This window comes from Blautia sp. Marseille-P3087 (assembly GCF_900120195.1).
GTDB lineage: Bacteria > Bacillota > Clostridia > Lachnospirales > Lachnospiraceae > Blautia_A.
The window spans coordinates 1,257,932-1,315,602 of record NZ_LT635539.1; the positions used below are offsets into that span (position 1 = coordinate 1,257,932).

The 57,671-nt window shown below is 42.5% G+C and carries 57 protein-coding genes and 1 pseudogene (2 of these 58 running past the window's edge); 11 read left to right on the forward strand and 47 right to left on the reverse strand.

Features of this window, described 5'->3' with window-relative positions:
* From clpX to BQ7344_RS06110, 4 genes are all read right to left on the reverse strand, one after another.
* Positions 1-967, reverse strand: partial view of an ATP-dependent Clp protease ATP-binding subunit ClpX gene (gene clpX / locus BQ7344_RS06095; protein ID WP_072521853.1) — the 5' portion only. The gene continues 347 nt to the left of window position 1, outside the view; only the first 967 of its 1,314 coding nucleotides appear in the window; it begins with the start codon at positions 965-967; its stop codon lies off the left edge, out of view.
* Positions 968-1,041: 74 nt separating this feature from the next.
* Positions 1,042-1,623, reverse strand: coding sequence for an ATP-dependent Clp endopeptidase proteolytic subunit ClpP (clpP, locus tag BQ7344_RS06100; RefSeq protein WP_015542128.1), 582 nt, complete (start codon positions 1,621-1,623; stop codon positions 1,042-1,044).
* Between the two features lie 51 nt (positions 1,624-1,674).
* Positions 1,675-2,961, reverse strand: a complete 1,287-nt coding sequence (gene tig, locus BQ7344_RS06105; RefSeq protein WP_072521854.1) for a trigger factor — start codon at positions 2,959-2,961, stop codon at positions 1,675-1,677.
* A gap of 224 nt (positions 2,962-3,185) precedes the next feature.
* Positions 3,186-3,743 (reverse strand): DJ-1 family glyoxalase III, encoded by a 558-nt coding sequence (locus tag BQ7344_RS06110; RefSeq protein WP_072521855.1) that lies wholly within the window; start codon positions 3,741-3,743, stop codon positions 3,186-3,188.
* 141 nt (positions 3,744-3,884) lie between these two features.
* Here BQ7344_RS06110 and BQ7344_RS06115 point away from each other — a divergent pair, with 141 nt between their 5' ends.
* Positions 3,885-4,340 (forward strand): CYTH domain-containing protein, encoded by a 456-nt coding sequence (locus BQ7344_RS06115; protein ID WP_072521856.1) that lies wholly within the window; start codon positions 3,885-3,887, stop codon positions 4,338-4,340.
* Positions 4,341-4,484: 144 nt separating this feature from the next.
* On the opposite strand, the gene BQ7344_RS06120 is transcribed toward BQ7344_RS06115, so the two are convergent.
* The 10 genes and pseudogenes from BQ7344_RS06120 to rplM all read right to left on the reverse strand — a co-directional run bounded on the left by BQ7344_RS06120 (position 4,485) and on the right by rplM (position 14,183).
* Positions 4,485-6,041, reverse strand: coding sequence for an ABC-F family ATP-binding cassette domain-containing protein (locus BQ7344_RS06120; RefSeq protein ID WP_072521857.1), 1,557 nt, complete (start codon positions 6,039-6,041; stop codon positions 4,485-4,487).
* Positions 6,042-6,261: 220 nt separating this feature from the next.
* Positions 6,262-7,560, reverse strand: coding sequence for a dicarboxylate/amino acid:cation symporter (locus BQ7344_RS06125; protein ID WP_072521858.1), 1,299 nt, complete (start codon positions 7,558-7,560; stop codon positions 6,262-6,264).
* Between the two features lies 1 nt (position 7,561).
* Positions 7,562-8,413, reverse strand: a complete 852-nt coding sequence (rfbD, locus tag BQ7344_RS06130) for a dTDP-4-dehydrorhamnose reductase (protein ID WP_072521859.1) — start codon at positions 8,411-8,413, stop codon at positions 7,562-7,564.
* Between the two features lie 244 nt (positions 8,414-8,657).
* Positions 8,658-8,996, reverse strand: coding sequence for an N-acetylmuramoyl-L-alanine amidase (locus BQ7344_RS06135; protein WP_235816058.1), 339 nt, complete (start codon positions 8,994-8,996; stop codon positions 8,658-8,660).
* Positions 8,968-10,026: an FUSC family protein gene (locus tag BQ7344_RS06140; protein ID WP_072521860.1), complete on the reverse strand. Its 1,059-nt coding sequence runs from the start codon at positions 10,024-10,026 to the stop codon at positions 8,968-8,970. Before BQ7344_RS06140 ends, BQ7344_RS06135 begins: the two co-directional genes overlap by 29 nt.
* Positions 10,027-10,579: 553 nt before the next feature.
* Positions 10,580-11,065: a DUF6930 domain-containing protein gene (locus tag BQ7344_RS16930; protein ID WP_442855821.1), complete on the reverse strand. Its 486-nt coding sequence runs from the start codon at positions 11,063-11,065 to the stop codon at positions 10,580-10,582.
* A gap of 6 nt (positions 11,066-11,071) precedes the next feature.
* Positions 11,072-11,593: pseudogene (locus tag BQ7344_RS16935) on the reverse strand (DUF7309 domain-containing protein); the annotation flags it as partial.
* 180 nt (positions 11,594-11,773) lie between these two features.
* On the reverse strand, positions 11,774-12,574 hold the full coding sequence (locus tag BQ7344_RS06150) for a hypothetical protein (RefSeq protein WP_072521861.1): 801 nt from the start codon (positions 12,572-12,574) through the stop codon (positions 11,774-11,776).
* A gap of 771 nt (positions 12,575-13,345) precedes the next feature.
* The gene (rpsI, locus tag BQ7344_RS06155) at positions 13,346-13,738 is read right to left on the reverse strand and encodes a 30S ribosomal protein S9 (RefSeq protein WP_072521862.1); all 393 of its coding nucleotides are present in this window, start codon (positions 13,736-13,738) and stop codon (positions 13,346-13,348) included.
* Positions 13,739-13,754: 16 nt separating this feature from the next.
* Positions 13,755-14,183, reverse strand: a complete 429-nt coding sequence (rplM, locus tag BQ7344_RS06160) for a 50S ribosomal protein L13 (RefSeq protein ID WP_015542118.1) — start codon at positions 14,181-14,183, stop codon at positions 13,755-13,757.
* A gap of 335 nt (positions 14,184-14,518) precedes the next feature.
* On the opposite strand from rplM, the gene BQ7344_RS06165 reads away from it, so the two are divergent.
* On the forward strand, positions 14,519-15,082 hold the full coding sequence (locus BQ7344_RS06165) for a TetR/AcrR family transcriptional regulator (protein ID WP_072521863.1): 564 nt from the start codon (positions 14,519-14,521) through the stop codon (positions 15,080-15,082).
* 117 nt (positions 15,083-15,199) lie between these two features.
* A complete protein-coding gene (locus BQ7344_RS06170) occupies positions 15,200-17,176 on the forward strand; it encodes an oleate hydratase (protein WP_072521864.1) in 1,977 nt (658 codons plus the stop codon).
* 170 nt (positions 17,177-17,346) lie between these two features.
* Here BQ7344_RS06170 and BQ7344_RS06175 read toward each other — a convergent pair whose 3' ends face one another.
* From BQ7344_RS06175 to BQ7344_RS06295, 25 genes are all read right to left on the reverse strand, one after another.
* Positions 17,347-18,336: a LacI family DNA-binding transcriptional regulator gene (locus tag BQ7344_RS06175; RefSeq protein WP_072521865.1), complete on the reverse strand. Its 990-nt coding sequence runs from the start codon at positions 18,334-18,336 to the stop codon at positions 17,347-17,349.
* A gap of 78 nt (positions 18,337-18,414) precedes the next feature.
* A complete protein-coding gene (locus BQ7344_RS06180) occupies positions 18,415-19,440 on the reverse strand; it encodes an ABC transporter permease (protein ID WP_072521866.1) in 1,026 nt (341 codons plus the stop codon).
* A gap of 1 nt (position 19,441) precedes the next feature.
* Positions 19,442-20,941 carry a sugar ABC transporter ATP-binding protein gene (locus tag BQ7344_RS06185; protein ID WP_072521867.1) on the reverse strand — a complete coding sequence of 500 codons (1,500 nt, stop codon included), beginning with the start codon at positions 20,939-20,941 and terminating at the stop codon, positions 19,442-19,444.
* 148 nt (positions 20,942-21,089) lie between these two features.
* The gene (locus BQ7344_RS06190) at positions 21,090-22,148 is read right to left on the reverse strand and encodes a substrate-binding domain-containing protein (RefSeq protein WP_072521868.1); all 1,059 of its coding nucleotides are present in this window, start codon (positions 22,146-22,148) and stop codon (positions 21,090-21,092) included.
* An 85-nt stretch (positions 22,149-22,233) separates the two neighbouring features.
* Positions 22,234-23,148, reverse strand: coding sequence for a sugar phosphate isomerase/epimerase family protein (locus tag BQ7344_RS06195; protein WP_072521869.1), 915 nt, complete (start codon positions 23,146-23,148; stop codon positions 22,234-22,236).
* Positions 23,145-24,194, reverse strand: coding sequence for a Gfo/Idh/MocA family protein (locus tag BQ7344_RS06200; RefSeq protein WP_072521870.1), 1,050 nt, complete (start codon positions 24,192-24,194; stop codon positions 23,145-23,147). Before BQ7344_RS06200 ends, BQ7344_RS06195 begins: the two co-directional genes overlap by 4 nt.
* A gap of 320 nt (positions 24,195-24,514) precedes the next feature.
* The gene (locus tag BQ7344_RS06205) at positions 24,515-25,507 is read right to left on the reverse strand and encodes a Gfo/Idh/MocA family protein (RefSeq protein WP_072521871.1); all 993 of its coding nucleotides are present in this window, start codon (positions 25,505-25,507) and stop codon (positions 24,515-24,517) included.
* Positions 25,508-25,589: 82 nt separating this feature from the next.
* Positions 25,590-26,120 (reverse strand): EutP/PduV family microcompartment system protein, encoded by a 531-nt coding sequence (locus BQ7344_RS06210; protein ID WP_072523373.1) that lies wholly within the window; start codon positions 26,118-26,120, stop codon positions 25,590-25,592.
* Between the two features lie 19 nt (positions 26,121-26,139).
* Entirely contained in the window at positions 26,140-26,571 is a 432-nt protein-coding gene (locus BQ7344_RS06215) for a BMC domain-containing protein (protein ID WP_072521872.1), read from the reverse strand.
* Positions 26,572-26,581: 10 nt separating this feature from the next.
* Positions 26,582-26,947 carry a BMC domain-containing protein gene (locus BQ7344_RS06220; RefSeq protein ID WP_072521873.1) on the reverse strand — a complete coding sequence of 122 codons (366 nt, stop codon included), beginning with the start codon at positions 26,945-26,947 and terminating at the stop codon, positions 26,582-26,584.
* 247 nt (positions 26,948-27,194) lie between these two features.
* The gene (gene trpS, locus BQ7344_RS06225; RefSeq protein WP_072521874.1) at positions 27,195-28,265 is read right to left on the reverse strand and encodes a tryptophan--tRNA ligase; all 1,071 of its coding nucleotides are present in this window, start codon (positions 28,263-28,265) and stop codon (positions 27,195-27,197) included.
* Positions 28,266-29,780, reverse strand: a complete 1,515-nt coding sequence (locus tag BQ7344_RS06230) for a citrate/2-methylcitrate synthase (RefSeq protein WP_072521875.1) — start codon at positions 29,778-29,780, stop codon at positions 28,266-28,268.
* Positions 29,781-29,998: 218 nt separating this feature from the next.
* Complete coding sequence (locus BQ7344_RS06235; RefSeq protein ID WP_072521876.1) at positions 29,999-30,661, reverse strand: HAD family hydrolase; 663 nt, start codon at positions 30,659-30,661, stop codon at positions 29,999-30,001.
* A 17-nt stretch (positions 30,662-30,678) separates the two neighbouring features.
* On the reverse strand, positions 30,679-31,236 hold the full coding sequence (hxlB, locus tag BQ7344_RS06240; RefSeq protein ID WP_072521877.1) for a 6-phospho-3-hexuloisomerase: 558 nt from the start codon (positions 31,234-31,236) through the stop codon (positions 30,679-30,681).
* Positions 31,237-31,248: 12 nt separating this feature from the next.
* The gene (gene hxlA, locus BQ7344_RS06245) at positions 31,249-31,875 is read right to left on the reverse strand and encodes a 3-hexulose-6-phosphate synthase (RefSeq protein ID WP_072521878.1); all 627 of its coding nucleotides are present in this window, start codon (positions 31,873-31,875) and stop codon (positions 31,249-31,251) included.
* Positions 31,876-31,884: 9 nt separating this feature from the next.
* Complete coding sequence (hxlB, locus tag BQ7344_RS06250) at positions 31,885-32,451, reverse strand: 6-phospho-3-hexuloisomerase (RefSeq protein ID WP_072521879.1); 567 nt, start codon at positions 32,449-32,451, stop codon at positions 31,885-31,887.
* 4 nt (positions 32,452-32,455) lie between these two features.
* A complete protein-coding gene (rpe, locus tag BQ7344_RS06255; protein ID WP_015542100.1) occupies positions 32,456-33,130 on the reverse strand; it encodes a ribulose-phosphate 3-epimerase in 675 nt (224 codons plus the stop codon).
* Positions 33,130-34,074: a ribokinase gene (locus tag BQ7344_RS06260; RefSeq protein WP_072521880.1), complete on the reverse strand. Its 945-nt coding sequence runs from the start codon at positions 34,072-34,074 to the stop codon at positions 33,130-33,132. The genes rpe and BQ7344_RS06260 overlap by 1 nt, the downstream gene beginning before the upstream one ends.
* 35 nt (positions 34,075-34,109) lie before the next feature.
* Positions 34,110-35,078, reverse strand: coding sequence for an ABC transporter permease (locus tag BQ7344_RS06265; RefSeq protein ID WP_072521881.1), 969 nt, complete (start codon positions 35,076-35,078; stop codon positions 34,110-34,112).
* 1 nt (position 35,079) lies between these two features.
* A complete protein-coding gene (locus BQ7344_RS06270; protein WP_072521882.1) occupies positions 35,080-36,105 on the reverse strand; it encodes an ABC transporter permease in 1,026 nt (341 codons plus the stop codon).
* Between the two features lie 20 nt (positions 36,106-36,125).
* Positions 36,126-37,607 (reverse strand): sugar ABC transporter ATP-binding protein, encoded by a 1,482-nt coding sequence (locus BQ7344_RS06275; RefSeq protein WP_015542096.1) that lies wholly within the window; start codon positions 37,605-37,607, stop codon positions 36,126-36,128.
* Between the two features lie 166 nt (positions 37,608-37,773).
* Positions 37,774-38,823: a substrate-binding domain-containing protein gene (locus BQ7344_RS06280; protein ID WP_072521883.1), complete on the reverse strand. Its 1,050-nt coding sequence runs from the start codon at positions 38,821-38,823 to the stop codon at positions 37,774-37,776.
* 75 nt (positions 38,824-38,898) lie between these two features.
* A complete protein-coding gene (gene hxlB / locus BQ7344_RS06285) occupies positions 38,899-39,462 on the reverse strand; it encodes a 6-phospho-3-hexuloisomerase (RefSeq protein ID WP_227196660.1) in 564 nt (187 codons plus the stop codon).
* A 151-nt stretch (positions 39,463-39,613) separates the two neighbouring features.
* Complete coding sequence (locus BQ7344_RS06290) at positions 39,614-40,624, reverse strand: LacI family DNA-binding transcriptional regulator (protein ID WP_072521884.1); 1,011 nt, start codon at positions 40,622-40,624, stop codon at positions 39,614-39,616.
* A gap of 156 nt (positions 40,625-40,780) precedes the next feature.
* Positions 40,781-41,257 carry an RpiB/LacA/LacB family sugar-phosphate isomerase gene (locus BQ7344_RS06295; RefSeq protein ID WP_072521885.1) on the reverse strand — a complete coding sequence of 159 codons (477 nt, stop codon included), beginning with the start codon at positions 41,255-41,257 and terminating at the stop codon, positions 40,781-40,783.
* A gap of 267 nt (positions 41,258-41,524) precedes the next feature.
* Between BQ7344_RS06295 and BQ7344_RS06300 the strand changes: the two genes are divergently transcribed.
* Genes BQ7344_RS06300 through BQ7344_RS06310 form a run of 3 tightly spaced genes read left to right on the forward strand, consistent with a single transcriptional unit; the run spans position 41,525 to position 43,276 of the window.
* The gene (locus tag BQ7344_RS06300) at positions 41,525-42,058 is read left to right on the forward strand and encodes a DUF3877 family protein (protein WP_072521886.1); all 534 of its coding nucleotides are present in this window, start codon (positions 41,525-41,527) and stop codon (positions 42,056-42,058) included.
* Between the two features lie 14 nt (positions 42,059-42,072).
* Entirely contained in the window at positions 42,073-43,047 is a 975-nt protein-coding gene (gene bsh, locus BQ7344_RS06305; RefSeq protein WP_072521887.1) for a choloylglycine hydrolase, read from the forward strand.
* Between the two features lie 13 nt (positions 43,048-43,060).
* Positions 43,061-43,276: a hypothetical protein gene (locus tag BQ7344_RS06310; RefSeq protein WP_015542090.1), complete on the forward strand. Its 216-nt coding sequence runs from the start codon at positions 43,061-43,063 to the stop codon at positions 43,274-43,276.
* 251 nt (positions 43,277-43,527) lie between these two features.
* On the opposite strand, the gene BQ7344_RS06315 is transcribed toward BQ7344_RS06310, so the two are convergent.
* The 6 genes from BQ7344_RS06315 to BQ7344_RS06340 form a co-directional block, all read right to left on the reverse strand.
* Positions 43,528-44,511 (reverse strand): AraC family transcriptional regulator, encoded by a 984-nt coding sequence (locus BQ7344_RS06315; protein WP_072521888.1) that lies wholly within the window; start codon positions 44,509-44,511, stop codon positions 43,528-43,530.
* A gap of 73 nt (positions 44,512-44,584) precedes the next feature.
* Positions 44,585-45,496 (reverse strand): hypothetical protein, encoded by a 912-nt coding sequence (locus BQ7344_RS06320; protein WP_072521889.1) that lies wholly within the window; start codon positions 45,494-45,496, stop codon positions 44,585-44,587.
* 339 nt (positions 45,497-45,835) lie between these two features.
* Positions 45,836-46,864: a substrate-binding domain-containing protein gene (locus BQ7344_RS06325; RefSeq protein WP_072521890.1), complete on the reverse strand. Its 1,029-nt coding sequence runs from the start codon at positions 46,862-46,864 to the stop codon at positions 45,836-45,838.
* A 96-nt stretch (positions 46,865-46,960) separates the two neighbouring features.
* Positions 46,961-47,968, reverse strand: a complete 1,008-nt coding sequence (locus tag BQ7344_RS06330) for an ABC transporter permease (RefSeq protein WP_072521891.1) — start codon at positions 47,966-47,968, stop codon at positions 46,961-46,963.
* 2 nt (positions 47,969-47,970) lie between these two features.
* The gene (locus BQ7344_RS06335; RefSeq protein ID WP_072521892.1) at positions 47,971-48,966 is read right to left on the reverse strand and encodes an ABC transporter permease; all 996 of its coding nucleotides are present in this window, start codon (positions 48,964-48,966) and stop codon (positions 47,971-47,973) included.
* On the reverse strand, positions 48,966-50,471 hold the full coding sequence (locus tag BQ7344_RS06340) for a sugar ABC transporter ATP-binding protein (RefSeq protein WP_072521893.1): 1,506 nt from the start codon (positions 50,469-50,471) through the stop codon (positions 48,966-48,968). The genes BQ7344_RS06335 and BQ7344_RS06340 overlap by 1 nt, the downstream gene beginning before the upstream one ends.
* 250 nt (positions 50,472-50,721) lie before the next feature.
* Between BQ7344_RS06340 and BQ7344_RS06345 the strand changes: the two genes are divergently transcribed.
* Genes BQ7344_RS06345 through BQ7344_RS06365 form a run of 5 tightly spaced genes read left to right on the forward strand, consistent with a single transcriptional unit; the run spans position 50,722 to position 55,502 of the window.
* Positions 50,722-53,145: a CDP-glycerol glycerophosphotransferase family protein gene (locus tag BQ7344_RS06345; RefSeq protein ID WP_072521894.1), complete on the forward strand. Its 2,424-nt coding sequence runs from the start codon at positions 50,722-50,724 to the stop codon at positions 53,143-53,145.
* A gap of 1 nt (position 53,146) precedes the next feature.
* Positions 53,147-54,298, forward strand: a complete 1,152-nt coding sequence (locus BQ7344_RS06350) for a CDP-glycerol glycerophosphotransferase family protein (RefSeq protein ID WP_072521895.1) — start codon at positions 53,147-53,149, stop codon at positions 54,296-54,298.
* A gap of 28 nt (positions 54,299-54,326) precedes the next feature.
* On the forward strand, positions 54,327-55,055 hold the full coding sequence (locus tag BQ7344_RS06355) for a response regulator (RefSeq protein ID WP_072521896.1): 729 nt from the start codon (positions 54,327-54,329) through the stop codon (positions 55,053-55,055).
* Between the two features lie 26 nt (positions 55,056-55,081).
* Entirely contained in the window at positions 55,082-55,294 is a 213-nt protein-coding gene (locus BQ7344_RS16470; protein WP_072521897.1) for a helix-turn-helix transcriptional regulator, read from the forward strand.
* On the forward strand, positions 55,278-55,502 hold the full coding sequence (locus BQ7344_RS06365) for a sensor histidine kinase (RefSeq protein ID WP_235816060.1): 225 nt from the start codon (positions 55,278-55,280) through the stop codon (positions 55,500-55,502). The genes BQ7344_RS16470 and BQ7344_RS06365 overlap by 17 nt, the downstream gene beginning before the upstream one ends.
* A 53-nt stretch (positions 55,503-55,555) precedes the next feature.
* Here the strand turns inward: BQ7344_RS06365 and BQ7344_RS06370 are convergent, their stop codons facing one another.
* Positions 55,556-56,974: an arabinose isomerase gene (locus BQ7344_RS06370; RefSeq protein WP_072521898.1), complete on the reverse strand. Its 1,419-nt coding sequence runs from the start codon at positions 56,972-56,974 to the stop codon at positions 55,556-55,558.
* Positions 56,975-57,016: 42 nt separating this feature from the next.
* Positions 57,017-57,671, reverse strand: the end of a protein-coding gene (rhaB, locus tag BQ7344_RS06375; RefSeq protein WP_072521899.1) for a rhamnulokinase. Its footprint extends 746 nt past the window's final position; 655 of the gene's 1,401 nt are visible here — the last part of the coding sequence; its start codon lies off the right edge, out of view; the stop codon is at positions 57,017-57,019.

Here is a 57,671-nt window from a genome sequence, read left to right on the forward strand (position 1 = left end):
TACGGATCAGTGCTTCCTCATCCAGTCCATCTAAAGTAACTACGATCGGAACACGACCGATAAACTCCGGAATCAGACCATATTTGATAAAGTCTTCCGGCATAACGTCCTTCAGGACTTCTCCGATGTTTCTTTCTTCCTGTACAGAAACATCTGCACCGAATCCAATGGACTTGGTGTCCTGACGTGCTTCAATCGTCTTTTCGATACCGTCAAATGCACCACCGCAGATAAACAGGATGTTGGTGGTATCAATCTGAATAAACTCCTGATGCGGATGTTTACGTCCACCCTGCGGCGGAACGCTTGCAACTGTACCTTCAAGGATCTTCAGGAGTGCCTGCTGTACACCTTCACCGGATACATCTCTGGTGATGGATGCGTTCTCGGATTTACGTGTGATCTTGTCGATCTCATCGATGTAGATGATACCGTACTGCGCACGTTCGATATCATAATCTGCTGCCTGAATGATCTTCAGAAGAATGTTCTCAACATCTTCGCCAACATAACCTGCTTCGGTAAGTGTGGTTGCATCTGCGATTGCGAAAGGCACATTCAGAAGTCTGGCAAGTGTCTGCGCAAGCAGTGTCTTACCGGATCCTGTCGGTCCAAGCATCAGAATGTTGCTTTTCTGTAACTCCACATCCAGATTTTTGGATGCTGTAATTCTCTTGTAATGATTATATACAGCCACAGACAGAGCTTTCTTAGCTTCGTCCTGTCCAATGACATAATCGTCCAGAATCTTATGGATCTCCTCAGGTTTTAAAAGGTTGATGTCTGAATCATAAACATCCTCCGTATCATACTGAGCCAGTTCCTCTTCCATAATTTCCGAGCAGATACCAATGCATTCGTCACAGATAAAAACACCATCCGGTCCTGCGATCAGCTTACGTACCTGATCCTCAGATTTGTGACAAAAAGAGCATCTGACTTTTCCTTCTCTCATTTTTTCTGCCATAAATAGTTCTCGTTTCCTTTCAGTTTGATATGGCACAAAAGGAACCCCCTGAAAAGAGGTTCCTTCTGTCTGCTTTATTTATGCTCGACAACACCATCGATCAGTCCGTATGCCTTTGCTTCTTCAGCAGTCATATAATTATCGCGGTCTGTGTCTTTTTCCACTACTTCGTAAGGCTGTCCTGTGTTTTCTGCCAGGATCTCATTCAAAGTCCGTTTCGTCTGGGCAATGTGATCAGCCACGATCTGAATCTCGGTTGCCTGACCCTGTGCTCCGCCTGACGGCTGATGAATCATGATCGTTGAGTGTGGCAGGGCATATCTCTTGCCCTTTGTTCCGCCTGCCAGAAGGAAAGCTCCCATGCTGGCTGCCATTCCGAGACAGATTGTAGAAACATCACACTTAATGTATTTCATGGTATCATAAATAGCCATGCCTGCAGTTACAGAACCACCCGGGCTGTTGATATATAACTGAATATCCTTGCTCGGATCCTCTGCCTCAAGAAACAGAAGCTGTGCCACGATAATGCTTGCACTTACATCATTTACTTCCTCGCCAAGAAAGATAATACGATCTTTCAGAAGACGGGAGTAAATGTCATAGCTTCTTTCTCCTCTGCTTGTCTGTTCAATGACATATGGTACTAAACTCATATATAAATGCCTCCATTCGTCGATTCCAGTGGTTCAGGATCTAACGTCTGCTCAGGCTTCCTTTGCTTCGTCAGCAATGAGAGTTACGGCTTTCTGTACAGCCATATCTTTCTTCATCTGCTCTAACTCGCGGTCACCAAGCAGTTCTTTGATCTTCTCCACTTCCATCTTGTATGCATCAGCCATTTTCTTAAATTCTTCTTCAACTTCTTCTTCTGTTGGCTGAATGTTTTCAACTTCTGCGATCTTTTCAAGAACAAGTCTTGTCTGGATTCTCTTGAGAGCCTGTGGTTTCATTTCTTCCTGCATCTTGTCAAGAGTCATTCCTGTAAACTGGAAGTACTGTTCCATGGTAAGTCCCTGAGACTGCATTCTTCTGGAGAAATCATCCAGCATCTGACGAACCTGTGTATTCAGCATAGCATCCGGAATATCCATCTCAGCGTTTTCGATTGCTTTATCTACTGCTGCATTTTCTTTTGCAGTACGTGCAGCTTTTTCTTTCTTTTCTGTCAGGTTTTTCTTAACGTCTTCTTTGTACTCTGCAAGAGTGTCAAATTCAGAAACGTCCTGTGCGAAATCATCGTCAAGTTCCGGAAGCTCTTTTGCTTCTACTTTCTTAACGTCACACTGGAATACAGCTTCTTTGCCTGCAAGCTCTTTTGCCTGATATTCTTCCGGGAATGTAACCTTAACTTCTACGTGGTCACCTGCTCTGGAGCCAACGAGCTGATCTTCGAATCCCGGAATGAAAGAATTGGAACCAAGTGTCAGCGGGTAATCTGTACCTTTGCCGCCTTCAAATGCTTCTCCGTCAACAAATCCTTCGAAGTCGATTGTTGTGATGTCGCCGTTTTCTGCTCCACGTTCTTCAACTGTAACTGTTCTGGAGTTTTTCTCCTGCTCTTTCTTCATCTCAGCATCAACGTCTTCGTCTGTTACTTCTGTCTCAGACTTCGGAACTTCTACACCTTTGTACTCACCAAGAGTAACTTCCGGTTTAACAGCAACTTCTGCTGTGAAGATGAATGCTTTTCCTGGCTCAGCCTGTGTTACATCGATTTCCGGCTGGGAAACGATTTCAAGATCACATTCTTCCAGTGCTTTGCTGTAGTGCTCCGGAATAAGAGCGTTTGCAGCGTCTTCAAGGAAGATTCCTTTTCCGTACATCTGCTCGATCATTTTTCTCGGTGCTTTACCTTTACGGAAGCCAGGAAGAGTGATTCTTCCTTTTGCTTTCTGGTATGCAGCCTGCATAGCTTTCTCTAAATCTTCAGCAGAAACCTCGATTGTCAGTTTCGCCATGTTTTTTTCCAGTTTTTCCACCTGTAAACTCATGTTTCCTGTTCCTCCTTAATTTTCAGGTTAGATCTCTTATATTGTAACCGTTCTGTACTTCTGCAGTTACTTATATTCTAACTTTTCCTTTATTCCTGCGCCTTCTGGCGGCATCAGGCAACTGTATCTCTATATAATGAGATACAATTACAGTCATTATCGTAGTATAGCACAATGTCTTTAAAAACACCAGTATTTTTTTATGAAAAAGCCTTGTTTTTCCTTTATTTTCGGCTATATACCACGGATTCCGCAATTTCATCCGCTGTTTTTTCACCTAGAAGCTGTCCAATCAGGCTGAGTGCGAAGTCAACCGCTGTTCCGAGGCCGCGGCTCGTTGTGACATTGCCGTCGATGACAACACTGTCCAGAGAACGCTCTGCTCCTTTTAATCCGTCCATGCAGGATGGATATGCGGTCGCTTTTCTGCCCTCAAGAAATCCCAGTGCGGCAAATACGGTCGGTGCTGCACAGATGGCTGCGACCTTTTTGCCCTGTTTATAAAAATCTGTCAGGAGATCACAGAGCGGCTGATATTCTCCGAGATATTTTGTGCCCGGCATGCCACCCGGGATTACAAGCATGTCCGCATCAGAAAAATCGGTTTCTTTAAAAACAAGATCTGTCTGCATATGGATTCCGTGAGAAGTGGTGATGTCCCTGATGTCCTTAATAGAAACTGTCTTTATATCGATCTGTGCGCGGCGCATCAGATCGACTACAGTCAGTCCTTCAATGTCTTCAAATCCGTCTGCCAGAAAAATATATACTTTTTTGCTCATAAAAAATTCCTCCCTTATTGACATATTGGCTTTGCTGCCTGCCCGTTGTTTTATCGCCATTCTGTCATTCAGTATAGCATTTCACGTCCAAAAGGGATATACTAAATCTGAAAATATCATAATTTATCAAGGAGTTTTACTATGGAAATCGAAAGAAAATATCTGATAGAAAAAGAACAGCTTCCGGCGGATCTTGCATCTTATCCGTTTCATAAGATCGAGCAGGGATATCTCTGTACTTCACCTGTCGTTCGCATCCGCAGACAGGATGACGATTATTTTCTCACTTACAAATCAAAAGGCCTCATGGCCAGAGAGGAATATAATCTTCCGCTGCCGCAGGAGGCCTATGAACATCTGAAATCTAAGGCAGACGGTCTTGTCATCTCCAAGATACGTTATCTGATTCCGGAAAAAAACGGTCTGACGATCGAGCTCGACGTTTTTCATGAAGATTATGAGGGACTGCTTCTGGCAGAAGTAGAATTTCCATCCGAAGAAGCAGCGAATTCCTACACACCGCCGGCATGGTTCGGACGTGATGTTACCTTCTCTTCCGATTATCATAACAGTACATTGAGCAAGGGCAGGAAATAATCCCGCCCTTACTTTTATTTACATTCTGTTTTCTCTGTTATCTCATCTTTGCTTCTTTGTATCTGGCAACATTGTAGATTCCCTCGTTAAAATGTTTCCTTATTCTGTGGTTGATTTCTTTATGCATAAAGACCTTCCCCGTACTTAAAAGATTTTGGTGGTCCACTTGCTCATATCCCAGACCTCATTTACCACATCCTGATAAAACTCCGGTTCATGGCAGATCAGAAGGATACTGCCCCTGTATTCCTTAAGTGCACTTTTCAGCGCCTCCTTTGCATCTACATCAAGGTGGTTGGTTGGCTCATCCAGAAGCAGGACATTTGTGTCTCTGTTTACAAGCTTGCACAGACGTACCTTCGCCTGCTCACCACCACTTAAGACACGTACCTGGCTCTCGATATGTTTGGTAGTCAGTCCGCATTTCGCAAGGGCTGAACGGATCTCATACTGTGTATAAGACGGAAATTCCTGCCAGAGTTCCTCGATACAGGTTGTCTTATTGTCGCCTTTTACTTCCTGCTCAAAATAGCCAAGTTCCAGATTTTCACCTCGTTCGCAGTTTCCTTTGAGTGCCGGGATCAATCCGAGAATACTCTTTAAAAGTGTCGTTTTTCCGATTCCGTTTGTTCCGACCAGTGCGATCTTCTGTCCACGCTCCATAATAAAATTCAATGGTCTGGACAGTGGCTCATCATAGCCAATCACAAGGTCATGCGTCTCAAACAGCATTTTTCCCGGAGTACGTCCATAACGGAAATTAAACTCCGGCTTCGGCTTTTCTGCCGCCAGCTCGATCACATCCATCTTGTCCAGCTTTTTCTGACGGGACATCGCCATGTTTCTGGTGGAAACACGTGCTTTGTTTCTTGCAACAAAATCTTTCAGTTCGCTGATTTCCTGCTGCTGACGACGGTATGCCGCTTCCAGCTGTGCTTTCTTCACTGCATACACTTCCTGGAAATGATCGTAGTCGCCGACATAACGGTTCAGCTCCTGATTCTCCATATGATAGATGATATTTACTACCTCATTGAGAAACGGGATGTCATGTGAGATCAGAATAAATGCGTTTTCATAATCAAGAAGATAGCGTTTCAGCCACGCAATATGTTCTTCATCAAGATAGTTGGTCGGCTCATCCAGAAGCAGGATATCCGGTTTTTCCAAAAGGAGTTTTCCGAGAAGGACTTTTGTTCTCTGTCCGCCACTCAGGTCTGTAACATCACGGTCAAGTCCCAGATCCAGAAGCCCGAGTGCTCTTGCAACTTCTTCGACTTTGGAATCAATAATATAAAAATCATGTAATGTCAGTTCATCCTGAATTGTTCCCAGTTCTTCCATCAGGACATTCATTTCTTCTTCATCCGCACTTCCGAGAAGATCACAGATTTCATTCATTCTCTGTTCTTTCTGAAGGAGCGGGTCAAAAGCAGATTTCAGCACTTCCTGGATCGTCATTCCTTTTTCCAGAACCGCATGCTGATCGAGATAACCTGCGCGGACGTTTTTGGCCCATTCTACCTTGCCCTCATCCGGCATCAGTTTTCCGGTGACAATACTCATAAAAGTAGACTTACCTTCGCCATTCGCACCGACAAGTCCGATATGCTCTCCTTTCAGGAGTCTGAAAGAAACATCTGAGAAGATTGCTCTGTCGCCAAAGCCATGTGTCAGATGTTCAACATTCAATATACTCATATTTATTCTCGCTTTCGTTAAAGTGATATGTGTGGATTCCTGCCGGAATTTATTCCTCAGTAATCCGGCTCTCTCGTATTATAGCCGAAGCCCTGTGACAAATGCAACCTGTTTTGTGTTTACATGATTCTCCATATCGGTCTGTTTATTGCATATGGTGCAAAAAACGGCCGCACACTTCCTGTGTACAGCCGTTTTTGCTGAAATCAATGTAAAAAGATTATGCTGTTTCGTTAAATACTTTTTTGTCCAGCGCGCCATTCTGATGTGCAACGATAGTTGTGCAGACAGCATCACCTGTAATGTTGACTGCAGTTCTGGTCATATCCAGGATACGGTCAATACCCATGATGAGACCGATTGCCTCAACCGGAAGGCCTACGGAGTTAAATACCATAGTCAGGGTTACAAGACCAACACTCGGAACACCTGCCGTACCTACAGAGGCAAGTGTTGCAGTTCCGATAACCGTCACGTAATCCATCGGACTTAAATGAATACCGAATGCCTGGGCTGCAAAAACTACAGCCACACCCTGCATGATGGAAGTACCATCCATGTTGATGGTCGCACCCAGCGGAATAGTAAAGGACGAAATCTTCTTGGATACACCGACTTTTTTGGACAGCGTATCAATAGACATAGGAATGGTCGCATTAGACGTTGCAGTAGAAAATGCGAATGCCATAACCGGGAAAAATTTCTTGATGAACCGAATCGGATTCAGACCTGTAAAGATCTTGAGCAGGATCTGATATACGCCGAAACACTGAATAGCCAGTGCCAGCAATACACCGATCATATACTTCGCCAGCGGGATAAATGCACTGAAACCGATATTCGCAAATGTACGGCTGATCAGACAGAATACACCGATTGGGGCAAGGCTCATGATCATCATGGTCATTTCCATCATGATATCATTAAACTGGCTGAAGAAGTTTGCAACTGTCTCTGCACGCTCGCCCATTTTTGCAAGAATCACACCGACGATCAATGCAAATACGATAACCTGAAGCATGCTTCCGCTTGCCAGAGAATTGATCGGGTTGTCCGGAATGATATTCAGGATCGTATCAGTAAGGGATGTTGCTTCCATGGTTTCTACAGAAGCTGCCGAAGACTGAATCGCGCTCATATCAAGGCCGATACCAGGATTGATCAGATTACCGACACCAAGTGCAACGCAAACTGCCATTGCTGTAGTTGCAAGATAAAATACCAGGGTTCTCACACCCACCGTACCGAGTTTTTTTGTATCTCCAATTGCCATACTTCCGCAGACCAGAGAGCAGAATACCAGCGGTACAACCAGCATCTTCATCAGACGGATAAATCCCTGTCCAATGACATAGAGAACACCTTCAATAATTACATCTTTTTTGAAACTGCTGTCCGGAACCAGATAGCAGAGCACGATACCAAGAATCGCTCCCGCGATCAGCGCGATAAAGATCTTGGTCGTCAGCCCTATCGCTTTTTTGTTCGGAGTTTTTGCTTGTGTGTTTTTTTCTTTCATTTTAACCCTCCGTTCTCTCATCCATGTATTCTTTCAGGGACTCTTTCCATTCCGGCATATCATACATTTCAATAATACGAAGGATAAAATTGTCCAGAACTGCATATGGCGGTCTGACAGATGAAAGGTCTGACTGCTCGGTAGGAACAGCTTTAAGTTCGATTGTTTTGCCGGCAAGTCTTAATATCTCCTGTGCAAACTCATAACGGTTACAGATACCGCTGCAGGTCACGTGATATGTTCCATATTCATTTGTGCTGATCAGATACAGAATCATTCTTGCAAGATCTTTGGCGCTGGTTGGAGAGCCAAACTGGTCTGATGCCACAGAAAGTGCTCTTCCGGACTCTGCCGCTTCCAATACACGGTTTACAAAGTTGCGTCCACCGTGTCCGTATACCCAGTTACTGCGGATGACAAAGTGCTTGTGTGTAAACTCTTTTACATAATTTTCGCCGGCTCTTTTAGATCTGCCATATACAGTCAGCGGATTCGTATCATCAAACTCTGTATACGGTTTCTTACTCTGTCCGTCAAATACGTCATCTGTAGAAAGCTGAACGATTTTTGATCCACACTTACGTGCAACGATACTTAAGTTTCTTGCACCAAGTGCATTGACACGGTATGCATGTTCCGGATTTTCCTCACACTCATCAGTATCTGTGATACCTGTACAGTTGATGATCACATCCGGTCGATTAACAGTACCGAAATTGATGACTTCATCTGTGTCCGTAATATCCAATTCATCGACATCTGTATTCAGTGCCTCAATCTGCATCGGATCCAGTACATCATTCAGTGCCCGTCCGATCTGTCCGCCGGCACCTGCAATCCATACTTTTAACATCTCTTTTACCTCCCTAACATAAAAGGAGCGTTGATTCAGATCAAAATCAACGCCCTTTAATCTTTATATCTTTTAAAATTTTAGCAAGTCAAAGTATTTCTGTCAAGAAAAAGGTGCACTACAGGCAGATTTTCCCACCCGCCGCACTTTTCTTATTCTCCCTGCGCCTTTCAGAATCTTCTCAACTCTCTTTGGCGTAGTTGCAGGCATGCCTCCTGTTTATTTTTATATGCATTCAGAGACATCACTGCCCCAGTAAATACGCTTTGATTCCATTTGCCATCCCATTTACCATCTTTTTCTGGCAGGCCGCATTCTGCATACGGCGGTCTTCCGCCGGATTGGACATATATCCGAGTTTGATCAGTGTCGTCGGTACCTTACTCCAGTTGTTTCCGCTCATTGTATCCGTCTCCCAGATATATTCTTTGCGGCATCCGGTCTCTTTTACATAGGCACTCAGGACAGCTTTGGAAAGATTATAAGATTGTTTATACATACTTGATGAAACAAATCGATTTCTTCTGGTCACGCAGATTGTCATGGCCCCAGTTTCAGGCTTCTGCGCCTTTTCTTTCTCCACAAGCGTCTGTCAGTCTGTCAATCACTTTGTTACAGATTACTGTGTAAAATGCGCCGAACACATTCAGTCCAACTCGAAGCGCTACTGCCATCGGCATTCCAAACATACCTGCTGCAATCGAAAGAGCTCCGAATGTATTAAACGCGGTCTGCCATGCGTAACCTGCTGAATAGCCGACACCGATTCCTCCGATCATTCCGATATACGGGTACATAGATTCCGGTAAAATCAGGTATAGTGCGATAAACAATACACATCCGACAATGTTAAACTGCCATCTTTTGCCTGACCTGGCGATGCAGTCATCTGTAAAAGGAAGGCACACAGACATACAGGCAATTCCTGCCCACATTGCTCTCGGCAATCCCAAAAGAGACACAATTAGCATTGCACTTGAAACGATCAGTGTCAGTTTCAGGTACCATCTGCCTCTCGCTGAATGCAGATCGAATTCACGGAACAGATCCAGAAAACTTCTTCTGTATGGACGATTTTCCTGGTTTTTGTAGAAGATAATCATGCAGAGAACCATTCCGACTGCAAGTCCTTCAACTCTCCTTATGTATTCCGCTCCGGTCACATCATATCCCAGAAGCAGAAGATATCCCAGCACAAATGTCGAATGATTATACATAATCACATTGTGGCATCCCAGAATCATCAAAAGAAGGATAGCTGCCGCATTTACAACAAATGCCCCGATCGGATTAAGGGTGTTGGCAAATCGCGGCGCAATCATAAGAATCACAAAAATTCCCACGATACTGAATAGTCCATGTGTCGTTTTGATTCCGAAATCCGCCTGCCGAAGCACAAGCACTGCAAGCAGTACCGTTACTCCCACGACGCTGTTGCCACTCCCGATCAGATTTGTATACAACGTTACCACCGCCACACAGAATGCCATCACAAGGTATACCTTAAAATTGTAGATCAGAATATGGCGGTGTTTTTCTTTCGGGTCTGCGGTATTTTTGATCAGTTGTTTCGAACCCACCGAACTCAGCTGAAGTTCCTGATAAAAAGTCATAAGTCTCGCTCCTTTTTTGTAAAGTGTAGAGAACTATACCGCAAATCCGCCGGAAGGTCAAGAGGAGATTTTCAATTGGACTTTTCTGTAATGGCTCTGTCTGTGATTTGTGGACTTAGCATCTATTTACTCATTCTTAGGGTATTCAATTTCAAGGCAATTTTTGACTCACTTTGCACTTACTCTTCCCTGGACCATCCAATCCCAGATCAGTTTTTGACTCACTTTGCACTTACCCTTCCCTGGACCATCCAGTTTACAAGTATTTTGTTGACTTTGCATGTATTTTCCCATACTATGGTCATTCACATCCGTAATTTTCGTGTACTTTTAACAAACTTACTTATTTACAGGTCATTTCTCACCTGAATTTCTGTTGGTCGCAGCTAGGCTTCCCCTCCCACAGGTCATTCCCAAACCGTAGTTACAAAGCTGAACAACTCTTACTTTTTTTCATTAGACAGGTCTATCCTGAATTTGTATTTACCTGCTCTGTCATATCCTTTTCCCAGGTCATTCATATTCTGCCGGTCCGTACAGTCGGCTTTCCTTTTTACATAAATCTCCTCATTCCTTCGCGAAACTCTTCTATAATCGGCAATTTTTTTACCCGTCTTAATTTAATCCCACATATCTGGCAGATTTGCTGCACTCCAGCTTCAACTAAAATATTCGATACTCTCACTTCTTTTGGTGCACCATACTGAAAAATAAATCCTATCAATTCTTCTGCCAGAGAAACAATGGTATCATCCTCCGGTTGCTGCAATTCACATTTCAGCATCATTCCAGATTTAGCATCCGCAATCATGCAAGTCGCCGGATTAGCAGGTCGCTTATATTTTTTATCATTCACCGAAACTCCAAGAATTGCTATATCTGCTTCTAAAACAGCATTACATTTTGATGCTTTTCTCAAATCTGCCATCAATTCCTCATCTGTAATAATCAGATTTCCAAATTGGAATGATGAAAATGGTAGTGGTTTAGCGCCAAAATTCCATGACTTTTTATCTTCTCCAAACTCAAAATAGTACATTTCACCCTTTTCGAAATCCACATCAACCTGTACACTTTCATATTGTTGCAATGCTAATTCCAGATTAAGAAAATAATTAGTCATTCGAATAACTTCATCCTGATTCATATTATAGGGATAATACCCTGCCTCAAAAGACTGAAAATATAACCATTGGTTCTTTCCTCTGTATTTATATCCCATTTCTTTGATATTTTTTCTCTGTTTATCCGTTAATTCCTCTCTGTTACCCCAATAACATGTCAGATTATTTTGAGAAAACATAACATAATCTATCGACAGATTTAGCTGCTCCTGCATTGTAAGCATCATGAAATCATTTAGTCCTTCATATCCTTCATATACAACAATCCCATAACAGTCCCCACCATGTCCCAGTATACTGTAAAACGTTGTGTCTTCTTCGTTTCCCTACCGTATTCCGATAATATCCAGATCCCAGAATTTATTCCATGGCTTCATTTCTTTTATTCTGGTTGCAACTTCATACAATTCTTTCCATTGCTCAATCGTAGCTTCTTTTCTCATATGTTCCCCTTTACCTTAATTCTGGATTTGAATTTCAGTTTTCTGCATATTCATATTCTTATCGTAGTCAAATACAATATTACTCCTACCTGAATTATTACATATGCACTCCAAAGCCACAACAACATTTTACAATACTTCAAATAATTTTCAAAATCATCTGCTGTAACGGTGTCTACACTATAACAGATATTCCTTTACAAGACTCTCCACAACTTTCATATCCAATCCATCCTGCAAAGTCTCAAATGTCAGAATCAACTTTTGTCCTGGAAAAATCCCATTTTTCTCGTAAGTTTCAATCTTCCTGATAGCATTTCTTGCATACTCAGGATCATCCATTCTCCCATCATGCTCCCAGTAGATTTCTTCTCCTGTTTTCCGGGATAAAAATGTAAAATCCGGATAAACTATGCCAAATCCTTTCAGGAAAATTGGATGCTCGTATTTATACGAAATGCCTGCATGATAAAAATAGTCTGCCAGAATCTTCTCTGATTTTGAGCGTACACGCTCCCCTTTTGCAGTTGTTATGATCGGAATATTTTCAGCAAACGCTTTACTCTTGTACGCTTCTTTTTCCCATTCATTTAAACGCTGTTCCCATGTTGGTCGCACTGGCTGAATCAGCTTCTGTCTCTCAGGATGTTCTTTCGTATATAATTGTTCAATTTCATTATCCTCATAATCCTTCAAAAGTCTTCGAAGCTGCTCCAGACGTTTCTTCACCAGATTGCGCAGTTTATTGTCATATGTATTTTGCGCCAGTCTGGTCGGAAGTTCTTTGTCTGACTTTGAAATATAGATATCCTTTTTCTTATTATTTTCATTCGGAAAATGATGAAAGTAACGTACTTTATTCTTGTCCATTGAAATTCGTAAAGTCCCTTCCAGCGCATCTGCCTTCGGCTCCCCAATTCCGCTCAGAATCTCTTTCAAACACTTTTCTTCCTCTAATAATTTCTGTTTTAATCCATACATGTGGTGTCCCTCCTTTATTTTTATTGTGATTCTGTAGAACATTAGAGATTCAAATTAGAATGAACATATAAATATATGAAAGCTTGATTATTTCATTAATTTATTTGAAACATACCTGAATTATAGCCATTTCTATAGGAACCGTATTGACTTATTTTAGACTTACTCCTACGTAAATCATCCGATTTTCCATTATAAACATGTTCGGTGACTTTCAGATAACTTCCTCTTCCCGTAGCACACCATTTCCGACATTTTTATGGACTTCCACAGCACTTACTCTTCTATAGATCATCTGATTTACATTCATTTTTTGACCTGTTCAATACATACTCATCTTCAGACCATCCAGTTTACAAGTATTTTGTTGACTTTGCATGTATTTTCCCATACTATGGTCATTCGCATCCGTAATTTTCGTGTACTTTTAACAAACTTACTTATTTACAGGTCATTTCTCACCTGAATTTCTGTTGGTCTATCCTGTATCTACTTTTTTCCAAGTCATTACATCTACATTACTTCGTGGAGCAGCTCTGCAAATGCTCCTGTCCGGATCATTCAAGCGTCGCAGATTTGATGAGTCAGCTTCAAGATTTCTTAAATTTAATCGTTACTAACCGGTAATAAGTTTTTTGGGAATAGAGATATTAGAGATATTAGAAATAATTGGAATGTTTTTAGAAAAACCCCGGAACCAAAGATTCCGGGGCCTGATGATTTCCGTATTCGATAATAAACTTGAAAAGCTCTGCTCTTCTTCGTTCCTGATTATCGTTTAGAGAACTGAGGTGCTCTACGAGCTGCTTTGAGACCGTATTTCTTACGTTCTTTCATACGTGGATCACGAGTAAGGAATCCAGCAGCTTTAAGAACTGGTCTGTATTCAGCGTCTGCTTCAAGAAGGGCTCTTGCAACACCATGTCTGATGGCACCAGCCTGTCCTGTGTATCCGCCGCCTGTTACGTTAACGAGAACGTCAAATTTGCCTTCTGTTTCTGTTGCAGCAAATGGCTGACGAACGATAACTTTCAGAGTCTCTAATCCGAAGTATTCGTCGATATCTCTTTTATTGATTGTGATTTTGCCTGTACCAGGTGTAAGGTAAACTCTTGCGATTGATTTTTTTCTTCTTCCTGTTCCGTAGAATTTTGCGCTAGCCAATGTCTCCTACCTCCTATTAAAATGTTAAGGTTTCCGGTTTCTGAGCTTCATGTTTGTGCTCTGGTCCGGCATAAACGAAAAGTTTCTTGTACATGGTTCTTCCCAGAGGTCCTTTTGGAAGCATACCTTTAACTGCCAGCTCAACAACCTTTTCCGGTTTCTTAGCCATCATTTCTTTTAATGTGGTCTCTTTCATTCCACCAACATAGTCGGAGTGATGATAATAAATCTTCTGGTCCATTTTCTTACCAGTAACTTTTACTTTGTCAGCGTTAACGATGATTACATAATCACCTGTATCAACGTGTGGTGTAAACTGAGGTTTGTTCTTTCCTCTTAAAACGCTAGCAACACCAGATGCCAGACGGCCCAGTGTACAGCCTTCAGCGTCAACTACATACCATTTTCTTTCGATTTTATCTGGATTAGCCATATAAGTCTGCATGGTTTTACCTCCTGTTATTTATCAACGATAGTTTGTTTAATCACGGTCTCCCGCAATATCATGTATAAAAATCCCTGGTGAACAGTGCAAATCTATATACTGCGGAAATGTCCGAAACCGCTGATAAAAACACCTTCGCCGGGGCTTTGGCTTAAGCGTTATCGCACTATGTCACATTGGGTTATTTTACTATAATGCCCTTTGCATGTCAACAGTTATTTCCGATTTTTTTACATTTTTTTTACACCGTAAAACAGTTGTATTTTTTATCCCGAAAAACAGTTATAATATATCTATTATTATAGAAGAAAATATTTTACAGCGGAGAATATGCCATGTCCAACATTACCAAAAAAGCTCTTATGGAGTCTCTGAAAAAACTTATGCTCCAGAAACCTTTAAACAAAATCACGATCAACGACCTGACCACCGACTGCGGAATCAGCCGTATGGCCTTTTATTATCATTTCAGGGACATCTATGATCTCGTAGAATGGGCATGTCTGGAAGAATCCACTAAAGCCCTGCAGGGTAAAAAAACATACGAAACATGGCAGGAAGGGCTTTTGCAGATTTTTGAAGCAGTCTACGAAAACAAAGCCTTCATTATAAATGCTTATCATGCTGTAAGCCGTGAACAGATTGAAAACTATCTTTTCCATCTCACACATGATCTCATTATGGGTGTTGTACTGGAGCAGTCAAAAGAAACCATGCTTTCCGATGCACAGAAAAATTTTATCGCTGATTTTTATAAATACAGTTTTGTCGGGATCATGCTCGACTGGATTCACCAGGGCATGAAAGATGATTACACTTCCATCTGCAACAATATGTGCACCACCATCCAGGGAAATATTACAAATTCTATCAAAAACTTTACAAATGTATCCAAATGATAAGATTTTGCTCATCCGGCATTTTTTGTCAATTGAATTGAACGGCAAATGGCAATACTATAGGAGACAGAAACAGAACAACAGATCATCATAAACAAATGAAAGGTGGTTTTTTATATGTCCAAAAAAAGTCTAAAACTTGGTGTTGCCCTTGCAGCCGGAGCAGGTGTTGCTGCCGTCCTCGCCAAAAATTCCAAATGTAATCCAGTCACTTCAAAGGCCCCAAACAAATCAGCTTCATCAAAAAATTCTGTAAACTCCGACTACCGCAATACAGAACGCGGAAAATACGAAAAAAACAGTAAAGGTATCTATTATACAAACGGAAACTACGAGGCTTTCGCCCGTCCGGAAAAGCCGGAAGGCGTTGATGACAAACATGCATACATCGTAGGAAGCGGACTTGCTTCTCTCGCTGCTGCCTGCTTCCTCGTCCGTGATGCTCAGATGCCCGGTTCCCACATCCACATTCTGGAAGCTATGGATATTGCCGGCGGCGCCTGCGACGGAATCTTTGATCCGACACGCGGTTACGTCATGAGAGGCGGCCGTGAAATGGAAAACCATTTTGAATGCCTCTGGGATCTGTTCCGTAGCATCCCTTCAATCGAAACGCCGGATGTTTCCGTACTGGATGAATATTACTGGCTGAATAAGCATGACCCGAATTATTCTCTCTGCCGTGCAACTGTAAACCGTGGCAAAGATGCCCACACAGACGGTAAATTCAATTTAAGCCAGAAAGGCTGCATGGAGATCATGAAACTCTTCATGACAAAAGATGAAGACCTCTATGATAAGACCATCGAAGATGTTTTCGACGATGAAGTATTTAATTCCACCTTCTGGCTGTACTGGAGAACCATGTTCGCATTCGAAAACTGGCACAGTGCGTTAGAAATGAAGCTATATTTCCAGCGTTTCATCCATCACATTGCAGGACTTCCGGATTTCAGTGCCCTGAAATTCACCAAATACAATCAGTACGAATCCCTGATTCTTCCGATGCAGAAATATCTGGAAGCTGCAGGCGTGGATTTTCAATTCAATACCGAAGTCACCAACGTTATCTTCGAATTCAAAGAAGGCAAAAAAATTGCATCTGCGATCGAATGCAAAGTAAATGGAGTGGAAAAGGGCATCGTCCTTACTGAAAACGACCTCGTATTTGTCACAAACGGAAGCTGTACAGAAGGTACGATCTACGGTGATCAGAACCATGCGCCAAACGGTGATGCAGAAGTCCGTACAAGCGGCTGCTGGTCCCTCTGGAAAAATATCGCAGCACAGGATCCATCTTTCGGACATCCGGAAAAATTCTGCTCCGATATCAGCAAGACCAACTGGGAATCTGCAACCATCACCACACTGGATGACAAAATCATTCCTTATATCACGGATATCTGCAAACGTGATCCACGCACCGGCAAAGTTGTTACCGGCGGTATCGTAAGCTGTCAGGATTCCAAATGGCTTTTAAGCTGGACGATCAACCGTCAGGGACAGTTCAAAGATCAGGACAAAGATAAAGTCTGCGTATGGGTTTATGGTTTATTTACAGATGTACCTGGTGATTATATCAAGAAACCGATGAAAGACTGCACCGGAAAAGAAATTACCGAAGAATGGCTTTACCACCTCGGTGTGCCGGAAGACCAGATTGAAGATCTTGCAGAAAACAGTGCCGTATGCGTTCCGACCATGATGCCTTATATCACTGCATTCTTCATGCCAAGAACAAAAGGCGACCGCCCGGACGTTATCCCGGATGGATGTGTAAACTTCGCATTCCTCGGTCAGTTTGCAGATACACCACGTGACACTGTCTTCACCACAGAATACTCTGTCAGAACTGCTATGGAAGCCGTTTATGGACTTCTCGGTGTTGACCGCGGTGTACCGGAGGTATGGGGAAGCGTTTACGATATCCGTGAACTCTTAAGCAGCAGTGTAAAGCTGATGGACGGCAAATCTCCTCTTGAAATTGACATTCCGGGAGCAAATCTCATCAAAAAACCTCTGCTCCACTTCATCAGGGGAACTGTGATTGAGAAAGTCTTACGTGATTACGATGTCCTGAAAGACGGAATGTAATTCTTATAAAATAGAAAATGTGCAATATTTCTATAATATGTGCTACTGCATCTGAGGATCAGATATGATATCTTAAGAATGCACACATATTCAAGAAAACACCGGAACAGATTTTAACCTGCTCCGGTGTTTTTCTGCAAATTCATATATTCTGTTAATAAATTCTCTTATTATGTTGATTCTCTGATCACCAGTTCTGTATCAAGCAAAAGAGATTTCATCTCCTCCTGTGGATCCTCGATCAGTTCCAGAAGCATTTCACATGCTGTATAACCCATCTGAAATTTCGGCTGATTCACAGTTGTGATCGAAGGTGACGTCATAGAGGATAACTCAATATTATCAAATCCAACCACCAGAATATCCCGCGGTACATGAAGATGAAAACGCTTCGCCGCACGGATCACTGCCGCTGCAAAAACATCAGATATGGTAAAAAATGCATTCGGTCTGCTGTCAGAATTCAGAAGTCTGCACACCGCTGCATAAGCCATCTCGTAACTTACTTCCGGCAGCTGCACGATCCACTGCTTCGGGATCATGACCTCCGCGTTACGAAGTGCATTCATAAATCCTTCCTGACGTCTTCTTGCATATTTGAAGTTTCCCGGTCCGTTGATCAGCGCGATCTTACTTCCTCCATTTGACAGAAGATATTCCGTTGCAAGTTCTGCAGCTCTGGTGTCATCAATACTGACATACGGGTAATCCGCATGTTCATTATATTCACAGCACTGTACCAGCGGAGCGATCACCCGTATCTGATTCAGGCCCTCTTCCGAAACACGATTCAGAAGAATCACGCCTGCTGCATCCACTCTCCGCAGAAGATTGCAGAAATCCAGCAGATTGCCTTTATTCAGATGTGATTCATGGATCAGCAGATGGCATCCATGTGCCTTTGCAGATACTCTCGCACCTCGGATGATTTCCTGATAAAATACATTCTCGATTCCCGGAATGTTCAGAACGATCAACGGCTGTGTCTCCTTCGAAACTGTGACCGTATTTTCTATCTGACAGCCCAGAGAACGCATTGCTTCCTCTACCCGTCGTATCGTCGGCTCTTTTACCAGTTCTCTGTGATTCAGGACTCTCGATACCGTTGCCGGTGATACCTGCGCTTTTTCCGCAATTAATGAAACAGTTATCTTCTTCATATTTTCTCTCTTTTTCAGGTTTTCTAAATTATTTCTATTATTAAGTATAAAGTATTTTTCGCCTGTTTAACAGAGATTTCATTCTGCTTTCTTAAATTTCTGTTTGATCTGAGGTCCCACGATCTGTACCATGATGACGATCAGAAGGATAATTCCCTTGATTGCATTATTGATAAGAGAATCCATTTTAAGGGACACAATAATCTTGTCAATGATCGTATAGGACATTGCACCAAACAGGATTCCGAGGCATTTTCCTTTACCACCTGACATGCTGATTCCGCCAAGTACTGCTGCTGCGATCGCATACATTTCATAGCTGTTTCCTGTGGTTGCCGGGTCAGCAGAAGCATTCATGGCAATCCATAAGAAAGCACCGATGCCAACAAGCGCACCTGCAATCACAAATACAGAAATTTTTACAGCCGCTGTATTGATTCCTGCCATCTGCGCACCTTTCATATTGCTTCCTACTGCATAAACTTTTTTACCGTATTTCGTGCTTGTTGTGATATACACAAAAACAAGTGTCATGATAATAAGGATCAGACCAACGATCGGGATCGTAGATACTTTTCCATTACCAAAATTATAAAGCGTCTGATAAGAAGACTGGCTGTTTGCCATCTTATACACAGAACTCCCGCCGCCGATCAGGGCTTTATCCACATGCTGGCAGAAATACTGCGCAAAAGAACGATAGATCAGCATTGTTGCCAGAGTTACGATAAATGCAGGCATCTGGATCCATCCGACCATCACACCATTGATCAGTCCGCAGAATGCGCCAAACAGAACTGCAAATAAGAATGTAAGCACAATGCTGTTTGTCATGTTAAAAATGATAACGGAAAATCCACCATCCAGAGCCAGCATAGATCCTACAGAAAGGTCGATTTCACCTGTGATACAGATAAGTCCCATACCAAGACCAATGATACCGATTACTGCGGAATGGCGAAATACATTCATCATACCGCTCCAGGTCAGTCCGTTTGTTGTCAGTGCATATACAATAAAAATCGCTACAAAAACAATGATATAACTGTTTTCTCCCAAAAATCCTGCCACACGTCCAGGAACTGTTGTATTCTTTTTACTCATTTTATTTTCCCTCCTCTGCCTGTGCTGCATTTGTTGAATACATCATAACTGTCATCTCGTCGATTTCCTGATGTTCCAGAATCTTAATGATTTCTCCGTTATAAAATACTGCACAGTAATCGGCAACCTTCTGAATCTCCGGTATTTCCAAAGTATTGATCAGAATCGTTTTGCCCTGCTTTGCAAGTTCCAGGATCAGTTTGTAGATTTCCGCTTTTGCGCCTACATCTATTCCCTGTGTCGGATTATCCAGAAGAAGGATTTCCGCATCTGTATTCAGCCAGCGTGCAAGAAAAACTTTCTGCTGATTTCCACCACTTAAGGAAGTGATCAGGTCTTCGCAGGAATTTGCCTTGATATTCAGCATTTCTTTATATTTTTTGTAATTTTTAATCTCTTTCTTTTTGGAGATAGCCGGTTTCCATGCAGAAAGCGTATGTTCTGACAGATACATGTTCTCCAGAATACTCATATCCGGAATTACAGAATTTTCTTTTCTGTTGGATGCCAGCATAGCAATCTGGTCTTTCATTGCTGTATGGATGGAATGATCCCGCATGACTTTACCCATTGCACGCATTTCGCCGCTGTAGGCTCTCGTCACACCAAACATACACTGCATCAGTTCACTGCTTCCGGCACCCTGAAGTCCGGTCAGTCCGACGATGCTGCCTTTTTTTACCGTCAGATTTATATTGCGAAAACCTTCTCCGCTGAAATTCTTCAGTTCCAGGATCGTATCGCCGAGTGGTCGTTTTTCGTATACATCCTGATCCGAGTATTTCTCCCCAACCATCATACGTGTAACGTCTTCCGGTGTAGTATCTTTGATATTTCCAGAACCTATAAATTCTCCGTTTCGGAATACGGTATATCGGTCTGACAGACGGAAAATCTCCGGCATTTTATGTGAAATAAAGATAAAGGAAGTTCCCTTTTTCTTTAAATTGTTTACGATTTCAAACAGATGTGCCACCTCATCATTGTTTAAGGATGTTGTCGGCTCATCCAGAATCAGAAGTTTTGCTTTAAAAAACAGCGCTTTTGATATTTCAAGCAACTGTTTCTGGCTCGTTTTCAGTTTGGAAACCTGCTGTGTCGGATCAATATCCACTCCCAGTTCATGAAACAGTCTCTCTGCCTCCTGAATCATCTTTTTCTTATCCAGGCGGCCCAGTTTTGTTGTGTATTCTTTCTGAAGGAATATATTTTCATAAACTTTCAGATCATTAAACAAATTTAATTCCTGATGTACAAAAGCAATTCCCATATTTTCGGACTGCCTGATCGTAATATTTTTTAATTCGGTTCCATCAAATTCGATTTCGCCTTTATCTCGCGGAAATACACCTGTCAAAACATTCATAAGTGTTGATTTTCCCGCACCATTCTCACCGAGAAGTGCATGCACTTCTCCTTGTTCTACTGTAAGCTGTACGTTTTTCAGTACAGGAATCCCACTGAAGGACTTACAGATATTCCTCATCTGCAATAAACTCATAATTCTCGCCTCCCCGCCCGGTCTGTCGGACTTTTTGATACACTGCTCTGATACACATTCACTTAATTATCTGACAGAAGGGAACTTTTCAGTTCCCTTCGCCATTTCTGTCTTATTAAAAAGAATTATATCACAAAAAATGCTCGATTTAGAAAGAAGGATAATCTTTTACGTTGTCCTTATTTACGATTTCGCAGGCAATTACGTGATCCTGTTCTACATCTTTTCCATCCAGATAATCAACCATATCCTGGATTGCTGTCTGGATCATTGCAGGGCTGTAAGTTACAGATACAATACCACCAAACTGATCTGCGATATCTGTGAAGGATTCACCACGAAGTACTGCATAAAGCTCATCCAGTCCGCCACAGCCTGTCAGATAAGGTGTATTTCCGAGGAATTTTTCTTTTGTTGCATCGTCGATTCCGCCGCCCTGAAGAGCTTCAAGGATACCCATTGCAAGTTCATCGTCTTCTGCATAGAACCATTTGATATCTGCGTTGGATGCATCTCCGAGCAGAGATTCATAGGCTGTCTTTGTATCAGAACGGCTCCAGTTCATAGCACCTGAATATGTGATAGATTTCAGATCGTCTTCAGACCATTTTGCATCGTCTGCAATTGTTTTTCCATCGTATTCCAGTTCTCCGGTAAGATACTTTGTAAATCCTTCATCACGGAGAGTTGTTACAGAAGAAGTATCTCCTTCATATACATAAACTGCATCACCAGGTTTCATACCCTGCTCTGTATAGTAAGCTGCACATGCTGCTCCGATACCTTCATTGTCACCTTTTACATTGGATACTGCGCTGTCAGCCACACCATCGATGATACGGTCAAATGCTACGTATGGGATTTCTGCATCAACCAGCTGCTGGATTGCAGACTGAACAGTGTCATCGATTGGCTGAATTACAACTGCAATGTTGTCTTCACCTGCTGCGATGATATCTTCGATGTTAACGATCTGCTCTGCTGCATCTGCAGATGTGATCAGTTCTGCACTGTATGTGCCATCATCATTTACTTCTTCAATTTTTTCTTTTGCAAATGTTGCTACGGAGCCGGTCCAGCCATGATCTTCCGGAGCTGTCAGCACATAAATGTGTGTAGCATCTCCATCTCCATCTGCAAATACAGGAGTAACCATACTACCCATTGTCATAGCAGCGATCAGCATGCAAACTACTGTTTTCTTCATAATTCATTTCCTCCTTTTGGAATGTTTTTGTTTTTAATAAGCGGCTTCTCCGCATTATTTCATTATTTAATGTTTCAATTATTTTTCAGATCACAAACTGTCTCATGTATCTGAGCGAAAGCTTCAGGCTGTCCAGCACTCTTTCTTCGGATCCTTCAAAAGATTTGTCTTCGATTTCTATGCATGTATATCCTTCAAATCCAATGTCTGTTAATGCGGACACGTATTTGCCCCAGTCTACATCTCCCAGTCCCGGAAGTTTCGGTTTCATATACTGAAGCGGATATGCCATCGTACCGCACTCTTTCAGTTTGTCTTTGAAAAGCTTGATATCTTTGTAATGCACGTGGAAAATTTTGTCCTTAAACTCATAAAGCGGCTGGATATAATCAATCATCTGCCATACAAAATGAGACGGATCATAATTGATTCCGATGTAATCACTGTCCAGAATCTCAAAAACTTTTCTCCAGATCACTGGTGTTGTCATCAGGTTCTGTCCACCCGGCCACTGATCTCCGTCAAAAAGCATCGGACAGTTTTCAATCGCAATGCGCACTTTCTTTTCTTCTGCATAACGTACGATCGGAATCCAGATTTCTTTTACCAGCTCCAGATTTTCTTCTACTGTTTTTGTCTGGTCTCTTCCGATAAAAGTTGTAACAAGGTTAATTCCGAGTTTTTTGCTTGCATCGATCACTTTATATAAGTGTTCGATGTTGGCAGCTCTTTTTTTCAGATTTCCGTCCATGGTGTTCGGATAAAATGCCAGCGCGGAAATCTCCACATTCTTTTCTTTGCAATAAGAAAGGATTTCTTCTGCTTCTTTGTCTCCCAGATTTGCTACATCAATATGGCTGACACCCGCGTATCTGCGCTCTGCTTTTGCTTTCGGCCAGCATGCAACTTCCACACATTCGTAACCGATCTCAGAAACCGTATCGATCATCTTTTTGAAATCGTAATCTTCCAGTATTGCACTGACTAATCCTATCTTCACTCTAATTCCTCCTCATCCACGCGAACAGATCTTCCAAGCTCGCTTGATTTCAGACTGCCGAAAATAGCTTTCATTGCACTCAGGACACTCTTTCCTGAAACAGCAGGTTCTATATCATTTTCTACAGACTCTACAAACGCATCAATGATTCCTGATTTTGTCTGATTATCATTTGTCTGAATCTGGTCGATGTCGTAGAAAACTTTTCCACCGTCTTTACGGATCAGTTCGATGCAATATTTCGGATTATGATAAATCTTGAGCATTCCCTCTGTTCCATAGATAATCGTGGAATTATCTTCCTCACCATAATAAGTCCAGCTGGCGGTCATCGTTCCGATGATTCCGCTCTTCATTCTGTAAATGCAGATTGCATTGTCATCTACACCGATCAGATTTCCATTACTGTCTTTCTTATCCAGTGTCGTCACTTTCGCAGTTGTTTCTTCTACTGTATCATCAAGCAGGTACTGGATAAGGTCTGTCTTATGTACACCAAGGTCTGCCATAGCTCCCATAGCAGCTCTCTTTTTATCGAAGAACCAGTTCTGTGGGCCAGCATCTACGCTCCAGGTTTCCGGGCCGCCATGTCCGAATGTTGTTTTGAAAGTAAGAACCTTACCGATATCTCCATGTTCGATGAGTTTTCTTGCTTCTGCATGAGCTTTGGCAAATCTCTGATTCTGTCCGATCATGAGTTTCTTACCCATCTGCTCTGCTGTATCCACCATCATCTGACAGTCTTTTAATTTTGTTGCCATCGGTTTTTCACAAAGTACATGTTTTCCTGCTTTTAATGCAGCAATCGTAATCTCGGCATGTACATGATTTGCCACACATACACTGACTGCATCAATTTCCGGATCTGCCAGCATTTCCTCAACACTTTCATAAGACTTGCAATTATATTTTTCAGCAAGGTCTTTTGCACGCTGCAGATTCAGATCATAAAGGCCAGTCAGTTTTGCATTCGGATTATCCAGATATTCCGGAATATGACGAACCTGTGCAATCTTTCCACAGCCTATAATTCCGACTTTCACCATCTTATCTCCCCCTTTATGATTTCATTTTTTCTTTCATTTTTCGTTTCATTTTTCATATAAAACATATCATTTTTCATAAATACGGTCAATATTTTTATGCTATACGTATATTTTTTCTATGTTTTGCATCTTTTTATTATTTATTTTTGATATTTATTACCATATTTTATGTTTTATTTCTGAAAAGTTTTCATTTCTTTCACATATCCTCGCGGAGCGATTTTATGTAACAGGAACATTACGGAGTAATTTCCTATTACATAAAAAAGATCTCATGGTTTAATCACCACAAGATCTTTTCTGATTTCGCATATATTCCATTATCTCTCATCCGCCGGAAACGTAATACCACACTGCCGTCTCAGTTCATCCATAAGTTTCATGGCATTCAGTGAACGTTCTGTATGACTTTCGGCTTTTTCTTCCCTTCGGATCATTTTTATAAAATATTCCAGCTCATATTTCATGTCATTCAATGGTTCTCTGTGATAAAGAACTTCCTCGGTTCCGTCCCGGTAAACAATCCTGACTGTTTCCGGACAGTCATTCGTCCCCTGAAAAAGAAGCATTCCATTCTCACCCTGAATTTCATTTGGCAGGCTGGAATCTGTAATCTTTGAATACGATACCTCTGCAATCTTGTCCTGATACTTCGCGAGGATATCTCCTGCCCCATCCACACCACTTCGAAGCATAACGGCAAAACCACTGATCTTCTCCGGCATTCCCAAAAGGTACAGCAGTGTGTGCACACAATAAACGCCAATATCCATCAATGCCCCGGCGGAACATTCTCTGCTGAATATATTGTGCTCCTGTCCTTCTTTGAAGCTGTCATATCGGCTGGAATACTGGCAATAAGAAATATTCGCTTTTCGAATTGCGCCCAGCTTATACAGACTATTTTTTATCGCCTGCATTCCCGGATCAAAGACCGGACGAACAGCTTCCAGAAGCACCAGATGTCTTTCCTGCGCTGTACGGAACATTTCTTCTGCTTCTGCATGATTAGATGCAATTGCTTTCTCGCAAAATACATGCTTACCTGCTTTCAGAAGTTTCATCACATGTTTATAATGCATATAATTGGGGCTGGCAACATAAACCGCCTCCACATCCTTATCTGCCACAAGCATGTCCAGACTGTCATAAAACCGCTCTGCTCCCTGCTCCCCGGCAAATTGTTCTGCCTTTTTAATATCACGGGAATATACCGCTACAAGCTTAAATCCTTCACATTCTTTTGCTGCACTTAAAAATTTCTGTGTAATTTTACTCGTTCCGATCGTTGCAAATCCAATAGTAGTATGCATAATATCTGTTTCTCCTTTCCCGTCTCTGCCTGACTTTCTGATAAAAAAAGACACACATCTCTGTATGTCTCTCTGTCATGTCTTATCGAATATTTTCCGGATATTCCACACCTTCCGGCAATGGCTGCCATTCGTTCAGTCCAAGGCTCTGCTTGAACTTAGCCTGTTCAAGTGTCAGCTTCGGAAGATCATCTTTCAGATATTCCATCAGCTCATCAATTCCCTCACGTGTTACGTTGTTGACTTCAAAAATCTGCTCACATCCCATGTTCTCCATCCACTGTCGTACCATCGGAAGATTGGCGTGAGGAGAATCCACCTTTGTGATGATTCCGATCAGCGGTCTCAGAAGAAAGTTTCTGCTGCCATCGCTGAACAGGTTAAAAGGCTCGTTTGCCGCCTGCACGATTGCAATGACATCGGCCTCAAAAGAAAAGCACGCAAGTCCCACACTGAAATGCTTGGACTCCGCGTATTCACCCGGAGAATCGATCGTATCTTCTTTTGTATTTGTATACTGAGTCTTGTGATAGTGCAGCTCTTCTCCCTTCAGTGCCTGTGTCAGAGAAGTTTTGCCCGCCTCACTTCGTCCCATTAAAAAGATTTTTTTCATTCTGTCATCCTGTCCTGTTTCAGCTTCTGTGGATCTCACAGACATCAAAATGTAGTTCGTCGCGGAAAAATCTCACAACTTCTTCAACTGCTGTCATTACCTGAGAGAACCCGCCTGTTATGATCAGTGCTCCGCTGAAACGATCCATAAATCCAACTTCAACATGTGCAGCCTTTACCGCCACATCCGTCGCAACCACAATGGCCTCCCACGGTGTCACACGCATGATCCCGATAGTTTCTCCTCTGTGGTCTTCGCCTTCATGTACTCCGATATGAAGCGCAAGATTCTCATAAACAGAACCATCCGATGGAGTGAATACATGTGCAAAGTCAAGGGATTTACCCGGAACCCGTACCCGTGTCAGTCGAAGTTTCTTTCCTTTAAGATTTTCATAGTCGTCATGAAACAGTCTCTCGAGAAGTTCCTCTCTCGTTATACGTTCTTCCATGCTGTACTTCCTATCTCTTCGTGATGTCACAGACTACATATCCCAGCGTATCACGGAAATACTCCACAACTTCTGTCATCGCAGACATGACATCGGAAATCTCTCCCGTAATAATCATGGTTCCTGTAAAACGGTCTGCAAATCCAAGATAAACGTTACCGCTCTTTACTGCAATATCTGACGCGATAACCGCTGATTCTGACGGTGTCATATTCATGATCCCGATTGCAGATGAACCATAATCCACCTGCGGATTCAGTCCGAGTTTCTGATATATGATCGGAGCCGGGCCGCCCATTACATGCGCAAAGGTAATTTCCTTACCTGCTACCGTCTCCTGTACGATTCTGATCTTATCGCTATGTTCACTTGCCATTGACAGCTCCTCACTTTCGCTATAATGCCTTATACTAAATTGTACTATTTTGTTAATACAAAGTCAAGGTAATTTTCCTTTAAATCAGCACAAAACAACATTTCCTCAAAATAAAATCCACATAAAACAACACTTTTTTCTTTTTATGTTTCTACAAAGTCAAAAAAGCAACTGTTTCAGATAGTTGTCCAAAACAGTTGCTTAATATTGTATCTATTATATTTCATTCATGTAGTGATATGGAATTTTATTTCTGGTACATATCAGACTGGTCACTGTCAAAATAGTTGATACGCATAGATGCCTTAACATCATTCAGTGTCTCAGCTGCTTTTGCTTGTGCAACCTTGCTTCCCTCTTTCAGGATATCAAGTACATCCGGGATACGCTGTTCCCATTCTTTACGTCTTGCACGAATCGGGCCAAGCTCTGCCTGCATAACATTATTCAGAAATTTCTTGACTTTTACATCGCCAAGACCGCCTCTGCGGTAATGATCCTCGAGTTCTTCAAGATTCTGATATTCCGGAAGGAATTCCGGGAAATATTCATCCCTGCAGAATGCTTCCAGATAAATAAATACCGGGTTGCCTTCCACACGTCCCGGATCCTGTACCCGAAGATGATTCGGATCGGTAAACATGGACATGATTTTTTTCTTAACATCGGCTTCTTCATCAGAAAGATAGATGCAGTTGCCGAGAGATTTACTCATTTTAGCTTTGCCATCGATACCAGGCAGACGGAAGCATGCCTTATTTGACGGAAGCACGATCTTCGGATCTGTCAGTGTCTCACCGTAAACAGTATTGAATTTGTGTACAATTTCTTTGCACTGCTCGATCATCGGCATCTGATCCTCACCAACCGGTACATGTGTTGCACGGAAAGCGGTGATGTCTGCTGCCTGGCTGATCGGGTAACAGAAAAATCCAACAGGAATGCTGGCTTCAAAATTTCTCATCTGAATCTCGGATTTTACGGTAGGGTTACGCTGTACACGTGCCACTGTAACAAGATTCATATAATAAAATGTAAGCTCTGTCAGTTCCGGTACCATGGACTGGATAAAAATCGTAGATTTCGCCGGATCGATTCCGCATGCCAGATAATCCAGTGCAACCTGAATGATATTCTGACGTACTTTTTCCGGATGCTCTGCATTGTCCGTCAGTGCCTGTGCATCAGCGATCATAATATAAACTTCATCGTAATCACCGGAATTCTGAAGCTTCACACGCTCCTTCAGTGATCCTACGTAATGTCCTACGTGAAGTTTTCCGGTAGGACGATCCCCTGTTAAAATTACCTGTTTCATTTATTCCTTCTCCTCAGAGCGCTCTTTTGCAGCTTCAGGCGCCTCTTTCTCAGTATTTTCTCCCGTTTCTCCTGCTGCTTCTGTTGCTGCTCCTTTTTCCAGATCTCTCAAAACTTCCTCACAGCCTTCTTCCGGTGTTCTTTCTTCATACGGAACAAAACCTGCATGATGTCCTACGTATTTGTATGCAGGACGGATGATCTTGCTTGCATTAAGGATTTCTTCAAGACGATGTGCACTCCATCCAGGAATACGCGCAATGGCGAAAATCGGAGTAAACAGCTCTTTTGGGATTCCAAGCATAGTATATACGAAACCGCTGTAAAAGTCTACGTTTGCACAGACATTTTTGAAAAGTCTGCGCTGCTCCATAACAAGTCTTCCACCCAGACGTTCTACCAGTTCATACAATGCAAATTCTTTCATCATGCCCTTTTCCTGAGCAAGTTCTCTGGCAAATCTCTTGAGGATCACTTCACGTGGATCGGAAAGTGTATAAACTGCATGTCCCATACCATAGATCAGACCGGTATGGTCAAATGCCTCTTTATCAAGGATCTTACGGAGATAATTTTCCACTTCTTTCTCATCGGACCAGTCTTTTACGTTTGCCTTGATGTCCTCGAACATATTCTGCACTTTCAGGTTTGCACCACCATGACGAGGTCCCTTCAGAGAACCGATGGATGCTGCAATAGAAGAATACGTATCGGTGCCGGATGAAGTAACTACATGCGTAGTAAATGTAGAGTTGTTACCACCACCATGCTCTGCATGAAGAATGAGTGCAATATCCAGAACCTTCGCTTCCAGTTCAGTGTATTTGCCATCCGGACGGAGCATCAGAAGGATGTTTTCCGCGAGGGACAATCCCCTCTGAGGATTACGGATAAACAGCGTCTCATCTTTACGGAAATGTCTGTAGGAATGATAGGAATATACCGCAATGAGCGGAAGCTTCGCAATCATCTCAATACTCTGACGAAGAACATTCTCTGCGGAAATATCTTCTGCTTTTGAATCGTAGGTATACAATGTCAGAATACATCTCTGCATTGCATTCATGATATCACTGTTGGATGCTTTCATAACAACATCTCGAACAAAACGTCCTGAAAGTGTTTCGAAGTTTTCCATAACGTTTTTGAATATCTGCATATCTTTTTCAGAAGGAAGTCTTCCGAATAATAAAAGATATATTGTCTCTTCGAAGCCGAATTTGCGGTCTTTCAGTCCATCTACGATATCGTTTACATTATATCCCTGATAATAAAGTCTGCCGTGTGCCGGAATCTTACGCCCATTTACCAGATCATATCCTGTGACATCAGAAATCTCGGTAAGTCCTGTCAGGACACCTTTACCTGCTGAGTCACGGAGACCTCTTTTTACATCATATTCTACATACAGATTCGGGTTGATCCGGTGACCATTCATCAGCTCTTCCCCAAGCAGTTCCATGCTGTCCCGCAGGCTGCCCATCTCTTCAAGATTCATCATTTCATGATCTGCCATTTTCTCTCTTCCTCCATCTCGCACTATTCTCCCGTGACACTTATATTTCTTCAGGTGTATCACGCGTTCATACTTTACAAAGCTAAATTGCTTTCATTTTACACGAATATACATAAAAATACAATAGATATACGCAGAAAACTTTCATATTAAAAAGTTTTACAGCGCAAAAATACCGGTGGATAGATTTTCATCTTCCGCCGGTATCCATAGCACCATTAGTTTTCTTTCATAATCTTAATGAGCTTATTGACATTTTCTACATTCCATTCACCAATCTCCAGCTCTGCATATGGAATATTCTGATCACCGGAGTCCGGATTATGATACCATACACATTTTGCTCCGGCGGCTTTTGCTGCCCTTCCGCCATTTGTAGAATCTTCAATGATCAGGCATTCCTGTGGGCTTACCCCCAGTTTTTCCATTGCACGCAGAAATACATCTGGTGCCGGTTTTGGCTCGGCAACTTCCCTGCCGCTTGTTATGCTCTGGAAACAATCACGTACATCCAGTACATTCAGAGTTTCTTCTATTACATCTGTGGGAGAGGAAGATGCAACAGCCAGAATATACCCTGCCTCTTTAAGTTTACTTACAGCTTCTTTCACCCCTGAAAGAAAAGGAAAACCATCACGCTCAACAATTTCTTTTTTCTTCTGCTGCATTTTTTTCAGAAGTTCATCCGGATCTCTTTTTAATTTTCCAAATCTTTCTTCAAGCAACTGTATCAGATATTCTCTTGTCGAACCGATGCATGGCTTATAAATATCATACGTCAGATTTATTCCATCTTCTTCCATAAGAATTTTCCAGCACTTAAAATGCAGTGGTTCTGTATTTATCAGGACACCATCCATGTCAAAAATGATTGCTTTCATATCTTTCCTGCCTGTTTTTATTCAAGATTCGCATGCAATTTAAACATTTCTTCTTCTGTTCTTCCTGTTTTTTTCATCAGGATCATGATCACGGCATCGTATACAAGCCAGGTCATCTGCTCAAAAGCATTTCCCATAGGCTGTACAGACTTCACCGTATCTTCCAGATTGCTCTTTGGGGTTGCACCCGGAATGCAGATCCACGCCTCGGAAAGTTTTCCGATCGAAGCTTCCGGATGTATGGTAACTGTAATAACAGATGCTCCAATCTTCTTTGCCTTCTGTGCCATTACCACAAGGCTTCCTGTCTCTCCGCTTCCGGAGCCGATAACAAGAAGATCACTGGCCTTAATCGCCGGTGTTGTCGGTTCTCCGACAAAAAATACAGTCAGACCCATATGCATCAATCTGTTGGCAAAAGCACGTGCCACAAATCCGGAACGTCCTGCACCTGCAACAAAAATTCTGTCAGCTTTCAGGATCGCGTCGGCAAATTTCTCCATTTCATCCTGTGAAACTCTTTTTTCATTTTCTGTAAGTTCCTGAAGTATACTCTTTAAAATAGTCTCTGCCATGACCGTCTCCTTTTATTGTAACTGCATATAAATTTCTTTTGCTGCCGCTGCCGGATCCTCTGCATGGCAGATGCCGCCTCCTACGATCAGCACATCAGGATGATATTCGATATAATCTTTTACTGTATCTGCATGGATGCCGCCTGCAACAGAGATCTTTGCTTTTTGGGCTGCGGCACTCATGACCTTCAGATCGTCCAGAGGCGTTCTTCCGATTGCCTGCTGATCTGTGCCTGTATGAACAGCGAGTCCATGGACACCAATCTCTTCCAGTTTTGCAATTCTTTCTTCCATGTTTTCCACACAGATCATATCAACAACGATTTCTTTACCGTATTTTTCTGCTGCCTCTTTGCATCCCTGTATCGTCAGATTATCGGTTACACCAAGTACTGTAACATAATCCGCCCCTGCTTTCAGCGCTTCTTCTGCCTCATAATAACCGGCATCCATGATCTTCATATCAGCCAGTATCTCTTTGTCCGGAAAATGCTCTTTCATAGTCCGGACAGCCTGCATTCCATATTCGTATACAAAAGGTGTGCCGATCTCAATAATATCAATATAATCTCTGACCTTTTTTACCAGTTCCAAAGCACCTTCCAAAGTAACATCATCCAATGCAATCTGTAATTTCATGTTTTTCTCCTATTCAAGATTTGCGTGGTATTCCCAAAGTTTGTCAAGTTCCAGATGTTTGTCCCTCACAAGCATCAACGCTGTCGTATCTCCGAAAAGAAGAAGACTCTGTTCAAAAAGTGATGTCATAGGCTGTTCAGAATGGATTTCATCCGGTGCTTTTGCACGGCTTTCAACCGGAATACGCACAAATAAATCTGCCACATCTTTCAGTCCGCTGTCTGGATTGCTTCCTATATGAATCACTTTGGCCCCGATTGCTTTGGCTTTTCCTGCAATTCCTGCCGGAAACATGGTCTCACCGCTTCCGGAACCAACGATCAACACATCATCTTTTGTGATTGCCGGCTCGGTGATCTGTCCGACGATCACTGTATCAATGCCAAGATGTGCATATCTTTTTGCCATTGCCTCGAGTGACAGAAGCACTCTGCCTACGCCTACAAAAAATACCTTTCTTGCCACTGTGAGCATTTCCAGATATTCCAGAACTTTTTCCGGCTCAATTGCTTTCAGTGCTTTAGTGCATTCTTCTATCACAAGTGCTGCAGACTCTGCATAATCTTCTGCCTTCATATTTTTATTCTCCTATGATCTTTCTGAATTTTTCGAGATTTTCTTCCAGTGTGCCTGCCTTTGAGAAAATGCTGGATGTGCCGGCAACATATATGTCTGCTCCGGCCGCATGCATTTTAACTGCATTTTCAAAGCTTACGTTTCCGTCTGCCTCGATCAGTACTTCGGAATATCCTTTTTCATTCAGTAATTTACGTATTCTGGTAATCTTATCCAGAGTTGCCGGGATCAGTTTCTGTCCCGCAAATCCGGGATTTACTGTCATACACAGAACCATGTCCACATCCGGAAGAATGTCTTCCAGTACACATACCGGTGTCGCCGGATTGATTGCTATTCCGGCTTTAACCCCCATCGCTCTGATGGATGCCAGTACTTTCTGCGGATGAAGTGTTGATTCATAGTGGATACAGATAATATCATTTTCGTCACAGCAGGTCAGTTCGGGGATAGTCTGCTCCGGATGTTCGATCATCATATGGATGTCCAGCGGTGTTTTGCTGATCTTCTTTAATGCTTTAATAAAATCTGTACTCAATGTGATATTCGGAACAAAATGATTATCCATCATGTCAACATGAAAATAATCCACACCGACTTTTTCAAGTTTCTCAATATCGCTCTGCACATTCATCAGATCCACACACATCAGCGAAGGTGAAACATAACCTTTTCTCATTACAGTACACCTCCAATTCTTTCTGTCAGAAAGTTCTCTACTTCTTCCTCTGTCGGTATGGATGTCTGTGCACCCAGTCTTGATACGCAGATGCCTGCTGCTGCATGTGCAAAAAGAATCGCATCTTCAATCTTGCTGCCTTTGCAGAGTCTGATTGCCAGTGCAGCACCGAAAGTATCTCCTGCTGCTGTGGAATCTACTGCTTTTACCTTAAAGCACTCGATAAATTTTGCCTCTGTTCCATTATAAAGCAGAGCACCTCTTTCTCCCATCTTCAGGATGACATACTGAGGACTTACCTCATCATACAGCCATTTTGCTGCTTTGAGCGCATTTTCATTGCTGTCGATACAGATTCCGGTAAGGGCTTCTGTTTCTGCTTCATTTGGCGATAAAATAAAAAGACCTTTTAATCGTTCCAGCGGAATCTTCATAGCCGGCCCTGCATCCAGAAATACCGGTATTCCTTTTTCCCTGGCCAATTCATAGGTCTGGTAAACTGTTTCAAGCGGCATTTCAAGCTGCATGACTACCATATCAAATTCATTTTCATCCATTGCTTTTCTGACAGCATCCGGACTTAACCGATCATTACCGCCCATCGCTACATAGGATACATATCTGCCAGTCCGATCATCCAGCAGCATCAGTGCCAGTCCTGTCTGTGTCTCAGGATCTATCACCAGATAATCTGTATTTACACCGGCCTTATCCAGAGATGCTTTTACCTGTTTTCCGTTTTCATCATCTCCAATACAGCCTACAAATACAACGTCCGCTCCCTGTTTAGCAACGGCAAAGGCCTGATTAGAGCCTTTGCCGCCAGGAGCATAACCATAATGTCTGCATCGAATGGATTCTCCGTATCCCGGAATTGCATTTGCACCTTCCACAAAAAGATCCATATTGATGCTTCCCACAACTAAAATCTTAGGTTGCTTCATATTATCCTCCATTTTCTGTAACTGAATGCTCAGCCTTATTTCTGGCTTAATTTTGCCATTCTTCTCTTCTCGATCGTGAAGTTCATGATAAGAACTGCGATCAGTGCAACTCCCCAGATCAGGTCACGATAGTAGTTACTGATGCTCGGGAACATATTCAGATAAGAAGACAGCATCTGAAGAATCAGAACTGCGATTGCAACACCCGGAATAGAACCAAATCCACCATCCGGATTAATTCCGCCGAGTACTGAAATAAGGATTGTCTGCATTGTGTAGCTGCTACCAAAATCGGCTTTTGCTGAGTTGATTCTGGAAAGACTCAGAAGACCTGCAACTGCTGATACGATACCGGAAAGCATGTATGCACGGATCAGAACAGATACATTATTGATACCAGCAAACTTAGATGCCTTTTCATTTGTTCCTACGAGATGTACACGTTTGCCGAATTTTGTTTTTCCCATAATAAAGGAAATAACAACGATCATAAGGATGAATACGATAAACGGCATTGGGATTCCTGCAACTGTCATGTATGCAAAAGAGCTGTATACAGTCGGCACGCCGCTTACAGTACTTCCCTTGGAGGCTACGATCGCGATACCCATGTATAACTGATAAGTACCAAGTGTTGCAAGCATTGCCGGGATTTTCAGTACAGATACAAGGAATCCGTTGAAGATACCGCAGGCAGCACCAACAATAAGTGCTACGATAATTGCAACTACAATGCTGGAGCCTGACTCATTCATGGTCAGACCGGCAACGATTCCACAAAGGTTTGCAATATAAACAGTAGAAAGGTCGATACCTCCGGAAATCATTGTAATACCACAGCCGACCGCCATCAGACCATATTCGGTAAGTGTCTTTGCCATGGACTGTAAATTGCCTACATTCAGGAAACTTGTTCCTTTTGTAATACCGGAAACTGCAATGATGATAACAAAAATAGCAAGCAGTCTTAAAATATTTCCATCAATCTTTTTTGCTTTTTTCATTTTATGCTGCCTCCTTCTTTCCTGTTTTTGCCTTGCCGATCTTTACATTATGGCTCTGCATTACGGAAATTGCAGTACCAATGATAATGATCGCACCGATAAATACTTTCTGCCAGTAAACAGAGATTCCGAGAAGGATCAGACTGTTTGATACCATGGTAAGAAGTAAGGTACCGAGGATACATCCTTTCAGAGTTCCCACACCACCGTTCAGTCTTGTACCACCAAGAATGATTGCAGCGATAACATCCATTTCTGCACCTGAATACTCAGTCGGAAGATATCTCATGGACATAACTGCATAGGAAAGACCAGCTACTGCTGCCAGCATACCATTTACGACAAAAATGCCAAAACGGATTTTCTTTACGGCAAATCCGGCTCTTTCTGCTGAAACCTCATCACCACCGATAGCATATACGCCTCGGCCAACCATCGTATAATTCAGGACGAAATATACAATAATGTAAAGTACTACCATGAGCAGAAACGTCATCGGAAGAGTAGATCCAAGTCCTGTTTTTGCATTTTTTACGGTAAGCAGAGACACTTTTCCAAATCTCTGAAGTGTATCCGGAAGATCCATACGTTCTGCCTCGAATGCACCAAGGAGAAGACCACTGAAAATAGATGAAGTACCAAGTGTTACGATCAGGCTCGAGAATTTGTATTTTACAATGATAAATCCGTTGAAAGCTCCCATCAGAGCTCCAAAGAACATACCAATGATAAATACTACGATCCAAGGTCCGTCATATCCTGTTTTGTATGTAATAGTAATTGCAAGGTAACTGCTCAGTGCAGCGATCAGAGGGAACGAAACATCTGGTCCTGTACTGATAAATGCGAGAAACGCACATAAAGCATAAATACATGGTACGATCATGGATCTCATGATATCCACAATATTGTTATTTGCAAAAAACAATCCGGAACGAATCTGAATAATGACTGATAAAACAACAATGATCAGAAATACATAAAATTCGGACTGTTTGGTGATTTTTTTCCAGTTGAATCCTTTCATTTATATTTCACTCCCTTTCCTTAGTTTGCTGCCGCAGCAAGATTCTGCTCAGTCAGTTCAGATTTTTCAAGTCTTCCTGTAATGCATCCGCCCTGCATGATCACAACACGGTCACATGTGGCAATGACTTCTGCAGTATCATCGGATACAACGATAACGGCCATACCCTGTGCTGCCAGTTTCTTAAGCAGATTGTGAATATCGTATTTTGCACCGATATCAACACCAACGGTCGGTCCGTTCAGGATCAGAACCTTCGGACTTGTTGCAAGTGCACGTGCCAGCACAACTTTCTGCTGGTTACCACCGGAAAGTGTTGCTACCGGGAAAGTGTGGTCTTTTGTTGCAACACCCAGATCTTTAACCCAGTCTGCAGATTCTTTCAGGACTTTGTCTTTATTTACAATTCCGCCTGCTGTCGCGATATCATCCAGTCTGGTAACTGTGATATTGTCTACAATAGACTGTGGAAGGAACAGGCCTTCTGTCAGTCTGTCTTCCGGCACAAGCGAAATCCCCATCTTCTGTGCCTGAGTTACAGATTTAAAGTTTACATCTTTGCCTTCCAGTTTGATGGTTCCTTCTGTTGGTTTCAGCATTCCGGAAAGAGCCAGCGACAGCTCTGTTCGTCCTGATCCCAGCTGTCCGGTAATTCCGAGGATTTCTCCTTCATGAAGATCAAAGCTGATATTTTCAAATCCCGGAGCAGATAATTTATCTACCTCCAGAACAGTTTTTCCGATTTTCTTTTCACCTGTATCATCCTGTTTGTCCTCAAAATGACGTCCGGTCATATAATAAGTAAATTTCTCTTCTGTCATTTCTGAAGTCGGACAACTGATGACATTTTCGCCGTTTCTCATGATTGTAATACTGTCAGAGATTTCGAATACCTCGTCCAGCTTATGAGAAACAAAAAGAATTGTTACGCCATTTTCTTTAAGCTGTGCAATGATCTCAAACAGACGTTTTACTTCTTTTTTGGTAAGAGCTGTTGTCGGTTCATCCATGATGATCAGTTTTGCATTGTCAAGAAGCGCTCTTGAAATGGCGATCAGCTGCTTGTCTGCAACCGGAAGTGTTTCTACCAGTGCATCCAGATCTACATCAAAATTGATCTTGGCAACTGCCTCTTCTGCAATTCTTCTGAATTCTTTTTTGTTTACGAATTTTTTCTTATTAGCAAGCACCTGATTGAATGCCAGGTTTTCAATAACAGTCAGGTTTGGGAAGATGGAAAAATCCTGATAAATTACCTGGATTCCTGCTTTGATTGCTTCTGCCGGTGTCATAACCGGATACGCTTTTCCGTCTACTTCGATACTTCCTCCGTCCGGTTTATAAAATCCGGAGATTACCTTGATTATTGTTGACTTACCACAACCATTTTCTCCTGCCAGACAATGTGTCTCGCCTTTTTTGATTGTAAGGTCAACCCCTTTCAATGCATGTACTCCGCCGAATGACTTCTTTATCTGTTTTACTGAAAGAATATTTTCCATCCTATCATCCTGCCTTTCCTTTCCTATTTAAACGAATAAAACTAATGGAATTTTTGGTTTTTTCCTGAATTTTTTGCAAAAATATTGTTACAGTCCAGATTTACGGTCTGAACTGTAACAATATGCATAAATTTACTTATCTACGGGTTACTGACTGATTCGAAAATCAGAAGTCATAGTCATCAATGTTGTCTTTTGTGATTGTAAGGTCAGCCTGTCCGATGATGCACTTGTTATCGCCTTCGCTGATTGTGATGCTGTTGTATCCGTCAAGACCAAGATCTGCGCCTTCTTCAATTGTTTCGCCGCCAAGAATCATGGAAGCAACTTTGCACATGATATATCCGGAATCTTTTGGATCCCACAGTTTGATTGTGGAGATTGTGCCAGATTCTACATATGGTTTAAATTCGTTAGGAGTACCAACACCAACAACTTTTACATCAAGACCAAGTTCTTCAACTGCTTTTGCGATACCTGGGCAGTCAGTAGAAGCAACACCTGTGAATCCTTTCAGATCCGGGTTAGCTTTAAGAACTTCTTTTGCACGCTCATAAGCTGTATCAATACTTTCTTCAGATTCACATGTCGGAACAGCGCCGTCATTGATCAGTTCCATGTTCGGATAAGCTTCTTCCTGACGTTTTTTCTCTGCATTTGCATATTCCATATGTGTAGTACTTGTTGTGTAAGCAACCATTTCAGCATATTTTCCTTCTTCGCCCATGTCAGCTGCAAGTGCATCCATAAGAGCTGCACCGAAATCCTCTGCTGTAAATGCTTCAGTATCATACAGTGTATTTACCTGGTTGGATGCTTCATGTGTTACAACAACGATACCTTTGTCCATTGCGTTTTTCAGGGATGCTTCAATTGCGCCCGGGTCGATCGGAACTACGCAGAGAGCGTCAACACCCTGGTTGATCATATCGTCAATAACCTGAACCTGAGACGCTGCGTCTGCATTTGCAGGTCCTTTCTGGATTACGTTGATTCCGGTTTCTTCGCCGAACTCATTTACTCCAACTTCCATACGTTTGAACCAGTTTGCTGTGTTGTCTTTTGTTACAACTGCAATTGTCCATTCGGATGAATCTTTGTCGGATTTGAAATCTGCCGGATCATATCCGTCTGCTGCGAATACATTCACAGATGCTGCCATTGATACGGTCATGGCTGCTGTTAATGCTACTGCTGCTACCTTCTTTGCTTTCATGTTGCTTCCTCCTTTTAATTGAAAGTTTATAATTGTAAAAACCGCGTTTACCGCGTTTCCCCAAAGGGTTCTCAGTTATTCCACATTTCTGTGGCGTGCGACCATCTCTTCCGGTTTGATGTCCATTTCTTCACGAAGCATCATTACCAGAATGTCGTAGAAAATAAATAATGTCTGCTCAAACAGATTTCCCATCAGCTGCTCGGATGGTACGAAATCTCCTACTGCCTTATAAGCTGCTGCCGGAACATTTACTACCATATCTGCAATGGAAAGTAAAAATCCTTCAGAAGAAGGTGTGATCAGTGCAAGTTTTGCACCATTCTTCTTTGCCATATCTGCCACATAGTTTTCATGTCCTACATTTGCGGAACCACATGCACAGATCATCAGGTCGCCCTCTCCTATGGATGGAGTTGTATCATCCCATATCCAGAAAGACTCTTTGCCGAGATGCATCAGTCTCATTGCAAAAGACTTTGTTGCAAGTCCCTCACGTCCTGCTGCCAGAAGAAAAATTCTCGGTGTCTTTTTAATCTCTTCCAGAAGTTCTCTTACATTTGAGTCATCCATGCGTTCAAATACTTCTGTCAGTTCTTTCATGCACTGTGTGCTCAGTTCTTTAAATCTGTCTTTCACTTTTATACCTCCTGTTTTGAAATCGTTTCCAATTTCATGTGAAAAAACGCTTATTTTACAGCATTTTTTGTTTTATTTAATTGTGTAACCGGTTTCTATTTTGTGTAAAAATTATATGTAAATAAGATAATTCCGTATTTGCATATATTTTTTATAATTTATTGATAATTAGTTTCGTATCCAAAACCACTTCCATTTTAGGTCTGTCCGGAAATGCCATTCTGTTGATCAGAAGTTTGATTGCTTCACGTCCCATCTTCATGGCATCACGTTCAATAAAATTGTAGTTATTCCCCAGAAGCTCCAGCGTTTCAATACGATCCAGCCCGAAACATACGATATCATCCGGTACTGATTCGCCCCTCTCTGACAATGCCTTCAGAAATCCCAACGTCGTGCGGTTATTACATGTAATCACTGCCGTCGGTCTGTCTTCCATAGACAGAAGCTCTCTGGATAAGTGGTATGATTTTGTTGCATGGAAATCGCCTGCAAAAATATAATCTTCTCTGATTGGAATGCCGGCCTGCTCCATGGCCTCTGTAAATCCCTTCTGTCTGTCTCTTGCCAGAGGCTTTTCAAGATCAGCATTTATGATTCCGATCTTTGTATGTCCCGCCCCGATCAGCGCCTTCGTTGCTTCATATATACCCTGATAATCGTTGAAATAAACTCCGTCTACATTTGGAAGATTGATATTTCGATCCATAACGATCACCGGTACATTGATTTCATCAAATGTCCGGATCAGATTCTTCCGGTCTTTCTTGTCCGTGTAATCAACCGCTGGTGTATACAGGATTCCTCTGACACGGTTCTCTTTGAAAAGATCCAGTGCCCTGCGGTCTTTCTCCCGTTCATCGTCTGTGTTACAACAGATCAGTGTCAGATTATTTTTGTCTGTGATTTCTGTTACACCCCGAAGTATCTCACCAAAGAAAGGGTTATCTATCTCCGGGACAACAAAACCGATTGCTGATGAAGTACCTTTTGAAAGATTACGTGCAGTAGCAGATGGAGAAAACTTATTTTCTTTAATAATCTCCAACACCCGTTCTTTTGTCCTTGGGCTTACTGCTCCTGAATTATTTATTACTCTGGAAACAGTTGCTTTGGAAACACCTGCTTCTCTTGCAATATCCATAATCGTCAAGTTACTCATACGCTGTCCTCCAGATCACTCCGCAAATGTAACCGGTTTCTATATTTGGTATTATAGGATAAGCAAATCAGTTTGTCAACAGGTTCCGTCATTTCTTTTGTGCTTTCTGTATATTTCAACATATTCATCATATGTATTTTGTGCATTTTAGACAAATCACTGTCTGACATCCCCGTACATCTCATTTTCAAACTCGACCAGCTCATCAAATTCTTTCTCAACGATTCTGGCCATCTCAGGATCCAGTCCTACCATGTGCTCGGCTTCCAGCCATGCGCGTGCCATTTCACGCCCCATCTCATTGCCAATGATAAATCCACCCATGCAGAGTACATTGGTGTTATTGACAACTTTTGCCCTTCTGGCCTGATAAATACTTTCGCATAATGCCGCATAAACACCTCTGTGCTTATTACAGATAATGCTTACTCCCATTCCGGTTCCACAAATGGCAATCCCACGCTCATACTCTTTGCTCTGGACACCTCTCGCAACTGCTTTCGCCGCCTCCTGAAACAGCACCGGCTCGTCCGGATCAATGTCCATGATCTCGTATCCTCTCTTTAACAGATCCTCTTTGATTGCGTTTTTCAGTTCAAATCCCGCCGGATCTGCTCCCATAATAATCTTCATCTTGTTTTCCTCCGTGATATTTTAATTTTTAAAAATTAACCTTTTTTTCATAATACTCTACCCGTACTCGCACTGTCAACGAACTTTTGGGGTAATATTTTGTTGAATGATCCGGAAGTGCAGTCATAAATTTTTCCATACGGGCTGATTATTTGCCTTAACGGCTCTGGTATTTTCCAAACGAATCTGCTACAATATGTTGCAGTATTTTAACTCCATGCTGTTTATGCTGCAATCAGCAGCTCATCTTATAAAGGAGGTCCCGTTATGGGTTATGATAAACTTGAACGAAATCTGATTGATATTGTCAAAGAAGAACAGGCTAAGCTTGGCTTTTTTAAAGAAGATATACGACTTTATTATCCGCTTTCTTCCCTGAATCATTTCTTTAATGCCAACGACAGTGCAGATGAAATGCAGATGCGTCTCGATACACTTCCGGAATCTATCACTTCAAAACTTGGACAGATCGAAGTCAGTCATAAAGGCGACCGTTTCTGTTTCCATATTCCGCAGGAAGGCACCGTATATGTGCATGACAACACCGCACCAAATGAATTTATCCACCAGCTTGTGGAATTAGTCGGAAAACATGGCTGTACTATGAATGAAATTCTGGATCTGTTCCATACTTATTCAGAGAACATTATCACCGAAGAAATGAACAATGGTGAATTTGACCGCCTGATCCGTTTTGCTGACAACAGCGAAGATCCTTATTACTATTGTTTTAAAGACGAAGGCTGTCATATCATCTATCACCGTTTTCTGCCGGAGGACTATGCAGATTTTGACTTTTAAGGAGGAAATGTTTTATGTGTACTGCCGCAACTTATCAGACAAAAGATTTTTATTTTGGAAGAACTCTGGACTATGAGTTTTCCTATGGTGACCAGATTGCCATCACACCACGAAATTATCCGTTTTCTTTCCGGCATGCCGGCGAAATGGCCACTCACTACGCGATCATCGGTATGGCTCATGTTGCCGGAAACTACCCCCTCTATTATGATGCCATCAACGAAAAAGGTGTTGGTATGGCAGGATTAAACTTTGTCGGAAATGCCGCTTATGCAGATGTTTCACCTGACAGAGATAATGTCGCCCAGTTTGAATTTATTCCATGGATTTTAAGCCAGTGTGCGACTCTTTCCGAAGTACGGACGCTTCTTGAGCGCATGGCCCTGGTGGCCACTCCGTTCAACGAACAGTTTCCGCTCGCGCAGCTTCACTGGATCATCTCGGACAAAACAGGTTCCATTACAGTAGAATCTATGGCTGACGGACTTCATATTTATGAGAATCCGGTCGGTGTGCTCACGAACAATCCGCCTTTTCCACAGCAGATGTTCCAGCTCAACAACTTTATGCACTTGTCTCCGAAACAGCCTGTAAATACTTTTTCCGATGATCTTGCTCTCACTGCATACAGCCGCGGAATGGGAGCGCTCGGTCTTCCGGGAGATCTGTCTTCCGCATCCCGTTTTGTCCGGGTTGCTTTCACAAAGATGAACGCCTTTTCAGGCGATTCCGAAAAAGAAAGCGTAAGCCAGTTCTTTCACATTCTCGGTTCCGTGGATCAGCAGCGCGGATGCTGCGAAGTCGCTGATGGAAAATATGAGATTACGCTTTATACTTCCTGCTGTAATGTCACAAAGGGGATCTATTATTATACAACCTATGAAAACCACCAGATCAGTGCTGTCGATATGCACAGAGAGAATCTGGATGGTGGTGCCCTGATCTGCTATCCGGTCATTCAGGGCGAACAAATCAATTATCAGAATTAACGGAGGTACTTACATGAATCTTGGAAATTTAATGCAGCTCAAAAATTCCTGGGCAACATTCACCCGGAATCATCCGAAATTCCCGAAGTTTCTTCAGGCAGCAGCTACTGCTGTCAAAGAAGACACACTGATCGAAATCAAGATCACAACCGCTGAGGGAAAAGTAATAGAAACAAATCTCAAAGTAAAAGCGTCAGATATCGAGCTTGTCAAAAACCTTGCCATGTGATATACTAAGCGCAGATTTTAAATTATGTACAAAAGAACAGGACACGAAAGAGAAGTGAGCAAAGCAATTCAGAACGGCAGTTTCTCTGCATTCGGGTTCTACATAATTTCCGGACATTCCAGTCCATTACAAATGATAAAATAAAATCCAAAGGGACATCGCAGTATCGGTTTTCTCCGTAACTGTGTGTCCCTTTTTATATTCTGCAAAATTATTTTATTTCTGAATTTCCAGCCGGGTACTGCTGATTTTTACAGACGTACGCGTTCTTCTTTGTCGTTTGCCACACGGAACGCACGTGGTGTCGTATGATATCGTTCTTTAAATACACGATGAAAATAGCTGCCATTTTCGTAACCGACCGCCGCAATGATATCACTGATCGGAAGATCCGTCTCACACATCAGCTCAACTGCCTTGTTCAATCTCTTGCGCTGCAAAAGCTCCTTAAAATTGAAGCCTGTATTTTTCTTGATCATCTTGCTCAGCATGTGCATCGGCAGATGCAGCTGCTCACAAAGCTCTGTAAGCGTTGCTGTCCTGTACTCCTGCTCAATATAGTCCAGAGTAGTCATTGCGATCATATTTTCGTACTGATTCGGAAGTCGCATTTCTGCATACTGCACAGACTCCAGAAGATACAGGAAAATAAGTCCCATTGTTGTCTGATTGATGCGGTTCTGGTCACCCTTGCCGGTTACAAGTGAATAGATCATATTTTCGAGAAGGTTCTGAATCTGCAGAACCTCCGCCACTTTGAAATGAAGGTATTCACCACGCTCCTCATCCTGACGCAGCACATTCACAAGAAAATCCGCAAGGACATTGTTATTTCCCGCCATCGTATATGCCACATCAAAAAACTCCGGAAGAATCATAAAATTGATTGCAATGTCTTCCTCTCCCGCCGGAAGTATCTCATGTCTTGTATACTGATTCAGAAAAAGAAGTTCCCCCTGCCTTATCACGACTTCCCTGCCGCCGATGATATTGGTCAGCTGTCCCTGACAGACATAAAGCACCTCGATAAAATTATGCCTGTGTGCCGGAAAATGGACAAAACGAGTGTGCGTACGCACGGCGATCAGCTTACCTTCATTCAGCATCTTTGCACTGTCTACGATGAAATCCTTACCGGATGTATAGAGGTCTTTATCCACCTTCGCCACGCCATCCAGTATCTGCTGTTCTTCTTCTGTTATGATTCTCAAATGATCCAAAAGAGCCTGCTGCATGTTTCCTCCTGATATCGTTACGTTGCTGCTGGTCTTATTTTAACACGCACAGGCAGGATAAAGCAATATGAGCTCAGGCTTTCAGTCTCTCTATTTCTTCGTAAGTAAGATTCGTAATACATCCCTGAATCTCCGCAGTTGACATTCCCCTTTTCATCATCTTTTTGGCAATCTCCATTAATGACTGCTTTTCCTTCCTCTCTTGCTGTTCCAATGCTTCTGCCACCAACTTCTCACCATATGCAATTTTTTCCTCTTCAAACAGTCTTCCTACTTTCGTCATCATAATCCACCTCCTGATTTTTTCTGATTCCTCCCGTTCGATGACTTTGTCAGTAAATACCAGAAGGCCTGACAACAAAAACACCTGCAATTCCTGGCAAGGAATCTTCTTTCCCAATTCAAAGCATCTCCAGATGCATGTCTGTTTTTCCTCTTTTGTGCGGTAAACCAATGGCAGAATAATAAATTCCATCTGTTCTTCGTCAGATAACTCTTCTCCTGCATTTATCTTTTTTGTCAAATTTTGTTCGATAGCTATTGCGTCAAGCTCCGACAGAAATATTTCTTCCACATTAAACTGAAGACATCCAACATCCAGTTCTGCTTTCGTTTCTTCTCTTGTTATATCTCCTGTGTAAATGATAATCACACGTAATACCTGATCTGTATTTCGATACAAATGCTCTTTCTTTACTGTACGAACTACGTAATTCAGATACTTAATCTTATTCTCTGCCTTATATCTGCTCTCGTAATCTATCAATGCCAGTGAGTCATCCTCCAGTCGGAAAAGATTGTCGATTCTTAACTCATTTGCTTCGATTGCGGGCAAATTTGTCGGCATTACAGCTTTTATCTTTGGTAAATTTACTCCATATACAGCCAGTGATTTGTTCATAAGATTCTCTCCAAATATTTTGGAAACTACATCTTTGTTCTGGTATGTAATGGAGCGCCTGCCTCTGGTTTTTCTTTTCTGCATGATACCTCCTGTCTTTTTCCTCGGAAGCACCAGTGCATTTTGTTCTATCTATATTATACAAAGATTATTGTTTCTATGCAATATTACAAAAGATACTTCCTGATATTTTCATGTCTGGGGATTGCTGGCGGAACCGCCATTTGAATTATTGAATTGATTAGTTTTATAGTAACATATATTTTATAAAATACAAGAAAAACCATTTGACAGGATTCGACAATCTTTCGCTGTTTTATAAAATCTGCGAAAGAAAAAAAACAAGACGGAGCCTTACGGCTCCGCCCTGTTTTTAAGGATTTATCATATTCAGAAAAACTTTAGCTTCTCTAAAGGTGCTGATTAGTACAGTTTAGCGTAGTCAGCAACGTTTTCTGGTGTGAACTGAAGTGGCTCACCAAGAACGATTTCTGTTCCTTCATCATCAGCTGTTGTGATTGTGAATTCACCCATGTCGCCAGCTGTGAATGTTTCATCAACTGCACCAGTGATGTCACCTTTTACAAGTGCCATTGTTGCATATGCGGAAAGTTTTCCAAGGCCTTCCATATCCCACAGATAGAAGTATGGGCAGGAATGTGCATCGTCATCACCTGTGTACTCCTGCATTTCAGACGGAAGTCCAAGACCTGTCAGTTTGCAGGCAGATTCGTTGTCCTGAAGGTATTTAGCTGCTGCAGCGATACCAACTGTTGTAGGTGCGCAGATAACTTTCAGATCTGGGTAGTTCTGAAGAAGAGCTGCTGTCTGGTCTGTAGATTTCTGAGGTTCGTCATCACCATAAGCTACTTCTACAAGTTCCAGTTTGCTGTATTTCTCATCGCCTTCCATGATGGATTTCATAGCATCGATCCAAGCGTTCTGGTTTGCAGACTGAGATGTTGCAGAAAGGATAGCAAACTGTCCTTCTCCACCGGAGATATCAAGAACTGCATCCATAAGAGCCTGTCCAACTGCCTGTGTACCAGCCTGGTTTACGAATACCTGACGGCTGTCTTTATTCGGAGCGGAGTCGAAAGAAGATACTTTGATTCCAGCGTCCATAGCTTCTTCCAGTTTAGCCTGAAGAGCGTTAACGTCGTTTGCGGAGATGCAGATTGCATCTGGCTGCTGGGAGATCAGGTTGTCAAGAACTTTGATCTGAGCATCTGCTGTTGCAGCTTCCGGGTAAACAACATCTACAGTTGCACCTTCAGCTTCTGCTGTTTCTTTGTATGCTTTTGCAGCGATTTCGAAGAATGCGTTACCAGCTGATTTACCAACCAGTGCGATCTTCTGTCCGTCTCCAGCTTTGTCAGCAGCCATTACAGGTGCTGCACAGCCAAGTACCATTGCTCCACAAAGAAGTGCGCTAATAACTTTTTTGTTCATTTTGTTTTCCTCCCTTGGAAAAATATAGTTTTTTATTTGCAACTGCTCTTCTGCTACAAAAGAGCAGCTACTTACGTGATTATTGTAATACTTTATTTAGTTTTTCTTCATGCTTAATGCTTTTTTTGCATTTCCGATAATGTTCGGAAGAGCTACTGCTGCGATCAGAAGAATACCGATAATCAGCAGGATAACCTGTGCGTTGACGTTTCTCTGACCAAGACCTACACGGAGGCAAACGATGATGAATGCGGAAATAAATCCACCTGCGATATTACCTTTACCACCTGTAGAGGAGATACCTCCAAATACTGCCATTGCGATGGCATCCATTTCAAATCCGTTACCGGTTGTTGTGTTTGCACCGTATGAAGAAGAAACCAGGAACAGTGCGCACAGTCCGGAAACTGTACCCATGATGGTATAGATGATGAAACGGATCTTCTGTACATGAACACCTGAATAATATGCTGTAAGACGGTTGGTACCGATTGCATATACACGACGTCCAAATGTGCTCTTGCCTAAGATTACGGCGAAGATTACAGAAAGAATAACAACGAGGAACAGGATGTATGGAACATCTCCGACTTTTCCGCCGATTGCACGGAAACCATCTGTATTGCTTGCAGAAATACTACCGCCGCTTCCAAGTACGATCTCGGAAATACCACGGAAGATGATCTGTGTTGCAAGTGTAACAATCATTGGCGGCAGTTCCTGGAATTTGGTGAGGATAAAGCCGTTGACCGCACCGCAAATAGTACCAACACCAAGTGCTGTGATCACTACTACGATAAACGGAGCATTTGTATTGCAGACAATACAGCTCATTGTTGCAGAAAGACAAACGATCGCACCTACAGAGATGTCGATCTCGCCAAGTACCAGGATGTATGCCATCGGCAGCATCATGAATACTTCTGCCAGATAAACAGGCATCTGACGAAGCAGACTGCTCATGTTATAATATTCAGAAAACATTGCACAGAAAATATTGACCGCAATAAACAGCAGAACTAATATTCCCTCCCAGGAAAAGATCATTTTCTTCACTGGGCTTTCCGGCACATTATTAATACTTCTTCCAGATTTTCCAGCCATGATTACATCTCCCTTCCTTTCAGTGCATTCTTATCAGCGATACGCTGCAGGATTACGTTCATTACTACTACGACGAGGATGATAACACCCTTGATGGTATTCAGCCATAACTGGTTGAAGAATGGGATCAGCGGAAGTGCTTTTGCGATTGTTGCAAGGATCAGGGATCCGAGTAAAGCACCTACTACTGTACCACGTCCACCGCTCATGCTTACACCACCGATAACGCAGGCTGCGATAACGTCCATCTCACCGCCGTACTGCATATCAGGCATTGCGGATGCATATACAGAAACCTGAAGTGCACCGCCGAGACCTGCGAGAAGACCCATGATTGTATAAACAAGTAATTTGATATTTTTTACATTGATACCGGATACTTCTGCTGCACTCGGGTTACTTCCGACTGCATAGATCATACGGCCTGTTCTGGTCCATTTCATAAACCAGAAGAAGAATACATAGCATACAATAATTACCCAGATAACACAGTTTAATCCGAGGAATTTTGTTGTTGCGAAATTTTTGAATTCACCAAGTGCTGCTGCACTTGCCCATTCACCACCGTGAGATACCTGATAACCAAGTGCACGGTAGATGTACATGAAGCCCATGGTTGCAATGATCGGTGGTACATCTGCTCTGGAGATGATCAGACCAACGACTGCTCCGCAGACGATACCGATTGCAATTGCAATCACAAATGCGAGGAATGTGCTGGAGATATGTTCATATTTCAGAAGCATACCAATGCTCATACCGGAAAGTGCAAGTGTTGACATGATAGAAATATCAATACCGCCAACAAGCATTACACACAGCATACCAAGTGACATTACCATTGTTACTGCATTGTTTTTCAGCATATCCATCAGTGACTTAGGAGTCAGGAATGATGGGTTGATTGCTGTGATGATTACAAAAAGAACGATCAGGACAATCGCAAGCAGTGCTTCACGGGAGCCTGTGATCTTTTTCATAACTGATTTCTTTTCCATTATTCAGCACCCCCTGTATGTCCTTTTTCCATAGCAAGTTCGAGGATTCTTTCCTGTGTTGCGTCGCCACGGTTCAGTTCACCGGTCTTACGTCCGTTACACATAACGACAATACGGTCTGCCATACCGAGGATCTCCGGCATTTCGGAAGAAATCAGGATGATTGCATATCCTTTCTTTGCAAGATCTCCCATGATTGCATAGATTTCAGCTTTTGCACCTACGTCTACACCTTTGGTAGGCTCATCCATGATAACAACTTTCATTTCCTGACTTAACGCCTTGGCAACAACAACTTTCTGCTGGTTACCACCGGAAAGAGAGCTTGCCGGCTGGAAGATATCAACTGCCTTTGTATCAACTTCTTCGAGAAGTTTCTTGGCAAGATCACGCTCTGTCTTTTCGTCATTGATTCCGTTCTTCGCATATTTGCTGATGGTAGGAAGTGTTACGTTTCTTCCAAGTCCCCAGCTCATGATCAGACCTTCTTTCTGACGGTCTTCCGGAAGGAGAATGATACCTTTTTCCATTGCATCAGATGGTTTTTTGATATGAACTTCTTTACCTTCCAGATATACTTTACCGGAATCCGGCTGAGTGATACCACAGACAGCTTCTACTGTTTCTGTACGTCCTGCACCTACCAGACCGGTAAGTCCAAGGATCTCGCCGGCGCGAACGCTGAAGGATACATCTTTGAAGTAACCTGTTCTGGAAAGATTCTCAACTTTCAGCATCTCGTCTCCGAGTTTTACTTCCGGTTTCGGGAACAGATCTTTGATCTCACGACCAACCATTGCTTTAATCAGGTCTGCATTTGTAATTCCGTCAACATCGTATGTTCCGATGTACTGGGAATCACGGAATACAGTAACTCTGGATGCCAGACGATACATATCTTCAAAACGGTGAGAAATGAAGATAATGGAAACACCGTCAGCTTTTAATTTGTCAACCAGTGTATAAAGCTTCTCGGATTCGGATCTTGTCAGTGCTGCAGTAGGCTCATCAAGAATGATGATTCTTGCGTTAGTAGACATCGCCTTTGCAATCTCAACCATCTGCTGCTGAGCAACACTTAAAGTACCCATCTCTGCTGTTGCATCAAAATCTGCATCCAGCTGTTTGAGAAGTTTGTTTGCTTCTGTGTTCATGGCTTTCCACTGGATCATTCTGTTTTTGATGATCTCATGTCCCATGAAAATATTTTCTGCAACAGTCAGATGCGGATAGGATGTCGGATGCTGATATACGGCTGCGATACCTGCTGCCTGTGCATCTTTTGGTCCTTTGAAGTCAACCTTCTGACCATTTAAGAACATTTCGCCTTCTTCTGCCTTATGTACACCGGTAATAACTTTAATAAATGTAGATTTACCAGCGCCGTTTTCGCCCATAAGTGCGTGAACTTCACCCGGTTTTAACTGAAACTGTACGTTGTTCAGTGCCTTAACGCCCGGGAAAATCTTTGTTATGCCTTTAAGTTCAAGAACATATTCAGACACGGCTCTTTCCTCCCTTTTCTTAAATCTGATGTTATTATAACAGTAAAATCTTTTACCCTAAACAGGAAAATATTTCGAATCAGGGTAATATATTTTCCTGTTTTAGGCAAAATTTTACTGCATATGTATAAAATTTCACTGTTTCTATGTGAATTTTTTCCAGTTACCCCCGCCTGCCTTCGTGTAAGATTGACATAAGTTTTGGCTTTTGTTATATTTAATATATTAAATTTGAAGGGAATCCGGACAAATGAGCTTTCTCAATAAAGTCAAAAAAAAATTAAAAAACGGAAGCTGGTATCCTTTTTATAACTCCTTTTATGAAAATAATTCTCTTGATCCCCGCATGATTCTTCTTGAATCCAGAAGCGGCGGTGCTCTCGAGAGTAATATCCTTTCCTTATTAAGGGAGTTATCCAGAGAACCATACAAAAATTTCAACCTCGTACTTTCGGTACGTAAAAATGCCGAATCCGAAATCAAAGAAAAGCTGCGTAAAAACTCCATTCAGGGAGTTTCTTTTGTGCATACAGGATCTGTCTCCTATTACCGTGCCTTAAGCCGCGCCGGTTATCTGGTCAACGATTCCTCTTTTCCCGGCAGATTTGTCAAAAAAGAAGGCCAGATCTATCTGAACACCTGGCATGGTACCCCTCTTAAAAAAATGGGCCGTGACAACCGTCCGGAGATGGTGACGATGGGAAATATTCTCCGTAACCTTCTGGATTCCGACTATATTGTCTTTCCGAACCGCTTCATGGAAGAAAAAATGTCCGGGGCCTACATGCTCGACAGTCTGTACAGAGGTACCGTACTTCGTGAAGGCTATCCGCGCAACGATATTTTCCGTCAGAAACCTGATCTTTCCATGAAAGAGCGCGCTGGTTTCGCCGGTAAGACACTGCTTACCTACTTTCCAACCTACCGCGGTATTTTTAATCAGGTAGAGCGTCAGGAATACATGGAAACACTTTCTGCCAATCTCGCTCTCTGGGACAGCCAGTTAAAGGATGACGAGATTCTTCTTATTAAACTACATCCGTTCCTTCATGGTTCCGAATCTTTTGACGGTTACCGTCATATCCGCGCTTTCCCGACCGACTGGGATACCTATGAAGGCTTAAATCTCTGTGATGTACTGATCACGGATTATTCCAGTGTTTTTTATGATTATGCAAACACCGGCAAAAAAGTCATCTTCTTTGCCTACGACCGTGCAGAATACGAAAGCACCCGTGGAATGTATGAAGACATTGAGACTTATCCGTTCCATTATACAGAAGCTGCTGCCGAAGTCATTCCATATGCACATGCTGACGGCGGCACCCCGGATGAAGCATTTATGGAGAAATATGCCTCTTATGAAGATGGGCACGGTGCCGAAAAAATCTGCCGACAGGTATTCCTTCATGAAGACTGCTGCCGCCAGAAAAAATATACCGGAAATGGTAAGAAAAACATCCTGCTCTACGGTGGTGACCTCGATCAGAACGGTATCACCAGTGCACTGTACGCGATGCTCCACGAGCTGGATCTTACAAAATATAACTACTTTTTGTCTTTCCGTCTGATTTCTGTCAAAGATCATCCTGAAAGAATGGATCGTATTCCGGATCATATTGGTATCTATCCATTATCCAGCGAAATGAATATGGATGTACTTACCGGTTTTTCACTGATGCGCAAAATGCGCGGTGCAAACACTAATTCTATCAACAGACGGATCCATATTGCTTACCAACGCGAATGGAAAAAACATTTCGGCAGTACTGATTTTTCTGCCGTGATCCATTACAATGGTTACGAAGCTTACATCACTTCACTTTTTGAGGAATCACCATGTGGACGGACGATCTGGGTTCACAATGATATGGCCGATGAGATCCGCACAAAAGGAAACCAGAATATCTATCTTCTTCGAGAAGCTTATCAGAAATATGACCATATCGTTACTGTCAGTGAAGATATTCTCGATTCCACGATCCATGGCATTGGCGCAGATCCGGCCAAAGTTACCGTAGTCAACAACTGTCATGACTATCAAAGTGTAATTAAGCGCAGCGAGGAAATGCTTGCTTTTCAGGAAACAACGAAATCCACTGTTTCTGTCGATCAGCTTTCCAATGTTCTGTCAGGCAATGATACAAAATTTATCAGCATCGGCCGCTATTCTCCGGAAAAAGGCCATGTCCGTCTGATGAATGCATTCAACACCTACCAGGCTTCACATCCGGATACCTGGCTGATCATCATCGGCGGCGTTGGTACGCTCTATGAGGATTCTGTTGCACATGCAAAAAGCCTCGCTGCATCTGATCATATTATTTTGATCTACTCCATGCAGAATCCTATGCCGGTTCTGAAAAACTGCGACCTGTTTCTGCTTTCTTCTTTTTATGAAGGGCGCCCGATCGTACTTATGGAAGCTGCCTCACTTGGACTTCCACTTATGGCCTGCGACGTCAACGGCTGCCATGGATTTATGACAGAATATCACGGAACGCTTACCGACAATTCCGAAGAGGGAATCCTTCATGGAATGCAGCTTTTTGCTGAGGGTAAAGTGCATCCGATCCAGATTGATTTTGATAAGATCAATGCTGCCTCTGCTGCTCAGACCGAAGCTCTGATCGAAGACTGCATACACATTTCACATTCAGAAAGGACGCATTGACATGAGTAAAATTAAAAGCCTCGTGCTTGCAGAATTTCTGAAGCACTTTGCAGACAAAAAGCCGGATCCGTATATCTGGATTTTTTCCTCAACGGATAACCGGCATTATAACTACAACTCCCGTTATCTTTTTGAATATGTAAAAGATAATCTGCCGGAAATCACACCGCGATTTGTCATCAATGATCCGAAGCTTCGCGCGGAGCTCTCCGCCGAATACGGCAGCCAGTACTTTATCGAGACTGAAAGCGCATCCGGGATCCGATATGTTCTGAATGCCGGTGTCTGGTTTACTTCTGCCGGACTTCCTGCCTATGCGAGCGGTCTCGGCAAAAACAGACTGATCGTCAATCTCTGGCACGGCGTACCGCTGAAAAAAATCGCACTGCTCGATCCGAACCTCAAAAAGATGTCGCGTATCTATTTCCGGAAGATTTTTTCCGAAAACTATACGTACGTTCTCACAACTTCACATGCGCTTGTACCACTTATGGCAAAGAGTTTTGATATTTCTGAAGATCTTATCAAAGTATGGGGACAGCCGCGAAACGACGGCATGTTTCAGCCAAATGATCCTGCCTTGATCCTTTCCGGAATTTATCCGGATATCCCGGAATTTGAGCGAACGGTTCTTTATGCACCGACCTTCCGCGACTACGGCCAGGTACGGCTTTTCCCGTTCGATGATTTTGACCTGAACCGGATGGAGGCATTTCTCGAAGAACATAAGATGCTTCTTTTTATCCGTACACACATTGCCGAACAGGGATCTGCTACGCCATATCTCGGAAAAAGAATCCGTTTCCTCGGGAACGAACAGGCAGAGGATGTCACCGGAATCCTCAATATTTTTGACTGCCTGATCACGGATTATTCAAGCATTTATATTGATTATCTTCTGACTGACAAATCAATGATCTTTCTTCCATATGACCGGAAAGAATATCTGACCGGACGTGGTATGAATTTCGATTATGACGAAGTCACTCCCGGCCCGAAACCAGATACTTTCCAGAGTTTTCTGGATGCCCTTCTCACAGAGGATTCTCACTGGAAAACCGAACGCGACCGCGTCAATCTGCTTTTTAATGAGATTCATGAACCATGTTCCGCACAGATCTGTGAGCAGATATTAAAAAAGATCCAACAGTAACAGCTTTTTCACTACCAAGGAGAAAACCATGAAATTACTGATCGTAGATGATGAAGAGCTCACCCGCACCGGTGTGATCTCCTCTCTGGACTGGTCATCTCTCGGAATCGATGAGGTGATTCAGGCCGATGATGGTGTACACGGACTGGAAACAGCCAGACCATCGATGGCTGACTTCTGTCAGGATTTTCTTGACTTCCTTGCATCATTCCGTACGAAATGTATCTATCTCGAAAAGAAAATGCAGTATCTGGTCTATTTTCTTTTTTCGCAGGAAGCTCCGTCTTCCCACCAGATTCATGCAGCCGGAGAATACCTGTGCAGCCATTTTGAAAAATACGGCCGCTATACTATTGCTGTCGGCGATACCGTGTATGGACTGCCAAAAGCCTACCAGACTTATACTTCCGCAGTTATCCTTTTGCAGATACTCCTGCCGGTTCCTTTGCGGATATTCTTTCACGTCAGGATGCTGATGGCGCCAAAAAGTTTCTGGATATGCTGCATCAGAACTTTTTTAAAAATCACCGTTTTCTGCAGAATCCGGTCAAAGACTTGTATTACAAACTTTTTCTCTGTCTGGAAGATGCACGTCATCAGCAAAAAATTGCAGGTTCCGGTAATGTGGAAAGCATTGCCGAAACAATTGACGACTGTTTCACCTTCCCTTAATTGCATCAGACACTCGTGGACAAGACTTCTGAGTTTTTCCGCAAGGCAGAATCTTCCTCACAGGAAAATCCAACCATCTTTCTGATCAAAGATTATATCAGTCAGAATTATATGCATGAGACGCTTTCCGTCAAAGATATCAGCGAACACGTCTTCCTGTCTACTTCTTATGTGTGTACCTTTTTTAAGAGTGAGACTGGTCAGACTCTGAACCAGTACCTGACGGAATACCGCATGGAAAAAGCAAAGCAGCTTCTCAAAGATGCCCGGTTTAAGATCTCTGATATCTCTTCCCGGGTTGGCTACAGTGACGGCAACTATTGATGGCGTGGGAATTTTTCCGGAAATTCTTCCGACAATTCTCTCCGGAAATGGAAACAGTACTTCCGGAGGAACAAACATTGCAATTTACAATACGCACCGTCGTCTTCAGATTCTGTACGGACCAGACTACGGACTTACTTATTCCAGCGAGCCCGGTCATGGTACAGAAGTCGAAATACGAATACCTGCAAAAAAGGAGACCGCTTAAAAAGCGATCTCCTTTTTGAATATGAATATGTGTAATACAATGGTAGGCAAATCTTATCTTGTAACGATATCAACAGGTATGTTGAAGATCTTGGCAACCTTCAGAATTGTGTCGATATGTCTTCCTGTTGCAGCAGCCATATGATGTGTCGGGCCGGCTTCGCTCCAACGATTTACGAATTCTCTTGCACCACATGTGAAACGAGTTCTCATGTTGGTATCACCGAAGGAAAGGATCGGTCCCTCTTCGTTTACACCTTCTGCAACAACAAATTTGAAGTGTCCGTCGCCATCCTGTGTGATTGCAAGATAGGTAACCGGACCTGTATATGGATAGAACTGTGTCAGGTATCCGCCGCCTGTTTTGCCGTGGAATACCGGAACGATTTTCATGGTAGGTTTTTTATCGGAAATATCAGCATCTCCACTTCCAGAATGTCCGATGATGCAGATATCATCATTGAAGTCGATGGAATACATTTCAGAAAGCTGGCCTGTACCGGAAATTGTCTTAAGGATACTCATTGCCATAGCAACTTTCATATCACCTTCAACGGCGCATGCAGTACCCTGTTTGATCAGCATGGAGAATGCCGGGATCAGCATACTGTCAAGGACACCTGCTTTACCCTGTGCAAATCCGTCGTAATGGGAAGCAACCATGCTAAGGTGCTCGTCTTTTACCCATTTCTCGAATGCAACAACGTATTTTGCCATATCCCATACTTTTTCGATTGTGCCGCCGCCTTCGATATCGAAAGTATCAAGAATATCCTGAGCTTTTGCACGGATTGCTTCTTCATCTGTAATATCATCAGCGATTGCCCACATTTTTTCCCAGTCAAACTGTTTGGTGTACAGGAACATTCTGTTGTACAGGTTTGTCTCATCAATATAAAGATCCATCATACCCGGATATGGTCTTCCGATCTGAGCGATGTTAGTATCACGAAATCTTCTTCTTACCTGAGCTGCTTTACACCAGTCTTCGATCTCTGCCTGAACAGCCGGATCTCCGCCTTCTACAACACCGGTGATAACAGCATGTCTCTTGCCTGCTCTCTCGAGGTCAGCAACAGCTTCGCCAACAGCACCACAAGCATAACCTTCGCCAAGCCATGCAGCGATATCTGTGTGATCATAATCCAGTGCTTTCAATTTCTGAACGTTTACCAGAACAACCGGTACATCCAGGTCGCGGATTGCAGGAAGCATATTGTAAGATGTCGCATAAGTCAGCATCTGAAGGAATACAAGGTCAACGTCTGCTGCACGGAATTTATCTCCGGCTTCCATTGACTGCTCTTTTGTTGTAACCATTCCTCCGTCAATGATTTCTACTGTATCCGGAATTGTTTTTTTGAAGGCTTCATACTGTGCTTCAAACTCAGGTACCAGTGACGGGAACTGAGGCAGGTATGCGCCTAAAGCAATAGAGAATACACCGACTTTTGCTTTTGTGTTTACTAACATAGTAAAACCTCCTATTGATTGTTAAATAAAATATTGGTTTGCTTATTTATAGATTTTAATTCCAAAGGACTCGTGGATTGTTGTACGAGCTTCTTCAACAGATTTAAATTCGCCTTCCTTGATCATCTGTGCAGTGATATTTCCGATCGCAGTTGCTTCTCCAGGACCTGCATGAACTTCTTTACCTGTTGCCTTTGCTGTAAGTTCATTCAGATATCCCGCATTGGAACCACCACCAACTACATGGATACGGCTGTAAGTTCTTCCTGTAAGTTCTTCCAGTTCTTTTGCTGCTTTTGCATAGCACTCAGCAAGACTGGTGTAGATAACTGTTGCAATCTCGCCCATTGTCTCCGGAACCTGCTGTCCGGTTCTGCGGCAGTAGTCCTTTACTTCTTCTGTCATGTTTTCCGGAGAAAGGAAGCACTCATCATTTGCATCTACTCTGGATGGGAAATCCTTTGCTTCTTCTGCCATAGCACAGATTTCTGCAAAACTGTATCTGTCATTTACTTCATGACGAACTGACTGGATCATCCACAGTCCCATGATGTTCTTGATATAACGGAAGCGTCCTTCATAACCACCTTCATTTGTGAAGTTCAGTTCGCAGCTCTTTGGTGAACAGTCCGGAGTCTTTCTTTCGATTCCCATCAGGGACCATGTTCCGGAACTGATATAGATAAAGTCATCATCG

Excerpts from the sequence above, each read along its gene's own strand:
- BQ7344_RS06295 (WP_072521885.1), bottom strand. The coding sequence starts at position 41,257 with ATGAAGATTATTATGGGAGCAGATCCGGCGGGATTTGAACTGAAAAAC.
- rfbD (WP_072521859.1), bottom strand. The coding sequence starts at position 8,413 with ATGTTAAAAGTATGGATTGCAGGTGCCGGCGGACAGATCGGACGGGCA.
- BQ7344_RS06120 (WP_072521857.1), bottom strand. The coding sequence starts at position 6,041 with ATGAGTATATTGAATGTTGAACATCTGACACATGGCTTTGGCGACAGA.
- BQ7344_RS06115 (WP_072521856.1), top strand. The coding sequence starts at position 3,885 with ATGGAAATCGAAAGAAAATATCTGATAGAAAAAGAACAGCTTCCGGCG.
- BQ7344_RS06280 (WP_072521883.1), bottom strand. The coding sequence starts at position 38,823 with ATGAAAGCAAAGAAGGTAGCAGCAGTAGCATTAACAGCAGCCATGACC.
- BQ7344_RS06325 (WP_072521890.1), bottom strand. The coding sequence starts at position 46,864 with ATGAACAAAAAAGTTATTAGCGCACTTCTTTGTGGAGCAATGGTACTT.
- BQ7344_RS06260 (WP_072521880.1), bottom strand. The coding sequence starts at position 34,074 with ATGAAGCAACCTAAGATTTTAGTTGTGGGAAGCATCAATATGGATCTT.
- BQ7344_RS06175 (WP_072521865.1), bottom strand. The coding sequence starts at position 18,336 with ATGAAGAAGATAACTGTTTCATTAATTGCGGAAAAAGCGCAGGTATCA.
- hxlB (WP_072521879.1), bottom strand. The coding sequence starts at position 32,451 with ATGAAGGCAGAAGATTATGCAGAGTCTGCAGCACTTGTGATAGAAGAA.
- BQ7344_RS06355 (WP_072521896.1), top strand. The coding sequence starts at position 54,327 with ATGAAATTACTGATCGTAGATGATGAAGAGCTCACCCGCACCGGTGTG.
- BQ7344_RS06215 (WP_072521872.1), bottom strand. The coding sequence starts at position 26,571 with ATGGAAGAACGTATAACGAGAGAGGAACTTCTCGAGAGACTGTTTCAT.
- BQ7344_RS06290 (WP_072521884.1), bottom strand. The coding sequence starts at position 40,624 with ATGAGTAACTTGACGATTATGGATATTGCAAGAGAAGCAGGTGTTTCC.
- rpe (WP_015542100.1), bottom strand. The coding sequence starts at position 33,130 with ATGAGAAAAGGTTATGTTTCACCTTCGCTGATGTGTGTGGATCTGATG.
- hxlA (WP_072521878.1), bottom strand. The coding sequence starts at position 31,875 with ATGAAATTACAGATTGCATTGGATGATGTTACTTTGGAAGGTGCTTTG.
- BQ7344_RS06150 (WP_072521861.1), bottom strand. The coding sequence starts at position 12,574 with ATGTATGGATTAAAACAGAAATTATTAGAGGAAGAAAAGTGTTTGAAA.
- BQ7344_RS06210 (WP_072523373.1), bottom strand. The coding sequence starts at position 26,120 with ATGAAAAAAATCTTTTTAATGGGACGAAGTGAGGCGGGCAAAACTTCT.
- BQ7344_RS06125 (WP_072521858.1), bottom strand. The coding sequence starts at position 7,560 with ATGAAAGAAAAAAACACACAAGCAAAAACTCCGAACAAAAAAGCGATA.
- BQ7344_RS06350 (WP_072521895.1), top strand. The coding sequence starts at position 53,147 with ATGAGTAAAATTAAAAGCCTCGTGCTTGCAGAATTTCTGAAGCACTTT.
- BQ7344_RS06330 (WP_072521891.1), bottom strand. The coding sequence starts at position 47,968 with ATGGCTGGAAAATCTGGAAGAAGTATTAATAATGTGCCGGAAAGCCCA.
- BQ7344_RS06140 (WP_072521860.1), bottom strand. The coding sequence starts at position 10,026 with ATGACTTTTTATCAGGAACTTCAGCTGAGTTCGGTGGGTTCGAAACAA.
- BQ7344_RS06315 (WP_072521888.1), bottom strand. The coding sequence starts at position 44,511 with ATGCAGCAGGCTCTTTTGGATCATTTGAGAATCATAACAGAAGAAGAA.
- bsh (WP_072521887.1), top strand. The coding sequence starts at position 42,073 with ATGTGTACTGCCGCAACTTATCAGACAAAAGATTTTTATTTTGGAAGA.
- BQ7344_RS06220 (WP_072521873.1), bottom strand. The coding sequence starts at position 26,947 with ATGGCAAGTGAACATAGCGATAAGATCAGAATCGTACAGGAGACGGTA.
- hxlB (WP_072521877.1), bottom strand. The coding sequence starts at position 31,236 with ATGGCAGAGACTATTTTAAAGAGTATACTTCAGGAACTTACAGAAAAT.
- BQ7344_RS06165 (WP_072521863.1), top strand. The coding sequence starts at position 14,519 with ATGTCCAACATTACCAAAAAAGCTCTTATGGAGTCTCTGAAAAAACTT.
- BQ7344_RS06320 (WP_072521889.1), bottom strand. The coding sequence starts at position 45,496 with ATGCAGAAAAGAAAAACCAGAGGCAGGCGCTCCATTACATACCAGAAC.
- BQ7344_RS06110 (WP_072521855.1), bottom strand. The coding sequence starts at position 3,743 with ATGAGCAAAAAAGTATATATTTTTCTGGCAGACGGATTTGAAGACATT.
- BQ7344_RS06235 (WP_072521876.1), bottom strand. The coding sequence starts at position 30,661 with ATGAAAGCAATCATTTTTGACATGGATGGTGTCCTGATAAATACAGAA.
- BQ7344_RS16470 (WP_072521897.1), top strand. The coding sequence starts at position 55,082 with ATGCATGAGACGCTTTCCGTCAAAGATATCAGCGAACACGTCTTCCTG.
- BQ7344_RS06180 (WP_072521866.1), bottom strand. The coding sequence starts at position 19,440 with ATGAGTAAAAAGAATACAACAGTTCCTGGACGTGTGGCAGGATTTTTG.
- BQ7344_RS06275 (WP_015542096.1), bottom strand. The coding sequence starts at position 37,607 with ATGGAAAATATTCTTTCAGTAAAACAGATAAAGAAGTCATTCGGCGGA.
- BQ7344_RS16930 (WP_442855821.1), bottom strand. The coding sequence starts at position 11,065 with ATGTACTATTTTGAGTTTGGAGAAGATAAAAAGTCATGGAATTTTGGC.
- clpP (WP_015542128.1), bottom strand. The coding sequence starts at position 1,623 with ATGAGTTTAGTACCATATGTCATTGAACAGACAAGCAGAGGAGAAAGA.
- rplM (WP_015542118.1), bottom strand. The coding sequence starts at position 14,183 with ATGCAGACTTATATGGCTAATCCAGATAAAATCGAAAGAAAATGGTAT.
- BQ7344_RS06265 (WP_072521881.1), bottom strand. The coding sequence starts at position 35,078 with ATGAAAAAAGCAAAAAAGATTGATGGAAATATTTTAAGACTGCTTGCT.
- trpS (WP_072521874.1), bottom strand. The coding sequence starts at position 28,265 with ATGAAACAGGTAATTTTAACAGGGGATCGTCCTACCGGAAAACTTCAC.
- BQ7344_RS06170 (WP_072521864.1), top strand. The coding sequence starts at position 15,200 with ATGTCCAAAAAAAGTCTAAAACTTGGTGTTGCCCTTGCAGCCGGAGCA.
- BQ7344_RS06185 (WP_072521867.1), bottom strand. The coding sequence starts at position 20,941 with ATGAGTTTATTGCAGATGAGGAATATCTGTAAGTCCTTCAGTGGGATT.
- BQ7344_RS06310 (WP_015542090.1), top strand. The coding sequence starts at position 43,061 with ATGAATCTTGGAAATTTAATGCAGCTCAAAAATTCCTGGGCAACATTC.
- BQ7344_RS06345 (WP_072521894.1), top strand. The coding sequence starts at position 50,722 with ATGAGCTTTCTCAATAAAGTCAAAAAAAAATTAAAAAACGGAAGCTGG.
- BQ7344_RS06190 (WP_072521868.1), bottom strand. The coding sequence starts at position 22,148 with ATGAAGAAAACAGTAGTTTGCATGCTGATCGCTGCTATGACAATGGGT.
- BQ7344_RS06205 (WP_072521871.1), bottom strand. The coding sequence starts at position 25,507 with ATGCATACTACTATTGGATTTGCAACGATCGGAACGAGTAAAATTACA.
- BQ7344_RS06370 (WP_072521898.1), bottom strand. The coding sequence starts at position 56,974 with ATGTTAGTAAACACAAAAGCAAAAGTCGGTGTATTCTCTATTGCTTTA.
- BQ7344_RS06300 (WP_072521886.1), top strand. The coding sequence starts at position 41,525 with ATGGGTTATGATAAACTTGAACGAAATCTGATTGATATTGTCAAAGAA.
- BQ7344_RS06230 (WP_072521875.1), bottom strand. The coding sequence starts at position 29,780 with ATGGCAGATCATGAAATGATGAATCTTGAAGAGATGGGCAGCCTGCGG.
- BQ7344_RS06200 (WP_072521870.1), bottom strand. The coding sequence starts at position 24,194 with ATGGTGAAAGTCGGAATTATAGGCTGTGGAAAGATTGCACAGGTTCGT.
- BQ7344_RS06335 (WP_072521892.1), bottom strand. The coding sequence starts at position 48,966 with ATGGAAAAGAAATCAGTTATGAAAAAGATCACAGGCTCCCGTGAAGCA.
- BQ7344_RS06270 (WP_072521882.1), bottom strand. The coding sequence starts at position 36,105 with ATGAAAGGATTCAACTGGAAAAAAATCACCAAACAGTCCGAATTTTAT.
- tig (WP_072521854.1), bottom strand. The coding sequence starts at position 2,961 with ATGAGTTTACAGGTGGAAAAACTGGAAAAAAACATGGCGAAACTGACA.